Source organism: Williamsia phyllosphaerae (assembly GCF_014635305.1).
Lineage (GTDB): Bacteria > Actinomycetota > Actinomycetes > Mycobacteriales > Mycobacteriaceae > Williamsia_A > Williamsia_A phyllosphaerae.
The window spans coordinates 1,932,781-1,987,924 of the sequence record NZ_BMCS01000001.1 but is presented as its reverse complement, the minus strand read 5'-3'; the positions used below and the strand labels follow the sequence as shown (position 1 = coordinate 1,987,924).

Annotated in this window: 57 protein-coding genes and 4 tRNA genes (1 of these 61 cut by a window edge); 14 read left to right on the top strand and 47 right to left on the bottom strand. The window is 67.3% G+C overall.

Translation table 11 applies throughout. From position 1 onward, the window contains the following. Positions 1-268 precede the first annotated feature (268 nt). The 13 genes from IEV93_RS09485 to rplJ all read right to left on the bottom strand — a co-directional run bounded on the left by IEV93_RS09485 (position 269) and on the right by rplJ (position 13,615). The gene (locus IEV93_RS09485) at positions 269-1,387 is read right to left on the bottom strand and encodes a hypothetical protein (RefSeq protein WP_188489077.1); all 1,119 of its coding nucleotides are present in this window, start codon (positions 1,385-1,387) and stop codon (positions 269-271) included. After that, entirely contained in the window at positions 1,387-2,109 is a 723-nt protein-coding gene (locus IEV93_RS09480; RefSeq protein ID WP_188489075.1) for a hypothetical protein, read from the bottom strand. Before IEV93_RS09480 ends, IEV93_RS09485 begins: the two co-directional genes overlap by 1 nt. 78 nt (positions 2,110-2,187) lie before the next feature. Then, positions 2,188-3,429, bottom strand: a complete 1,242-nt coding sequence (locus IEV93_RS09475; protein WP_188489074.1) for an MCE family protein — start codon at positions 3,427-3,429, stop codon at positions 2,188-2,190. Next, complete coding sequence (locus IEV93_RS09470) at positions 3,426-4,712, bottom strand: MCE family protein (RefSeq protein WP_188490483.1); 1,287 nt, start codon at positions 4,710-4,712, stop codon at positions 3,426-3,428. The genes IEV93_RS09475 and IEV93_RS09470 overlap by 4 nt, the downstream gene beginning before the upstream one ends. A 44-nt stretch (positions 4,713-4,756) precedes the next feature. Continuing rightward, positions 4,757-6,037, bottom strand: a complete 1,281-nt coding sequence (locus IEV93_RS09465) for an MCE family protein (RefSeq protein ID WP_229704997.1) — start codon at positions 6,035-6,037, stop codon at positions 4,757-4,759. Beyond that, entirely contained in the window at positions 6,037-7,083 is a 1,047-nt protein-coding gene (locus IEV93_RS09460; protein ID WP_188489070.1) for an MlaD family protein, read from the bottom strand. The genes IEV93_RS09465 and IEV93_RS09460 overlap by 1 nt, the downstream gene beginning before the upstream one ends. A 10-nt stretch (positions 7,084-7,093) precedes the next feature. Next, positions 7,094-8,167 carry an MCE family protein gene (locus tag IEV93_RS09455; RefSeq protein WP_188489068.1) on the bottom strand — a complete coding sequence of 358 codons (1,074 nt, stop codon included), beginning with the start codon at positions 8,165-8,167 and terminating at the stop codon, positions 7,094-7,096. Next, positions 8,164-9,495, bottom strand: coding sequence for an MCE family protein (locus IEV93_RS09450; RefSeq protein WP_188489066.1), 1,332 nt, complete (start codon positions 9,493-9,495; stop codon positions 8,164-8,166). The genes IEV93_RS09455 and IEV93_RS09450 overlap by 4 nt, the downstream gene beginning before the upstream one ends. A gap of 3 nt (positions 9,496-9,498) precedes the next feature. Further along, positions 9,499-10,359 carry an MlaE family ABC transporter permease gene (locus tag IEV93_RS09445; RefSeq protein WP_188489063.1) on the bottom strand — a complete coding sequence of 287 codons (861 nt, stop codon included), beginning with the start codon at positions 10,357-10,359 and terminating at the stop codon, positions 9,499-9,501. 12 nt (positions 10,360-10,371) lie between these two features. Next, on the bottom strand, positions 10,372-11,178 hold the full coding sequence (locus IEV93_RS09440) for an MlaE family ABC transporter permease (RefSeq protein ID WP_188489061.1): 807 nt from the start codon (positions 11,176-11,178) through the stop codon (positions 10,372-10,374). A gap of 28 nt (positions 11,179-11,206) precedes the next feature. Beyond that, the gene (locus tag IEV93_RS09435; protein ID WP_188489059.1) at positions 11,207-12,382 is read right to left on the bottom strand and encodes an ABC transporter ATP-binding protein; all 1,176 of its coding nucleotides are present in this window, start codon (positions 12,380-12,382) and stop codon (positions 11,207-11,209) included. A 207-nt stretch (positions 12,383-12,589) separates the two neighbouring features. After that, positions 12,590-12,973 (bottom strand): 50S ribosomal protein L7/L12, encoded by a 384-nt coding sequence (rplL, locus tag IEV93_RS09430; RefSeq protein WP_188489057.1) that lies wholly within the window; start codon positions 12,971-12,973, stop codon positions 12,590-12,592. A gap of 69 nt (positions 12,974-13,042) precedes the next feature. After that, positions 13,043-13,615, bottom strand: a complete 573-nt coding sequence (gene rplJ / locus IEV93_RS09425) for a 50S ribosomal protein L10 (RefSeq protein WP_188489055.1) — start codon at positions 13,613-13,615, stop codon at positions 13,043-13,045. Between the two features lie 550 nt (positions 13,616-14,165). On the opposite strand from rplJ, the gene IEV93_RS09420 reads away from it, so the two are divergent. Further along, positions 14,166-16,199: a CocE/NonD family hydrolase gene (locus IEV93_RS09420; protein WP_188489053.1), complete on the top strand. Its 2,034-nt coding sequence runs from the start codon at positions 14,166-14,168 to the stop codon at positions 16,197-16,199. A gap of 69 nt (positions 16,200-16,268) precedes the next feature. Here the strand turns inward: IEV93_RS09420 and IEV93_RS09415 are convergent, their stop codons facing one another. The 3 genes from IEV93_RS09415 to IEV93_RS09405 all read right to left on the bottom strand — a co-directional run bounded on the left by IEV93_RS09415 (position 16,269) and on the right by IEV93_RS09405 (position 18,608). Further along, positions 16,269-17,210, bottom strand: a complete 942-nt coding sequence (locus tag IEV93_RS09415) for an alpha/beta fold hydrolase (protein ID WP_188489051.1) — start codon at positions 17,208-17,210, stop codon at positions 16,269-16,271. A 64-nt stretch (positions 17,211-17,274) separates the two neighbouring features. Next, entirely contained in the window at positions 17,275-17,787 is a 513-nt protein-coding gene (locus tag IEV93_RS09410) for a TIGR04338 family metallohydrolase (RefSeq protein ID WP_188489049.1), read from the bottom strand. Continuing rightward, entirely contained in the window at positions 17,784-18,608 is an 825-nt protein-coding gene (locus tag IEV93_RS09405) for a DUF2786 domain-containing protein (RefSeq protein WP_188489047.1), read from the bottom strand. The genes IEV93_RS09410 and IEV93_RS09405 overlap by 4 nt, the downstream gene beginning before the upstream one ends. 99 nt (positions 18,609-18,707) lie before the next feature. Between IEV93_RS09405 and IEV93_RS09400 the strand changes: the two genes are divergently transcribed. Next, complete coding sequence (locus IEV93_RS09400) at positions 18,708-19,373, top strand: alpha/beta hydrolase (RefSeq protein WP_188489045.1); 666 nt, start codon at positions 18,708-18,710, stop codon at positions 19,371-19,373. Positions 19,374-19,435: 62 nt separating this feature from the next. Here the strand turns inward: IEV93_RS09400 and rplA are convergent, their stop codons facing one another. The 11 genes from rplA to IEV93_RS09345 all read right to left on the bottom strand — a co-directional run bounded on the left by rplA (position 19,436) and on the right by IEV93_RS09345 (position 25,620). Further along, on the bottom strand, positions 19,436-20,149 hold the full coding sequence (gene rplA, locus IEV93_RS09395) for a 50S ribosomal protein L1 (RefSeq protein ID WP_188489043.1): 714 nt from the start codon (positions 20,147-20,149) through the stop codon (positions 19,436-19,438). 112 nt (positions 20,150-20,261) lie between these two features. Beyond that, positions 20,262-20,693 (bottom strand): 50S ribosomal protein L11, encoded by a 432-nt coding sequence (gene rplK / locus IEV93_RS09390; protein WP_188489041.1) that lies wholly within the window; start codon positions 20,691-20,693, stop codon positions 20,262-20,264. Positions 20,694-20,800: 107 nt separating this feature from the next. After that, positions 20,801-21,628, bottom strand: coding sequence for a transcription termination/antitermination protein NusG (gene nusG, locus IEV93_RS09385; protein ID WP_188489039.1), 828 nt, complete (start codon positions 21,626-21,628; stop codon positions 20,801-20,803). 76 nt (positions 21,629-21,704) lie between these two features. Beyond that, positions 21,705-22,133, bottom strand: a complete 429-nt coding sequence (secE, locus tag IEV93_RS09380) for a preprotein translocase subunit SecE (RefSeq protein WP_188489037.1) — start codon at positions 22,131-22,133, stop codon at positions 21,705-21,707. Between the two features lie 30 nt (positions 22,134-22,163). Beyond that, a tRNA-Trp gene (locus tag IEV93_RS09375) sits at positions 22,164-22,236 on the bottom strand. A gap of 251 nt (positions 22,237-22,487) precedes the next feature. Next, positions 22,488-23,573 carry a fused (3R)-hydroxyacyl-ACP dehydratase subunits HadA/HadB gene (locus IEV93_RS09370; protein ID WP_188489035.1) on the bottom strand — a complete coding sequence of 362 codons (1,086 nt, stop codon included), beginning with the start codon at positions 23,571-23,573 and terminating at the stop codon, positions 22,488-22,490. A gap of 243 nt (positions 23,574-23,816) precedes the next feature. Then, positions 23,817-23,984, bottom strand: coding sequence for a 50S ribosomal protein L33 (gene rpmG, locus IEV93_RS09365; RefSeq protein ID WP_188489033.1), 168 nt, complete (start codon positions 23,982-23,984; stop codon positions 23,817-23,819). Positions 23,985-24,080: 96 nt separating this feature from the next. After that, a tRNA-Met gene (locus IEV93_RS09360) sits at positions 24,081-24,154 on the bottom strand. Positions 24,155-24,192: 38 nt separating this feature from the next. Further along, positions 24,193-24,265: transfer RNA gene (locus tag IEV93_RS09355), tRNA-Thr, on the bottom strand. A 165-nt stretch (positions 24,266-24,430) separates the two neighbouring features. Beyond that, positions 24,431-24,514: transfer RNA gene (locus IEV93_RS09350), tRNA-Tyr, on the bottom strand. A gap of 176 nt (positions 24,515-24,690) precedes the next feature. Beyond that, complete coding sequence (locus tag IEV93_RS09345; protein WP_188489031.1) at positions 24,691-25,620, bottom strand: PDDEXK family nuclease; 930 nt, start codon at positions 25,618-25,620, stop codon at positions 24,691-24,693. A 198-nt stretch (positions 25,621-25,818) separates the two neighbouring features. On the opposite strand from IEV93_RS09345, the gene IEV93_RS09340 reads away from it, so the two are divergent. Continuing rightward, complete coding sequence (locus IEV93_RS09340; protein WP_188489029.1) at positions 25,819-26,310, top strand: YajQ family cyclic di-GMP-binding protein; 492 nt, start codon at positions 25,819-25,821, stop codon at positions 26,308-26,310. Between the two features lie 4 nt (positions 26,311-26,314). On the opposite strand, the gene htpX is transcribed toward IEV93_RS09340, so the two are convergent. Together htpX and IEV93_RS09330 are read right to left on the bottom strand one after the other, a co-directional pair. Then, entirely contained in the window at positions 26,315-27,181 is an 867-nt protein-coding gene (htpX, locus tag IEV93_RS09335) for a zinc metalloprotease HtpX (RefSeq protein WP_188490482.1), read from the bottom strand. Positions 27,182-27,287: 106 nt separating this feature from the next. After that, positions 27,288-28,304, bottom strand: coding sequence for a polyprenyl synthetase family protein (locus tag IEV93_RS09330; protein ID WP_308690983.1), 1,017 nt, complete (start codon positions 28,302-28,304; stop codon positions 27,288-27,290). Between the two features lie 135 nt (positions 28,305-28,439). Between IEV93_RS09330 and IEV93_RS09325 the strand changes: the two genes are divergently transcribed. Next, a complete protein-coding gene (locus IEV93_RS09325; RefSeq protein ID WP_188489025.1) occupies positions 28,440-29,690 on the top strand; it encodes a geranylgeranyl reductase family protein in 1,251 nt (416 codons plus the stop codon). Between the two features lie 146 nt (positions 29,691-29,836). Here IEV93_RS09325 and IEV93_RS09320 read toward each other — a convergent pair whose 3' ends face one another. The 5 genes from IEV93_RS09320 to IEV93_RS09300 all read right to left on the bottom strand — a co-directional run bounded on the left by IEV93_RS09320 (position 29,837) and on the right by IEV93_RS09300 (position 34,882). Next, positions 29,837-30,535: a demethylmenaquinone methyltransferase gene (locus tag IEV93_RS09320; protein ID WP_188489023.1), complete on the bottom strand. Its 699-nt coding sequence runs from the start codon at positions 30,533-30,535 to the stop codon at positions 29,837-29,839. A gap of 68 nt (positions 30,536-30,603) precedes the next feature. After that, a complete protein-coding gene (locus tag IEV93_RS09315) occupies positions 30,604-31,752 on the bottom strand; it encodes a glycosyltransferase family 4 protein (RefSeq protein ID WP_188489021.1) in 1,149 nt (382 codons plus the stop codon). A 94-nt stretch (positions 31,753-31,846) separates the two neighbouring features. Continuing rightward, positions 31,847-32,317 (bottom strand): DUF3592 domain-containing protein, encoded by a 471-nt coding sequence (locus IEV93_RS09310; RefSeq protein ID WP_188489019.1) that lies wholly within the window; start codon positions 32,315-32,317, stop codon positions 31,847-31,849. 81 nt (positions 32,318-32,398) lie between these two features. Then, positions 32,399-34,045 carry a 2-succinyl-5-enolpyruvyl-6-hydroxy-3-cyclohexene-1-carboxylic-acid synthase gene (menD, locus tag IEV93_RS09305; protein ID WP_188489017.1) on the bottom strand — a complete coding sequence of 549 codons (1,647 nt, stop codon included), beginning with the start codon at positions 34,043-34,045 and terminating at the stop codon, positions 32,399-32,401. Positions 34,046-34,099: 54 nt separating this feature from the next. Continuing rightward, positions 34,100-34,882 carry an SDR family NAD(P)-dependent oxidoreductase gene (locus IEV93_RS09300; RefSeq protein ID WP_188489015.1) on the bottom strand — a complete coding sequence of 261 codons (783 nt, stop codon included), beginning with the start codon at positions 34,880-34,882 and terminating at the stop codon, positions 34,100-34,102. A gap of 85 nt (positions 34,883-34,967) precedes the next feature. Between IEV93_RS09300 and IEV93_RS09295 the strand changes: the two genes are divergently transcribed. Then, on the top strand, positions 34,968-35,816 hold the full coding sequence (locus IEV93_RS09295) for a helix-turn-helix transcriptional regulator (RefSeq protein ID WP_188489013.1): 849 nt from the start codon (positions 34,968-34,970) through the stop codon (positions 35,814-35,816). A 102-nt stretch (positions 35,817-35,918) separates the two neighbouring features. Here IEV93_RS09295 and IEV93_RS09290 read toward each other — a convergent pair whose 3' ends face one another. Genes IEV93_RS09290 through IEV93_RS09275 form a run of 4 tightly spaced genes read right to left on the bottom strand, consistent with a single transcriptional unit; the run spans position 35,919 to position 37,950 of the window. Beyond that, positions 35,919-36,572, bottom strand: coding sequence for a cytochrome b/b6 domain-containing protein (locus tag IEV93_RS09290; RefSeq protein ID WP_188489011.1), 654 nt, complete (start codon positions 36,570-36,572; stop codon positions 35,919-35,921). After that, positions 36,544-37,254: a molybdopterin-dependent oxidoreductase gene (locus tag IEV93_RS09285; protein WP_188489008.1), complete on the bottom strand. Its 711-nt coding sequence runs from the start codon at positions 37,252-37,254 to the stop codon at positions 36,544-36,546. Before IEV93_RS09285 ends, IEV93_RS09290 begins: the two co-directional genes overlap by 29 nt. 4 nt (positions 37,255-37,258) lie before the next feature. Beyond that, positions 37,259-37,450 (bottom strand): hypothetical protein, encoded by a 192-nt coding sequence (locus IEV93_RS09280; protein ID WP_188489006.1) that lies wholly within the window; start codon positions 37,448-37,450, stop codon positions 37,259-37,261. A 38-nt stretch (positions 37,451-37,488) separates the two neighbouring features. Continuing rightward, positions 37,489-37,950: a MarR family winged helix-turn-helix transcriptional regulator gene (locus tag IEV93_RS09275; RefSeq protein ID WP_188489004.1), complete on the bottom strand. Its 462-nt coding sequence runs from the start codon at positions 37,948-37,950 to the stop codon at positions 37,489-37,491. An 88-nt stretch (positions 37,951-38,038) separates the two neighbouring features. On the opposite strand from IEV93_RS09275, the gene IEV93_RS09270 reads away from it, so the two are divergent. After that, on the top strand, positions 38,039-39,163 hold the full coding sequence (locus IEV93_RS09270) for an AbrB family transcriptional regulator (RefSeq protein ID WP_188490481.1): 1,125 nt from the start codon (positions 38,039-38,041) through the stop codon (positions 39,161-39,163). Positions 39,164-39,197: 34 nt separating this feature from the next. Beyond that, the gene (locus tag IEV93_RS09265; RefSeq protein ID WP_188489002.1) at positions 39,198-40,451 is read left to right on the top strand and encodes a saccharopine dehydrogenase family protein; all 1,254 of its coding nucleotides are present in this window, start codon (positions 39,198-39,200) and stop codon (positions 40,449-40,451) included. Positions 40,452-40,463: 12 nt separating this feature from the next. On the opposite strand, the gene IEV93_RS09260 is transcribed toward IEV93_RS09265, so the two are convergent. Continuing rightward, positions 40,464-41,861, bottom strand: a complete 1,398-nt coding sequence (locus IEV93_RS09260; RefSeq protein WP_308690980.1) for a sugar transferase — start codon at positions 41,859-41,861, stop codon at positions 40,464-40,466. Positions 41,862-42,183: 322 nt separating this feature from the next. Between IEV93_RS09260 and IEV93_RS09255 the strand changes: the two genes are divergently transcribed. Beyond that, positions 42,184-42,726: a YdcF family protein gene (locus IEV93_RS09255; RefSeq protein ID WP_188488998.1), complete on the top strand. Its 543-nt coding sequence runs from the start codon at positions 42,184-42,186 to the stop codon at positions 42,724-42,726. Between the two features lie 7 nt (positions 42,727-42,733). Here the strand turns inward: IEV93_RS09255 and IEV93_RS09250 are convergent, their stop codons facing one another. Continuing rightward, positions 42,734-43,396: a PaaI family thioesterase gene (locus IEV93_RS09250; protein ID WP_188488996.1), complete on the bottom strand. Its 663-nt coding sequence runs from the start codon at positions 43,394-43,396 to the stop codon at positions 42,734-42,736. Between the two features lie 61 nt (positions 43,397-43,457). On the opposite strand from IEV93_RS09250, the gene IEV93_RS09245 reads away from it, so the two are divergent. From IEV93_RS09245 to IEV93_RS09220, 6 genes are all read left to right on the top strand, one after another. Next, entirely contained in the window at positions 43,458-44,393 is a 936-nt protein-coding gene (locus IEV93_RS09245) for a 1,4-dihydroxy-2-naphthoyl-CoA synthase (protein ID WP_188488994.1), read from the top strand. A 292-nt stretch (positions 44,394-44,685) separates the two neighbouring features. Continuing rightward, positions 44,686-45,657, top strand: coding sequence for a GDP-L-fucose synthase family protein (locus IEV93_RS09240; RefSeq protein WP_188488992.1), 972 nt, complete (start codon positions 44,686-44,688; stop codon positions 45,655-45,657). Positions 45,658-45,752: 95 nt separating this feature from the next. Continuing rightward, positions 45,753-46,265, top strand: coding sequence for a DapH/DapD/GlmU-related protein (locus IEV93_RS09235; protein ID WP_229704996.1), 513 nt, complete (start codon positions 45,753-45,755; stop codon positions 46,263-46,265). After that, positions 46,262-47,290 (top strand): cellulase family glycosylhydrolase, encoded by a 1,029-nt coding sequence (locus tag IEV93_RS09230; protein WP_188488989.1) that lies wholly within the window; start codon positions 46,262-46,264, stop codon positions 47,288-47,290. The genes IEV93_RS09235 and IEV93_RS09230 overlap by 4 nt, the downstream gene beginning before the upstream one ends. Further along, on the top strand, positions 47,283-48,020 hold the full coding sequence (locus tag IEV93_RS09225) for a hypothetical protein (protein ID WP_188488987.1): 738 nt from the start codon (positions 47,283-47,285) through the stop codon (positions 48,018-48,020). The genes IEV93_RS09230 and IEV93_RS09225 overlap by 8 nt, the downstream gene beginning before the upstream one ends. Positions 48,021-48,056: 36 nt before the next feature. Then, positions 48,057-48,806 (top strand): FkbM family methyltransferase, encoded by a 750-nt coding sequence (locus IEV93_RS09220; RefSeq protein ID WP_188488985.1) that lies wholly within the window; start codon positions 48,057-48,059, stop codon positions 48,804-48,806. A 30-nt stretch (positions 48,807-48,836) separates the two neighbouring features. Here IEV93_RS09220 and IEV93_RS09215 read toward each other — a convergent pair whose 3' ends face one another. The 7 genes in view from IEV93_RS09215 to IEV93_RS09185 are tightly spaced (at most 25 nt apart) and all read right to left on the bottom strand, a layout consistent with a single transcriptional unit that may run on beyond the window. After that, positions 48,837-49,664 (bottom strand): class I SAM-dependent methyltransferase, encoded by an 828-nt coding sequence (locus IEV93_RS09215; RefSeq protein WP_188488983.1) that lies wholly within the window; start codon positions 49,662-49,664, stop codon positions 48,837-48,839. Continuing rightward, positions 49,661-50,629: a YveK family protein gene (locus IEV93_RS09210; protein ID WP_188488981.1), complete on the bottom strand. Its 969-nt coding sequence runs from the start codon at positions 50,627-50,629 to the stop codon at positions 49,661-49,663. The genes IEV93_RS09215 and IEV93_RS09210 overlap by 4 nt, the downstream gene beginning before the upstream one ends. Next, on the bottom strand, positions 50,629-51,930 hold the full coding sequence (locus IEV93_RS09205; RefSeq protein WP_188488979.1) for an O-antigen ligase family protein: 1,302 nt from the start codon (positions 51,928-51,930) through the stop codon (positions 50,629-50,631). The genes IEV93_RS09210 and IEV93_RS09205 overlap by 1 nt, the downstream gene beginning before the upstream one ends. Next, positions 51,930-52,610, bottom strand: coding sequence for an acyltransferase (locus IEV93_RS09200; protein WP_229704995.1), 681 nt, complete (start codon positions 52,608-52,610; stop codon positions 51,930-51,932). Before IEV93_RS09200 ends, IEV93_RS09205 begins: the two co-directional genes overlap by 1 nt. 8 nt (positions 52,611-52,618) lie before the next feature. After that, positions 52,619-53,257, bottom strand: a complete 639-nt coding sequence (locus IEV93_RS09195; RefSeq protein WP_188488975.1) for a YveK family protein — start codon at positions 53,255-53,257, stop codon at positions 52,619-52,621. A 25-nt stretch (positions 53,258-53,282) separates the two neighbouring features. Next, positions 53,283-54,473, bottom strand: coding sequence for a lipopolysaccharide biosynthesis protein (locus IEV93_RS09190; RefSeq protein ID WP_188488973.1), 1,191 nt, complete (start codon positions 54,471-54,473; stop codon positions 53,283-53,285). Next, on the bottom strand, positions 54,470-55,144 hold the 3' portion of the coding sequence (locus IEV93_RS09185; protein ID WP_229704994.1) for a glycosyltransferase. Its footprint extends 141 nt past the window's final position; the window shows 675 of its 816 coding nt (coding positions 142-816); its start codon lies beyond the right edge, outside the window; its stop codon occupies positions 54,470-54,472. Before IEV93_RS09185 ends, IEV93_RS09190 begins: the two co-directional genes overlap by 4 nt.

The window sequence follows — 55,144 nt, the reverse complement described above, 5'->3', positions numbered from 1 at the left end:
TCTTCTCAGCGATCACCGCACGCAGCACACAGAAGTGGCCGAGAAGGTTGATCGTGATGTGGACAGGAGGCAGCCAGCGCAACGTCCAACTGTATCAGAAAAACTCCACCCCGTGTCAAGCACGGGGGAACGGGCTCGAGGCCCTACGCGGTGCGATCCAACCAGTGGCTGCCGGTCATCTGTCGCTGTGGACAAGCGTGCAACCAGCGGGCGGGCGAGTCAAGAGGAACGCGCACTTCGATGTGGAGAAATTCCGTGAAGGGTCGACTCAGAAGTCCGCGAAGTTGCTGACCAGCCATTTGCCGCCGACCTGCTGCATCGACACCTGGTACCGCTTGGTGCCGCTGCCCGAGGCCTGCTGCCCCTGCGTCTGACTCAGGATCAGGTTGACGACCAGAGTCGCATTGTCGCCCTCGATGGAACGCACCCCGACCGAGTCGACGCGACAGTCCACTCCCCCGGTGGTGAGCCCGGCCTGGCCGAGCGCGTCGCGCACGGCCTTGTCGTACTCGGCGAACCGCTGGGCGGCCGTCCCGGTCACGTTCGCCTGGGCGGTCTGCTGCCACTGGTCGAGCTTGTCGTACTGCACCCCGAAGATCGTGCAGATGCGGGAGTTGGCCTGCGACGTGACCTCGCTGGTCACCGACGAGTTGACGAACGCCTCGTTGGACGACAGCGACACCCCGGGCCGGAGCGCGGCGATCCCGGCGACGATCGCGAACACCACGGCGGCCGCGGTGACGATGCCGACGAGTTTCCAGCCGAGCAACGGACCTCGCGGGGCCTTGCGCGACTCCGACGCGGGCACCGGTGCCGGGGCGGTGGGGCGCGTCGACTGTGGCTTGAGCGTCGAGACCTTGGTCGTCGGTCGGTTCTTGCCCCGCGGACCGTCGCCGGCCGCCTTCTCCAGGCTGGTGGTCGCCGGCTCGGTGGCGGCCACGGGCTCGGTGTCGGCCTCGGTCGTGGTCGGCTCGCCTTGAGTGGGCGTCTCGATCACGGCCGCTGCGTCCGCCGCGGTGTCGACGGCCGCGGAGTCGTCGGGCGTGGTGTCGTCGGTCGGGTCCGCGGACCGCTCGGCGGCAGGCGCGTCCTCGGCGGGCGTCTCGACGGGTGCCGTGTCCTCGGCGGGGGTGTCGACAGGCGGGGTCACCACGGGCGTCGTCTCGGCCGCGGTGGGCTGCTCCGACTTCGGCTTGCGCGAGAAGCGGGACTTCCGAGGCGGCGAGGTCTGCTCGGGCGGCGTCTGCTCCGGTGTCGTCTGCTCCGGTGTCGTCTGTTCCGGGGCCGTCTCGGATGCGGGTGGCGTGACGGGCCGGGCCGGGATGCGTCCGGCGACCTTGGGCGTACGGCGCGGTGGGTTCGAGCGCGGTGGGCGTGGCGTGGTCATCAGTTACCCGCTCCTGTGGTCGGTGCGGCGGGCGCGGGCGCTGCGGGCGCCGGGGCGCCACTGGCTGCGGGTGCGCCACTCGCTGCGGGTGCTCCGGTGGAGCCGTCGGCCGCGGGGGCGGTGTTGTCGATCGCGACCGAGTCCAGCGGCTGGATGTTGTTGGCCTTCCAGGCAGAGCCGTCCTTGGTCACCTGCACCTGGAATCCCATGGTCTGACTCGACGACGCCTCGTTGGGGCGCGCGGAGGTCACCACGAGGAAGACGAGGGTCTTGGCCGTGTTGTCGTCGGTGTTGAGTTCGACGACGGCGCTGCGGGCGAGCTTGGCGGTCAGCGTCGCGGCCTGACTCGCATCGGCGCCTGCGGCCTGCTGCAGCTGGCCGATTCCCGCGCTGCCGAGCAACTGGGTACGCGCGGCGCCGGTCACCGATCCGGACAGCCGGTCCTGGTAGGCCTTGCTGTCCTTGAGGTCGATGTTGAGCACGTTGAGCATGGCCTGCTCGGCGCCGCCGAGGGCGTCGTCGCGGGCGGTCTGCACCGGCTCCTTGTTGAATGCGTCGTCGTACCAGCGGTATCCGTAGAGACCGGCGAACACGATCGCCGCGATGAGGGCCGCCACGGCGAGCGCTGCGGCAACGGGCAGAGCCGCGGGAGCGATCCTGGTCCGCCACGTCGGTGTGGTGTCGGCGACGTTCTCCGGCCGACTCGGTTCAGGGGTAGTCATCGGAGGCCACTGTAGTCATCGAAGCTGTGGGCGCCATCACCCCGGTGAGTCCAACTCACCGGGGCGAGGCGCGTCACGCTACTTCGGGAAGACGCCCAACAGGTACGACAGCTGGGTGACCAGCGGGTTCAGATCCAGCTTGTCGGGATCCTTCTTGGGGTTGCGATCCCAGGGCTGCGGGATGTACTTGTCCGCGAACTTCGCGTTCTGGGCACCGCGGACCGCGGTCGGATTTCCCTGGGCCACATCACAACTGGCCTTCGTGTTGAACGGGAAGTCGTCGTAGTTCAGGTCGAAGTCCGGGTTCTTCTTCTTGATCGCGGCGATCTCGGCCTGAGTGCTCTCGTAACCCACCGTGCACGACGCCGGGTTGTTGGTCTCGAGCACGACACCGAAGTGGATGGTGCCGTCGCCGGGTGCGGGCGTGTAGCTACCGCTCGACAGGGCCGACAGCATCGCCAGGGCCGGCGACACCGCCTGGTAGGTCCCCTTGACGTTGCGGACATCCTTCGCGAGGTTGCGGACCACGGTGGTGATGTCGCCACCGTTGCGGGTCAGCAACGCCGAGATCTGCGTGGCCGACGCGGTGCCGGTGGTCAGCAGTCGACGGAGGTCCGGGTCGCTGGTCGCGAGCTGGTTGGTGATCAGGCCCAGGTTCTTCGACCAGTCCAGGATCGCGTCGGACTGGTCGGCCTGCGTCCCGAGCACCGTGTCGGCGTTGCGGATCAGCGAGATCGTCTGCGGCAGGTTGTCGTTGCCGGTCTTGGCCAGGTTCGACAGCGAGTCGACGAGGCCCCTGAGGTTCTCACCGTTGCCGTTGAAGGCCTTGCCGAGCTCGGTGACCACCGTGGTCAGGTCGTTCAGCGGAACCGATCCGGTGAAGTCGACGGCGCTGGAGATGACGTCCTGGACCGGGGTCGGGATCGACGTGTCGGAGATGACGGAGTCGTTCTTCAGGTACGGGCCGCTCGCGGACGCCGGACGCAGGTCGACGAACTGCTCGCCGATCGCCGACCGGTTGGCCACCACCGCCTGCGAGGACGCCGGCACCTTCGGGCCGCCGGAGTCGAGCAGCAGGTTCACCCGGACACCGTCGGGCCGCAGCTCCAACGAGCCGACCCGTCCGACCGGGACACCCTGGTAGGTGACCTCGGCGTTGGTGAAGATGCCGCCGGAGTCCTTGAAGTCCGCGTGCACGGTGTACTGGCCGATACCGACGAGCTTGTCGAGACGGGCGTACGTCGCGCCGACGTAGACGATCGCGACGACACCGACGATCACGAAGACGATCAGCTGCCATTTGACGAGCTTGGACATCATCGGCCGGTCCCTCCGTTCGCTCCTGCGGTACCGGTCGCACCCTGCAGCATCGCCATCGGGCCGGTGAGGGCCGTCTGACCCTGCTTCGGGGACGGCAGCAACGTGTACTGGCCACCCGACGGCGGGGTGTTCGGTCCCGGCCGTGCGTTGAGCAGCGGCAGCAACGTCACCGTCGGGAAGCCCGCACGCGGGCCGTTTCCGTTGGTGTACGGGTTACGCGGGTCGAGCCTGGGCGTGGGGCCCGAGCCGACCGGCTGATACTTCGGCTGTGGCTGACCCACACCGAGCGCCTCGAGCTGGTTGAGCAGACGCAGGTCCAACGTGGCGAACAGGTTGGTCGAGTCGCCACGCACACCCGGCAGCAGGGCATCCGGGAACGGATACGTCGGCAGCAGCGGGAGCGCGGTGATCAGGTCCGGAGCCGCGTTCGCGAGTGACTGCAGCGTCGGACGCAGTGCACGCAGGTCGGTGACGATCTCGGTGCGTGCGCGGCCGAGGATGTCGACACCCACCTGACCGAGACCGTCCAACTTCTGCAGGAGGGTCACGAACTGCGGGCGCTGGTCCTCGAGAACCTTCACGCCGGCGGGCAGCTGATCGAGGATCCGGTTGATCTGCGCCGTCTGCTTCTCGGTCCGGTCCGACAACACCGCGAGACCGTCGATGGCCCGGGTGATGTTGGCCTTCTGGTCGTCGAGTGTCTTGATCAGACGACCGGTCTGGTTGAGCAACGACTTGACCTTGCCGGTGCGGCCGTCGAGCGCGGTGTTGAGCTCGTCGACGATCGGCTTGAGCTGTGCGATGCCGCCACCGTTGAGCAGCAGCGACAGTGCGCCGAGAACCTGTTCGATGTCGGTGGAGGTCTTGGTGCGCGCCATCGGGATCGCGACGTTCGACGGCTGACGCGCGGCGCCGGCGTTCGAGTTCGGATCCACCAGCGACACGAACTTCTCACCGAGGAGGTTCGTCTGCGAGATGTCGGCCGTGGCCTTGTTCGACAGGTCGATCTTGTTCTTGACCTCGACGGTCACCTCGGCCGACCACTGGTCGGGCGCGATGGCGATGTCGGTGATGCTGCCCACCGTCACGCCGTCGACCTTGACCGCGGACTGCGGCACCAGGTCGAGGACGTCGGAGAACTGCAACTTGTAGGTGCGCGGCTTGTCACCGGTGTCGGCACCACCGGGCAGCGGGAGCGACTGGACGCTGATCCCACAGCCGGTCAGGGCGATCAGCGACACCATCGCCAGCATGCCGACCGACGTCGCCGTCCGCCGTGTCATACGCACGGGGGCGACCCCCCGCAGCCCGGAATTCCAGCGCCTCATCAGTTGCCACCACTCGTGAGTCCGGGCGACGGGGTACCGGGACGTGTTCCCGGAACCGGACCGCGCTTCTGCTGGTTGGTACCGCTCATGATCCCGAACGGCAGGTTCAGCGTCGGGGTCGTGAGGCCCTTGTTGATCTGATCGGTGATGTTGCCGCACTGGTCGAGCAACGGCCGCAACGTCTTGCTGAACTGGACGAACGCGGGATCACCGGGCTTGAGCTTGCCCAGGTCGAGCAGCTTGCAACCCGCGCCTGCGAGGTTTTGCAGTTCGGGCAGGACCACGCGCAGGTCGAGCGTTCCCGACTCCGCGTTGTAGGCGTTGATCAGGTTGTTGATCGTCACCGGGAGGACCGTCAGCAACTCTTTCTGCTGATCGGTGGTGTCGGCGAGCGTCTTCGACGTCGGGATCAGTTCCTGGACCCGATCACCGAGCGCGATTCGGTTGTCCTGGACGAATCCGGCGACGTCACCGAGCGCGATCGACAGCTTGTTCAGCGCCGCGCCGAGCTGGGTGCGCTCGCCGGCGAGGAACGAGGTGAACGAGTCGAGCTGGCTGTTGAACTGGCGCACCTGGGTGTCGTTCTCGGCCAGCGCTCCGACGAACACGTCGAGGTTCTTGACCGTGTCGACGAGGTTGCCACTCGAGTCGCTCAGCGTCTGCGACGCCTTGGACAGCTGCTCGATGGTCTGGCCGAGCTTCTCGCCGTTGCCCTTCAGGTTGGCCGCACCGGTCGTGATGACCTGGCTCAGCGCGCCGTCCTTGTTGGCGCCGTCGGGACCGAGCGACTTCGACAGCTTCTCGACGCCCGAGTAGAGCGCGTCGATCTCCACCGGGACCATGGTCTGGTTCAGGCTGAGGGTGATGTCGTCGCCGGCCTTCGGCTGCCCCTCCTGGTAGGTCGGGGTCAGCTGGATGTAGCGGTCGGCGACCACCGACGGGGTGATCTGCACGGCGCGCACGTCCTTGGGCAGATCGTGCCCGCCCTTGACGGTGAACTTCACGCGCACCTTGTCGCCCTGCGGGGTGACCTCGTCGACCTTGCCGACCTCGACGCCCATGATGCGGATGTCGGTGCCCTTGTAGATGCCCACGCTCGACTTGAAGTAGGCGGTCACCTTGGTCTGGTTGAGCGAGGTGAACAGCCACCACAGCGAGCCGGCGATGACGAGCGCCACCACCAGACCCACCACCAGGAAGACGATGTGGCGCGGGGTGAACCAGCTGCCCGGGCCGCGGGAGTCACGGAGGTCGTGACGAGGTCCGTCTGTCGTGGTCATCATCCGGTTGCCTCCCCTCCGCCGTTGTTCAGCTGCCGCGTCTTGTTCGGCGGTCGTGTCGTGTTCTGCGCCGGGAGTCCCGGAGGCAGGATGTTGGTGATCACCGAGTCGAACCAGCGACCGCTGCCGAGCACGTTCGCGTAGAGCCGGTAGAACGGCGCGAGATTGGTGATGGATGCACGGATGTTGTTGTCCTGCTTCTGGAGTATGTCGGTGACGCCCTTGAGGTTCTCCAGGGCCGGACCGATCTGCTCCTCGTTGTCGCGGACGATGCCGGTCAGCGTGGTCGAGAGCTGGGTGGTACTCCGGAGCAACGTCGAGATCGCCTGCTGGCGGTTGTTGAGCTCGGAGAGCAGATCACCGGCGCCGGCGATCAGGCGGGTGAACTCCTGGTTGCGGTCGGCCAGGATCTTCGAGGTCCCCTTCGTCGCCTCGAGGAGCTTGCGCACCTCCTGGTCACGACTGGCGATCGTCGTCGACAACCGGGTCAACCCGTCGAGCGAGTTGCCCAACTCCGCAGGCGTGCCGGAGAACGCCGACGACAGGGTCCGGAAACTCGTCGCCAACTGATCGGTGTCGATGTCGGCGATGCTCGACGACGCGTCGCTGAAGGCCTCGATGACGTCGTAGGGCGAGGTGGTGTCGGTGATCACCTTCTGCGGATCGGCCAGCTCGTTGCCGCGCGGATCGATCTGCAGGTACTTCTGCCCCAGGATCGTCTTGATCTGGATCGACGCGCTCGTCTGGTCGCCCACCCACGTGTTGTTCACCGCGAACGACACCCGGACCTTGTTGTCGACGATCTCGACCTTCTCCACCTGACCGACCTTGACGCCCGCGACGCGGACCTCGTTGCTCGGCTTGAGACCCGCGGCCTCGGTGAAGTCGGCCTGGTAGATCGTGCCCGCACCCACCAACGGCAGGTTGGCGAGGAAGAACGCCGAGAGCGCGGCCATGATCAGGACCATGAGGCCCATGGCGCCGATCGTGATCGGACTCCGTCGCGGTTGGTCCGGTCGTTTGTTCTGCTTCTTCGTGTCAGCCATGTCGCCCCCCTCAGCCCGGCGGATCATCGTTGGCCCAGCACCGCGTCGCGCTGTTGGTGTAGAGCACATGGTTGATATCGGGCAGCGGGATCAGCGGCTGGGAGAGCAGGGTGCTCTTGCCGTTGCCCGCGGTGATGTCGAGGCCGCACAGATAGAACTGGAACCACGACCCGAAGGTCGCCGCACGGCCGATCTTGGCCGCCTTGATCGGGAGGGTGCTCAGTGTCTTCTCGACCTCTCCACGACGCTCGTTGATCCGCTGCGACAACTGGTTGAGACCCGCGATGGATCCCTGCAGCGCCGGCCGCGTCGGGGTGAGGATCGAGTTGGTGACCGCGGTCAGGTTCGACACCGACGTGATGGCCGATCCGACGGAGTTCTTCTGAGCGGCCAGGCCGGTCACGAACTTCTCGGTGGTCGTCAGCAGCGACGTCAACTGATCGTCGTTCCGGTTGATGTTGTCGAGCACCGTCGTCAGGTTGGTGATCAGCTCGCCGATCACCTTGTCCTTGTCGGCGATGGTGTTCGTCAGGTCCGCGGTGTCGCTCACCAGATCGGTGATGGTCCCGCCCTCGCCCTGGAAGACCTTGATGATCTCGTCGGACAGCTTGTTGACGTCCTCGGCGGTGAGCTGCTGGAACAGCGGCCGGAAGCCGTTGAACAGATCGGTGAGGTTGACCGAGGGGTGGGTGTTGGCCACCCCGATGGTCGCGCCCTTGCTCAACGTCGCCCCGCTGTCACCCGGGCCACGTTCCAGCGACAGGTACCGGAGGCCGGTCAGGTTGCGGAACTTGATGTAGGCCTGGACGCCGTCGGGCAGCCGGTCGCGCTCGATGGAGAAGCTGACCCGCGCCTTGTCCCTGTCGTAGACCTCGACCTTGGAGACCTGGCCGACGCGCACACCGGCGATCCGGACGTCGTCACCCTGGTTCAGCAGCGACGCGTCGGTGAAGATCGCCTTGAAGTCGTTGCTGCCGCCGGCACCTGAGTTCGCGATGGTGACGCCGAGCAGCGCGGTCAGGATCACGGTGATCACCGCGAACACGATCAGCTTGATCAGCGGTGAGATGAAGTTGTTCTTCACTTGATCGTCACCTGCGCCCCCTGGAGTCCGGGTGCGACGAGCTGAGCGATCCAGCCCGGGACCTCATCGGGTGTCGTTCCGGCCTCGGCCGCCATGATCGCCTGCAAAGCCACCTTGTTCTTCGGGTCGTCGTAGACGCTCGGGGTGATGGTTCCCGCCGGCTTGCCGGAGTAGTCCGGTGCGGGCAGTTCCTGGACCGTACGGGGGCCGGGGTTACGCGACGGCGGCTGGTAGGAGCCGTCGTTGAGCGATCCGCCCGGGTACTGCGGGAAGGGCCGACCCTGCTCGTAGTGCAGCGGGTAGCACTTCGGTCCGCGGTCCTCGAGCAGTCGCGGCTCGTCCTGGTTGGGCAGGTACCGACCGCGCGGGTTCGAGAACGTCAGTGTCACGCGGACACCGGGGTTCTTCGTGCCGGCGCCGACGATGTTGCCGACCTCCGGGACGAGTCCCGCGAAGTTCTTGAACGTGCACCCGAAGGCGGGCGACTGCTTGGCCAGGGCCGAGAGCAGCGGCTCGGAGTCGATCGCCAGGGTCAGCAGATCCCGTCGGTTGGTGGTCAGGAAGTCCGTTGCCTGCACCGCGGTGTTCGTCAGCGTCGAGAACAGCGTCCGCAGATCGCCCTGCTTCTCCACCACCGTGTTGGTCGTGGTCCGCAGCGTGTCGAGGGCGTCGACGATGTCGGGCAGCGCCTCGGAGTAGGTCTCCGAGAAGCTCGCCAGACCACGCAGGGTCCCCTGCAGTTCGGGCATGTTCTGGTTGAACCGGCTGAAGATGTTGTTCAGGTTGTCCAGGCTGGTGCCGAGCTTCTCACCGTTGCCGGTCAGCGCCTTGGACAGCGAGCCGAGCGTGACGCTGAGGTCCTGCGGCGGGATGGCCTTGAGGACAGGCAGCAGCTTGTCGAACAGCGTCTGCAGTTCCATCGCGTTGCCGCTGGTGTCGGTCTTGATCGTCGATCCGGCGGTGAGCGTGGCGCCGCTGGGGTTCTCCGGGATCTGCAGCGCCACGTAGCGCTCACCGAACAGGGTCTTGGGGAGGATCCGCGCGGTGGTGCCCTGCGGGATCATCTTGGCCTTGTCGGGCTCGAGCCCGAGTTGCACGGTGACCGCGCCGTTCTCGTCGGCCACCACCTTGTTCACCTGACCCACGATGAGGCCACGGACCTTGACGTCGGCCTTGTCGGGCAATGCGTTGCCCGCGGAGTCGGTCGTCAGGTTCACGTCGGTGAACGACTGGAAGCTCTGGTTGAACTTCAGGATCGTGCCACCGATGAAGAGGATGACGACCAGGAAGAACACCAGTCCGAGGAAACGTCTACGAAGGGAAGCCATGGATCAGCCCGCCACCCTGACTGTTGTGTCGGTGCCCCAGATGGCGAGACCGAGGAAGAAATCGAGCACGGCGATGAGGACCAGCGCCGATCGAACCGCACGACCCACGGCCACGCCGACGCCGGCCGGGCCGCCGCTGGCGTTGTAGCCGTAGTAGCAGTGCACCAGGATGATCACGAAGGCGAACACCAGCACCTTGCCGAACGACCACAACACGTCTGCAGGTGGCAGGAAGAGGTTGAAGTAGTGGTCGTATGAGCCCGTCGACTGCCCGTTGAACTGGGTGTTGACCACCCTGGTCGCGAGGTAGGCGGCCAGCAGGCCGAGCACGTAGAGCGGGATGACCGCGATGAACCCGGCCAGCACGCGGGTGGTGACGAGGAACGGCACCGACGGGACGGCCATGACCTCGAGCGCGTCGATCTCCTCGGAGATCCGCATGGCGCCGAGCTGGGCGGTGAAGCCACAGCCGACGGTGGCCGAGAGTGCGAGGCCTGCGACGAGCGGTGCGACCTCACGGGTGTTGACGTAGGCCGAGAGGAATCCGGTCAGTGCCTGCGAGCCGATCTGGTCGAGGGCCGCGTAGCCCTGCAGACCGACGACGACACCGGTGAAACCGGTGAGCAGCACCATGACGCCGATCGTGCCGCCGATGACGGCGAGACCACCGGCACCGAAGGCGACCTCGGCGAGCAGCCGCAGCAGCTCCTTGGGGTAGTGCTTGATCGTCCGGGGCGCCCAGCCGACGGCGCGTCCGTAGAACGACATCTGGTCGCCCGCACCGTCGAGCACCTGAAGCGGTGCCTGTGCGACCTTCTTGAGCCGATAGTTGAGCTCGTCGGCCCTGCTCTTTGCGATGGTCATCGATTCACTCCCCTACGAACCCTTGGCGGGGACGATCTGCAAGTACACGGCCGTGATGATCAGGTTGGCGAAGAACAGCAGCAGGAAGGTGATGACAACGCTCTGGTTGACCGCCTCGCCCACACCCTTGGGTCCGCCCTTCGGGCCCAGTCCCTTGAAGGAGGCGATGACGCCGGCGATCGCACCGAACACGATGGCCTTGAGCGTCGCGACGTAGAGGTCGGGCAGCTGCGCCAGGGCACTGAACGATGCGAGATACGCACCGGGCGTGCCGTTCTGGACGACCACGTTGAAGAAGTAACCACCGCCGATGCCGACGACGCAGACCAGGCCGTTGAGCAGCGCCGCGACCAGGATCATCGCGAGGACACGGGGGACGACGAGCCGCTGGATCGGGTTGATGCCGAGCACCCGCATGGCGTCGATCTCCTCGCGGATGGTCCGCGACCCGATGTCGGCCGCGACGGCCGACCCGGCCGCACCCGCGATGAGCAGTGACGTCACCAGGGGCGCGCCCTGCTGGACCACCACCAGGACGCTGGCGGCGCCGGTGAACGACTCCGCGCCGAGCTGCTTGATCAGCGACCCGGTCTGGAGCGACACGATGGCGCCGAACGGGATGGCGACCAGCGCGGTCGGAAGGATCGTCACGCTGGCGATGAACCACGCCTGCTGGATGAACTCTCGGAGCTGGAACGGGCGCACGACACTCTGGCGAGCGACATCCACGAAGAGCTGGACGATGTTGCCCGTCTGCGTGAGTGCAGATGTTCCGGCCTGAGTCACCCGATCGACGCCACGTGTGGTGGCTCCGCTCATTTAGTGGCCTCCACGGCAGTAATGATCATCAGGAGTTACCGGCGGGGTTGCCGCCGGCTCGGTAGGCGGGGAACTGCTCGGTGTTGTCGTTGGACCCGGCGTACTGCTTCTCGGTGTTCACGCCACCGTTGTTGCCGTTGCCGCCACCGTTGTTGCCGTTGCCGTTGCCGCCCTTGTTGTTCTGGCGGTCCATGCCCTCGGCGTTGGCGCGTCGGATCTCGTCCTCCTGCGACTGCGACTCCCGGATCGCCTGTTGGGCGTTCTCGGGCAGCTCGTGCAGCATCTCCTCGACGCGCTCGCGGTGCCGCGCCGACGCCTTGCGCTCGGGCATACCGGGATTGGGCTGCACCTGCGGGATGATCTCGGAGAAGTCGTCCTTCGTGCCGCCACCACCGATGCCGGCGTCCTCGAGTTCCTTCTCCTGCGCGGCGGTCGCGTCGTCCTTCTCCTCGGACATACCGATCGGACCGAAACGGTCACCGGAGAGGAACTGCTTGACCGCGGGCTCCTCAGACGTCAGCAGGACCTCACGCGGACCGAACATGACCAGCTCCTTGCGGAACAGCATGCCGATGTTGTCCGGGATGGTCCGGGCGATGTTGATGTTGTGCGTCACGATCAGGATCGTCGCGTCGATCTCGGCGTTGATGTCGATCAACAGCTGCGAGATGTAGGCGGTACGAACCGGATCCAGACCCGAGTCGGGCTCGTCGCACAGGATGATCTGCGGGTCGAGGACCAGCGCACGGGCGAGACCGGCGCGCTTGCGCATACCACCGGAGATCTCACCGGGCAGCTTGTCGCCCGCGTCGCTCAGACCCACGAGGTCGAGCTTCTCCATCACGATCGAACGGATGTCGGACTCGGACTTCTTGGTGTGCTCACGCAGCGGGAAGGCCGTGTTGTCGAACAGGCTCATCGAGCCGAACAGCGCGCCGTCCTGGAACAGGACACCGAACAGCTTGCGGATCTCGTAGAGCTCTTTCGACGAGCACTTGGTGATGTCGGTGCCATCGACGATCACCGAACCCTGCTCCGGGTGCAGCAGCCCGATCAGGGCCTTGAGGAACACCGACTTGCCGGTACCCGAGGGCCCCAGCAGAGCCGAGACCTCCCCCTCCGGGAGCGTGAGAGTGACATCCCGCCAGATGTTCTGAGAACCGAAGGACTTTGTTAGTCCCTCGACACTGACCTCAACACCCACGTTTGACTCCTCTAGATGACCCGCCCCGGCTTGTGGTTCGAGTCACTCTAACCCACGGTTCGCCATCGACGAACATCAACTCCACATTTCTTAGATTTGGATAAAAAAAGGTCCTGGACCTGGACATATAACAAAGACCACCCCGCGTGCGGGGTGGTCTCTGCAGTGAACCTACCGAAAAGTAGGTTAACGATCCAACGGTGCGTCTTACTTGACGGACACCTTGGCGCCGGCCTCTTCGAGCTTGGCCTTGGCCGCCTCGGCAGCGTCCTTGTCGATCTTCTCGAGGATCGCCTTGGGGGCGCTCTCGACGAGATCCTTGGCCTCCTTGAGGCCCAGTCCGGAGACGACCTCGCGGACGACCTTGATCACCTGGATCTTCTTGTCGCCTGCGCTCTCGAGGACGACGTCGAACTCGTCCTGCTCGACAGCGGCCTCGGCGGCAGCCGGGGCGCCTGCGGCGGCAACGGCGACCGGGGCGGCCGCGGTGACCTCGAAGACCTCTTCGAACTTCTTCACGAAGTCGCTGAGCTCCAGCAGGGTCAGTTCCTTGAACTGATCGATGAGCTCGTCAGCACTGAGCTTCGCCATGGTGGCGTCCTTCCTGTTGTCCCCCGGAACGGGGGAATGTTTCTGGTGTGGTGATGGGCGCGGGTGCGCTTATTCGGCAGCCTCGGTCGGTGCGTCGGCCGCGGTGTCCGCTGCCTCCGCGCCGCCCTCGGCGGACTTCTTCTCCTGCAGGGCCGCGGCGAGACGCGCGACCTGCGATGCGGGCTGATTGAACAGACCCGCGGCCTTTGCCAAGTTGCCCTTCATGGCACCGGCGAGCTTGGACAGCAAGATCTCTCGGGTCTCGAGGTCGGCGATCCGCTCGATCTCCGCCACGGACAGCGCGCGGCCGTCCATGTATCCGCCCTTGATGATCAGAGCCTTGTTGTCCTTGGCGAAGGTCTTGATCGCCTTCGCAGCCTCGACCGGCTCGCCCTCGATGAAGGCGATCGCGGTCGGGCCGACGAACAGCTCGTCGAGCCCAGCAACGCCCGCATCAGCTGCGGCGCGTTTGACCAGGGTGTTCTTGGCGACGGAGTAGGTTGCGCCCTCGCCGAGTGAACGACGCAGGTCAGAGAGCTGCTTGACGGACAGACCACGGTATTCCGTGATGACGGTTGCCGTGGAGCCCTTGAACTGCTCGGAGATCTCCGCGACTGCGGCGACCTTGTCGGACTTGGCCATACTTCGCCTCCTCTCATGTCGATTCGGGTTGGTCGAGACGACCCCACCGACGACGAACGCCCCGGGCACAGGGCCACGGGGCGCGAAGGGCGAACGCTCGCATCGCGAGCAGTCACGGACTTTCACCTCGTTCACCCTGCGTGGGTCGCCGGCATCGGCCGGACCTTCGAACATCCACCTGGGGCGGACGTCGACCAACGGTCTGTGGTTGAACTACGGAACCCGACCGACTCGCGTCGGCGCAGGTACCGAGGGCTCAGAGTAGCCGCAGCCGCGTGTCCAGGACAAATCCACGGTCAGCGATCGATCGAAAGCCGTACAAACGTACCTTTTGTGTAGATTTGATAACAACGATCGCCGCTTCGATCGCACTCTGATCACAAAGTCCACAGCCCCTGTGTCGGGACTCAATAGGCTGGGTTACATTCGCTGGAGAACATCGGCCGTGATGTGCACCACACATCCGTCCGGTCCACGATGACGTGGTCACAGGGTTGAACAGCACCAACACACCCTCGGCGCGCGTCACGCAACAGCAAGGCAGACGGCGATGACGGTTCCAGCTGATCCCGACGAGTCCGTACCGCACGGTGTCGCCCCCGACGGGTTCGGTGAGCAGCGCCTGCGCCCCACTCCCCTCCCGACCCTGCCCCTCGGTGACCCCACCGGCGGCGCGGATGCGATCCGCTGGCGCCAACTCGTCGACGGACCACAGCAGTACCCGAACGTGTCGATCGACCGTGACGTCGAGATCACGATGTCCGACGGTGTCCGCCTGCGTGCGACCGTGATCCGCCCGGCCGACGCGACCCGGCGCCCGGTCTCCACGCGCTACCCCACGATCGTCAACATCAACCCCTACAACCGGGCGTTGCTCGACCTGCTGGACCAGTCCGTCCACGCCCCGCTGATCGGGCGTGCGGTCGCGGGCCTCGCGGGCAAGGTCGATCTGAGCGGGACGGCCCTGAGCGGCGTCACCGACCTCACCCGGACGCTCTCGGGCGGCGTGTTCGACGTGTTCGGGATCAACCGGAACCTGGTTCGCAGCGGATACACGCAGGTCATCGTCGATGTCCGCGGCACCGGCGCCTCCCACGGCAAGTGGCAGATCCTGGGCGCGCGGGAGCAGAAGGACTCCGTCGAGATCCTCGCGTGGGTCGCGCGTCAGGCGTGGTCGGACGGTCAACTCGGTTTGGCCGGCTGGTCGTACTCGGCCATCAACTCGCTGCAGACCGCCGACAAGCGCCCACCCGGTCTCAAGGCCGTGTTCGCCGTCGAGGGGTGTGAGGACATCGTCCGCGACATCTACATCACCGGTGGACTGCCCTCGGCCTTCATCCCGCTGTGGCTGTCGATCGTCAACGTGCTCAAATGGATACCGAACCCGGCCACCGCCGCTCGCGATCTGCGTCGCGGCACCAGCCTGCGCTGGCTCGCCAACCGCGTCGCGTCGCCCGCCACCGAGGTCGGCTCGCTGGCCTGGGGATTCCTCACCGGCCGCGACGATCGCGTGTACGACGACCCCTACTTCGACGAGCGCGATCCGGACGTCTCGAAGATCGACGTCCCCACCTTCCTGTTCGGAGGGTGGCACGACCTGTTCGGACGCAGCGCGACGTCGATCTACTCCCACCTGCAGATGGAACCGGGCCGCAAGCAGTTGGTCGTCGCCGACGGTTACCACCTCGACGCCGGGTCCGGCTTCGGCAGCGCGGCGCACCCACCGCGGGTCGACGTCCTCGAGCGTGCGTGGTTCGACAAGTGGCTCAAGGGAATCGACAACGGCGTCGACAACTACGGACCGGTCACCCTCGAGCAGCAGGGCGGTTCGTGGACCGCGGGCGACAGCTTCCCCCGCGCCGGGGCGTCGGTGCGCAGGCTGTTCCTCTCCGACTCCCCCTCCGGCACGGCCGTGCACTCGGCCTTCGACGGCTCGCTGGGGTCGAACCGGTCGCACACCAGGGCCTCGCTCGGCGTCCACCCGGACATGCGCGGGTTGCGGTCACGGGACATGACCCAGGTGACGGCCGGGATCACGATGGTCCTGGGCAAGGACTTCGGTCGTGACGCCCGCTATCAGGAGCGCGGCGGTCTGACCTTCTCCTCCGCCCCGGTCGCCGAACGGACCCAGATCAGCGGCGCATTGAACATGCGGTTGTACGTCTCCACCTCCGGGCAGGAGGGGATCTGGGCGGTCACGGTGAACGATGTCGCCCCCGACGGCACGTCGACGGTGCTCACCAACGGTGCCCTGACCGTCTCCAACCGTGCCATCGACCCGTCGCTGTCGGAGTACGCCGAGGACGGCAGCCTCCTGGTCGCGCACCACTACCTCAGCCGCAAGCGCAAGCTCCCGGTGCCCACGAACACCCCGTTGCCGATCGACGTGGATCTCGTGCCCACCGACGCGGTTCTCGACATCGGTCACCGTCTGCGTGTCGACGTCTACGCGGGCAGTGTGCCGCGGTATCTGACGGTCGTCCCCGACCTGATCCGCGCACACGGTCGGCGACAGGATCTCGTCCTCGACCCGCATCACCCCAGCTACCTGTCGTTCCGCGCGATCGGCGATCCCGACTGGTGACCACCCGTCCACCGGGCGGTTGCGGACGTCGACTGGGCGGATGCGGACGTCGAGTGGGCGGATACGGACCTAGACCGTGCGCTCGACGCAGCGGGTCGCGAAGTCGATGACCTCGCGGGCGACGTCGTCGGCGATCTCCGGTTCGTTGTGGACCTCGTGCCGGAACCCGGTGTAGACGCGGGTCCGGACGTCGCCGTGTCCGGTGCGGACGAGCTGGTTGGCCACGCGGTAGGCCCCCTCGCCGAACCCCGTGACCGGGTCGTCGTCGCCGGCCAGGATGAGAACCGGCAGATCGGCGCGGATCGAGGGGTACCACTCGTCGGCGTTGGCCGCGTCGTAGAGGTCGACGAAACCGGCGAGAAACCGCACCGACATCGGCGCACCGAAGTTGTTCAGTGGGTCGACTGCGTGGTCGCGGACGACGTCGGGGGCGCGCGCCACCCACGCGGTCGGTCCGGATCCGGGTTCGTAGCGGGAGATGAACCCGTCGAACATCGACGCCACGTAGGCCTCCGCCGCCGGCGCTTCGGTGTCGGACTCCGCGGCCAGCGCCTCCCGGTCCAGCAGGTTCTCGATGCCGTGGATGCCGGCCGCGATGCCGCACAGGATCAACCCGTCGACCGCGTCGCTGTCCCCGCTGACGAGGCCACGCGCGATCATCGACCCCCACGAGTGGCCGAACACGACGTACGGCAGGTCCGGGTGCAGCTCACGTACCGCCGATCGCAGGGTGCGCTCGTCGTCCACGACGACCCGATCGGCACGATCGCCCGCGTCGGCCCAGATGCCGGAGGTCATCGCGGTCTTGCCGTGTCCGGCGTGGTCATCGGCCGCGACGACGAAGCCCGCGTCCAACAACGCGGTGATCAGCGGTAGATAGCGTCGTGAGTGCTCGCCGAGTCCGTGGATGAGCTGCACGATCCCCCGCGCCGGTCGGACCGGCTCGTAGATCCAGCCGTACACGGTGTCGCGCTGATTGCTCGACGTGAACTCGACCTCGCGAAGTGACATCCTCGGCTCCTCCAGCGCATCCATCCGGTGACGTCGTCACGCTAACAGCGCCGGTCGGACGCGGTCAGCGCACCGCGATACCGCTGTCGGTCAGGATCACGCGGTAGACGAACCCGGCCTCCGGGCCGAGCACGTCGGAGACCAGGTCGATCAAGGTGGCCGCGAACCGCGGGCCGTGCGCGGGATGGCCGGGGTCGATCAGGTGGTGCGCCAATTCGTGCAGCACCACCAGTTCGCGCAGTGCCCACCGGCCGTCGGCCATCTCCGGCAGGGCGATGGTCGGCGGGGCGGTCGGATCCGCGGGCGACTCGTAGTGGGCGCTGCGGTGCCCCCGACGTGAACGCACCTCGACGTCGATGGTCGCCCGCGGGAAGCGACGCCGCACCGAGTCCCGGGAGAGAACCTGGGAGACGTAGCGGCGGGCCGATTCCACCGAGCCGAATCGCGCCTCCGGGGGCAGGGTCAGCTGGGCGCCGGCGATCTCGACGGTCGGCCCCGGCGCCGCGAACAGATTGTGAACGGCCGACTCGGCCTCGTAGAACAACGCGCGCTGGGTGTCGCGCGGAGCACCGGTCATCGGTGGTCCAACGCCCCCCGGGTGCCGTCGAGTTCCTCGGGTGCGGTGATCCGTGCGCGGCGTCCCGCGTGGTCACCGGCCCGGCGCGCCGCCTCGGAATATCCCGCCGACGCACTCGCGCCCCGCCAGGTGCCCCGGGCGGTCGACTCCTCCCGATGGAAGTCGACGACAGCGATCTCCTTGTCCCGCAACGCCACCTGCGTCGACGCGCCGGGGCGGTCGGCGGATTCGCGTACCGCGTCGGCCCGAGTCTCGTCCCTGGCCTCGGTCAGTCGCAGCCCTATCCGCTCGGCGAAGGCCGACTGGAAGTTGAGTCGAGCGGTGATCGGCGACAACGGCGTGTGCTCGACGACGCGGCGGGTACGCCACCGCGACCGGTCGGTGACGACCTTGGCCGCGGTCTCGGATCGGTAGTCCCCCGACTTCAGGTAGGCGTCGCTCGCGGCCACCATCTGCACGACCAGCGAGCTGTAGAGCGCCTCGGTGCTGTCGATGTCACCCGAGAAGCCATACGCGAGAACGAATGTGGAGTTGCTCGCCACGTCCACCTTGATGTCGTTCGCGTGGGCGATGGCCACGAACAACGCGACGTAGGTCCGCAACCCCCGTTTGCCGGCGGTGCCGATCGCGATCTGCCGGGCCACCGGCGTCGTTCGTGCCGCCGCCGGGTCGTGCGCACGCGCGACGGCGAGATCGATCGAGGCCGATGTGGCCAACCGCTGCGCCGCCTGCATGAAGGTCTGCGCCTCGTGCTCGTTGTCGGTGCCCTCGGCCTGGCGCAGGAGGCCGGCGATCCGGGTCAGGAGCTTGTCATCGCGCATGGGGATAAGACTACTGAGAGCGCCGGACGGTTCCACGGTTCGCCTGACAGTATGAAACGGACATCTCGGCGACCGTCCCGACGACCGGAGTGTGATCTCATGGCGACCTTCCTGCTGATCCCCGGCGGTGCTTCCGACCCGTCCTACTGGCGAGTCCTGTGCTCGGAGTTGGCCGATCGCTCCCACCGGGCGATCCCCATCGATCTGCCCTGCGAGGACGACGACGCCGACCTCACCGACTACGCCGCGGCGGTCGCCGCCCAGACACCCGCCGACGCCGACCGTCCGATCGTCGTCGCCCACTCGTTCGGCGGCTTCACCGCGCCGCTCGCCTGCCCCATGGTCGACGCGTCCATGCTGGTGTTCGCCTCGGCGATGATCCCGCGCCCCGGTGAGCGGCCCGAGCAGTGGTGGGCGGCCACCGGCACGGCGCAGGCCCAACGTGAGGCGGCGGCGTCGGAGACCTACGACCCCGACGACATGGACGCGCTGTTCTACAACGGGGTCGATCCAGAGGTCGTCGCCGAGCAGATCGAACGCACCCAATCCGACACACCGGCGCGGCAGGTCTGGCCCGCGTCTGCTCTACCGGATGTCGACACCCGGTTCCTGCTTTTCCGGGACGACCGGTTCTTCCCCGAGCTGTTCATGCGCCGCGTCGTCGCCGACCGCCTCGGCGTCGAACCCGGTGTCATCGCCGGTGGCCACATGGCGATGCTGTCGCACGCGGGCGAGTTCGCCGATCACCTCGACGGGTTGGTTTAGAAACGGCAACAGCCGCGACGCTCGAGGCGTCGCGGCTGCTGCTCGTGGTGAAGTCGAAGAACTCAGGCTTCGTCTTCGGTGTAGTTCCGGTTGCGCGCCGGGTCGACCGGGATGCCCGGGCCCGACGTGGTCGAGACGGTGACCTTGCGCAGGTAGCGACCCTTCGAGGCCGACGGCTTGGCGCGCAGGACCTCGTCGAGCGCGGCGCCGTAGTTCTCGGCGAGCTGCTTCTGGTCGAAGGACGCCTTGCCGATCACCAGGTGCAGGTTCGAGGCCTTGTCGACGCGGAAGTTGATCTTTCCGCCCTTGATCTCGTTGACGGCCTTGGTGACGTCGGGCGTCACGGTGCCGGTCTTCGGGTTGGGCATCAGACCACGCGGGCCGAGGACGCGTGCGATGCGTCCGACCTTGGCCATCTGGTCCGGCGTCGCGATGGCGGCGTCGAAATCGAGCCACCCACCCTGGATCTTCTCGATCAGGTCCTCGGCGCCCACCTCGTCGGCGCCGGCGGCGGTGGCCTCGGCGGCCTTGTCACCGACGGCGAACACGATGACGCGGGCGGTCTTACCGGTGCCGTGCGGCAGGTTCACGGTGCCGCGGACCATCTGGTCGGCCTTGCGGGGGTCGACACCGAGACGGATCGCGACCTCGACGGTCGGGTCGTACTTGCTCGACGCCGTCTCCTTGGCCAGTCCTGCAGCCTCCAGCGGGCTGTACAGGTTGTCCTTGTCGATCTTCTCGGCGGCGGCCTGGTAGGCCTTGCTCTTCTTGCTCATATGGCGCTTCTTTCCTTCTCCGCAGCGGTTGCGGATTGGTGGTGTGCGGACCGAAGCCGGTCCTCCCACGCTGTCGAATTCGTCCCCGGCAGACGCCGGTGGCGAGAGGTTCCTAGGTGACCGTGATGCCCATCGACCGAGCGGTGCCCGCGATGATCTTCGCGGCCTGCTCGACGTCGTTGGCGTTGAGGTCTTCCTGCTTGGTCTTGGCGATCTCGCGGACCTGGTCCATCGTGACCTTGCCGACCTTCTTGACGTGCGGCTCTCCCGAGCCCTTCTGCAGTCCGGCCGCCTTCAGCAGCAGCTTGGCCGCCGGAGGGGTCTTCAGCTTGAAGTCGAACGAGCGGTCTTCGTAGACCGAGATCTCGACCGGGATGACCGTGCCACGCTGCGACTCGGTCGCGGCGTTGTAGGCCTTGCAGAACTCCATGATGTTCACGCCGTGCTGACCGAGCGCCGGACCCACGGGCGGGGCGGGGTTGGCCGCACCGGCCTGGATCTGGAGCTTGATGATCCCGGCGAGCTTCTTCTTCTTGGGGGGCATCTCTCTTTAACCTTTGTGTTGTCTATGTGTGTGCCGGGCTCGCGAACCGATCGCACCGGTTCGACTCGCCTGGCGTATCGCGCCCGCTGGAGACGCGAAGTCTGTTGTTAGATCTTTTCCACCTGGGCGAAGCCGAGCTCGACCGGGGTCTCGCGACCGAAGATCGAGACGAGCACCTTCACCTTGCGCTGCTCGGCGTTGACCTCGGAGATCGACGCGGGCAGCGTCGCGAACGGGCCGTCCATGACGGTGACCGATTCGCCGACCTGGAAGTCGACCTCGATGGTCGGCGACGCCGCCGCACCGATGCCGCCCTCGGATCCACCCGAGGACTTGCCCGCGGCCGGCTTCTTCGCCTCGACGCGGGGCAGCAGGAACTGCAGGACTTCCTTCATCGACAACGGCGACGGCTTCGAGGTCATTCCGACGAAGCCGGTGACACCCGGGGTGTTGCGCACGGCGCCCCACGAGTCGTCGTTGAGCTCCATGCGCACCAGGATGTAGCCGGGCAGCACCTTGCGCTGCACCTTCTTCGGCTGGCCGTTCTTGATCTCGGTGACCTCTTCGGTCGGCACTTCCACCTGGAAGATGAAATCGCCGACGTCGAGGTTCTGCACGCGGGTCTCGAGGTTGGCCTTCACCTTGTTCTCGTACCCGGCGTAGGAGTGGATGACGTACCAGTCACCGGGAGCGCGACGGAGTTGCTTCTTGAGCTCCTCGACCGGGTCGACCTCTTCTTCCTCGGCTGCGGGCGCCTCGGCGTCGGGGGCCGGGGCAACGACATCGTCGGAAGCGTCGATGGAACCCGCGACCGCCTCGGTCAGTTCCTCGGTGGCGGCCACGTCGACCGGTGCGTCCAGTACGTCGGTGCCGTTCTCGATGGCGTCGATGTCGGCTTCCTGGATGCTCTCGGTGTCATGCTCGGGGGTGCTCACTGCAGCCCACGCTCCCTTTCAATACGGTCGTGCTCGCACCCGGCGCGGTGCGCGGGTGAGTGTGTGGTCGTCCGGCTCAGCCGAACAACCAGAGGACGGCTTTCGCGAAGCCCAGGTCGATGCCCGAGATGAACGCCGTCATGACGATCACGAAGATCAGCACGATGATCGTGTAGCGGACCATCTCCGACCGGCTCGGCCAGATGACCTTCTTGAGCTCGCCGACGACCTGCTTCAGGAAGATCCACAACCGGATGAACGGGTTGCGGCTCTGATCCGTCGCGGTCGACGAGCGCGATGAACGCTCCTTGAGTGCGACGCTCGAGGCGGTCTCCGCCTCGCTGTCCGGCGCGGTGGACCGCTTGCCACGGGGAGTCGACGAGCGCTTGCCCGTCGGCCGGGCCGTGGTCTCGTCGGTGAGGACGTCGGCGGCGTCTGTGACGCCATCGGTGGTTTCGGCCTCGGGGGTTCCCTTGGCGCGTGCAGCTCTGTCGCGCTTGCTCACCACTTCATCCTCTCGTCGCACATCTTTGGGCAGGGGCGACAGGACTTGAACCTGCAACCTGCGGTTTTGGAGACCGCTGCTCTGCCAGTTGAGCTACGCCCCTTTGGATCGGCTCACACCGATCCTCCTGGACACGACCACGTCGTGGAACCATCGTCCCACGGCTCTCGGCCGGTCCATCTGCTGTTACCCACATCAGCACTACACAAAACCAACGCGCCGCCCTGAAGGGCAGCGCGCAGCGTGAGTAACCTCAGACGCTTCAGTGTACGACACCCGTGTGCGCGAACTCCAATTTGCCCACGTCGGGGGCCTCGAGACGGGCCGGTCCGATGCCGGCCGAGCGGGATCGTCTCAGTTGAACTGGACGCTGGCGACGGCTCGACCGAAGATCTTCTTGCCGTTGGACTTGGCGGTCAGCGCGATCTGTCCGCGCCGGGTCTCCGGGTCCAGCGACTTGACCTTGGCGGTCAGGTCCATCTCTCCGTACCCGTCACGCGGGACGTACACCGGCGCGGTGAAGCGCACGTTGTACTCGTAGACCGCACCCGGGTCGCCGACGAAGTCGGTGACGTAGCCGGCGCTGATGCCCATGGTCTGCATCCCGTGGGCGACGACGGTGTCGAGACCCACGATGTCGGCGATCTCGTCGCTGAAGTGGATCGGGTTGGGGTCGCCGGCCACACCGGCGTAGTTGATGAGATTGCCGCGGGTCAGCTTCACCGTGCGGGGCTCGAGTTCCTGGCCCACGGTGAGGGTGTCGAAGTCGATGGCGCCGTAGGGCTTGGGGTCGGCCGCCGGATCGGGCTCGGTGAAGAAACCGCTGTGATCGGGGATCGTCTGACCGTTGTCGTACGTCGCGCCCTCGACCAACATCGTGTGGGCGACGGTCTGCATGAACGACGGCGCCGGTGACTCGCCCGCGCGGGCGACCAGCGTCGTCCAGGTGGTCATCACGGGGACGTCGTGCTGGTTGTGGATCTGGTTCTTGGTCACGAGCACGTCCGCGCCACCCATCTGGCGGTACGAGTCGAGCGAGACGACGCAGATGAGCCGGTCACCGACCTCGACGGGCTTGTGGAACACCAGACGCTGGTCGGTCTGCAGCATCTTCCACAGATCCCAGCCCTCCACCATCTCCTCGAAGAGACGGCGCTGGGCGATCATCCCGGGGATGGCGACGAACGACAGCGGTGCGATCAGACCCCTGTGTCCGTTCGCGGTCGCCGCGGCCTCGTTCCAGTGGACAGGGTTGCCGTCCTGGACGGCGCGGGCGTACTCGCGGACCTTCTCGCGACCGACCTCGTAGTAGTCCTCGACCGTGTAGTGAAAACCGACCTGCGCGGTGGTCCGCTCGGCGATCTCCTCCGGGGAGAGGCTGGTCTGGTTGGCCATGATCGCCAGGCGCTCTTCGACGGACGGGATCGAGGATTCACTCACGTTGGTCACAAAACCTGACCCTTCGGTGGTCGTCGGTGGGCGGCCGGGTCATCACGGGCGACATCCGCGGACGGGCTGTCGGGCCGGAGCACTCGACCGTCTTGACCAGGCTCGACGCGATCGATATCGAACCGTCGCAAGACTGGGAGATCGTTGTGTTGCTCGCGAGACGCTACCAGTCGTGGCGTGGTCACCCCAGACGCCACGACGCCCCGGCGATGTCTCATCGTCGGGGCGAGATGGTCAGCGTGACTCTTTGTGGCTCTGGTGCTTGCCGCAGTTCGAGCAGAACTTCTTGATCTCGAGGCGATCGGGATCGTTGCGGCGGTTCTTCTTGGTGATGTAGTTGCGGTGTTTGCAAACCTCGCAGGCCAAGGTGATCTTGGGCCGCACGTCTGTTGAGGAGGCCACGGGGCTGCCTTTCGGTGGGTCGATCTCGGGTACTGCACACGCGCCGGTGCGCGGAGGTCACCGCGCGTCGTCGCCGTGTGCAGCGTTGTCTCGCTGTAGCGATGGCCGGACTCGAACCGGCGACCTAACGATTATGAGTCGTTCGCTCTAACCAACTGAGCTACACCGCCATGGCCGCCCAGGCCGGCGACGGTCTGGGAGTCCAGCGAGCCCCCTAACGGAATCGAACCGTTGACCTTTTCCTTACCATGGAAACGCTCTACCGACTGAGCTAAGGGGGCGGGACCCAGGGCATCTTGCGACGCCCCGAGAGCCTTAACGAGGTTACACAGCCGCCCGCGCAGTCGCCAAATCGCTGGGATCCGGCGCCGTCGAGACGATGCTCACCTCTGTATTCAGGCAGCTCACAAGGGATTCGAAGGTGAATTCGAGGATCCCAGGTGAGGTGGTGGCACGTGTAGGATTCGAACCTACGTAGCTTGCGCGACGGATTTACAGTCCGCTCCCATTGGCCGCTCGGGCAACGTGCCGCGCTGCGTTCTCCGCCGTGAAACACCGCGGAGGCAACGCCGAGAAGACTACAACGCGGTGCCCCCAGTTGCGAAAACCGCATGTCGTGGCGCCCGCGCCGACGGGCGTTCGCATCGTTGGTGGCCGTTCGCATCGCCGACGCACGGTGCGAACGGCACTCGCTGTTGCGAACCAATCAATTCCGCGCCCGCTCGATCGCTCGGCGTATCCGTTCGATGACCACGTCCGGCCGGTGGAGCAGTTCCTGCCAGGTCCATCGGACGACAACGTAGCCCAAGTCCTGGAGTTCCTGCGCCCGAAACTTCTCCTCGTCGAGAACCTCGCGGAGGCTCTTGTCGGAGTACTGACCGAAGTACTTACCCATGCCGTCGCACTCCCCCACCACGCCGAACTCCTCCCAGAAGAAGTCCACACGGGCGATGAGGCGGCCGCTGTCGTCGAAGATCTCGCGTTGTAGGTCCGGTGTCGGCAGTGACGACCCGACGATCGCCAGACGGCTGATGGATTCCAACGGGCTCTCTGCACGACCGTCGACACCCGCGATCAGTCTGCGCGCTCGCGCACAACCGTCGACCGCGCCCATACCGCTCAGCACGCTTCGCAGATCCTCGACATCACAGAGTTTCCGGTGCAGAGCGGCGTCGGCCGTGACGGTCGCGGTACGGACGGACTCCGAGCGCGCGAGGTCGACAACGGTTCGGGCGACCGATGTCGACCTCACTCCACGGACCACGATCACGTCCTCCTCGGCGATGTTCCGGTGCACCACCGTCACAGCGGTCGTCCTCGACCCGGAGCCCGTCCCACCCGGCCTAACGAGATGGACGCGCGACAGCGCAGCACCTCCCACCGGCAGGTCGAGGTTGACCGCCGCGCTGACCCGCGCCAGCGCGTCGTGTCCGCCGCGATCCGCGATCACCGCCCGTGCCAGCGCCAGGTGCTGGTTCTCCGGGAAGACCCCCATCTCCCCGGCAGGCAGGTAGTAGCCCGGGGCGAGCGACACCAGTTCCCGCGACCGGATCGCCCCCTCGATCGCGGTGCGCGTCATCCCGGCCTCGACGAGGCGTCGTCGTGTCGTCGCCGTCACGGGTGCGGGGAGCGTCATCGGTCCACCATGGCGTCGAGACGGATGCGCTCAGCTGCAGCATTCGGGCTTCGGGACCGGTTGTCCCCAGCTGGCCTCGTATCCCCAGCCCTCCGCATTCGCATCGCTGCGGGTCGTTCGCACCCTGCATGCGCGGCGCGAATGACCCTCGACGGTGCGAACGCCACCGCCGTGAACCCACGTCGCTACCCTGAGCGCATGGCAGATTCATCATTCGACGTGGTCAGCAAGATCGATCGACAAGAGGTCGACAACGCTCTGAACCAGGCCGCGAAGGAACTCTCGCAGCGCTACGACTTCCGGGGCACCAACACCAAGATCGACTGGTCCGGCGACGAGACCATCGTGATCACCTCCGACACCGAGGAACGGACCGAGGCGGCTCTCGAGGTGTTCAAGGAGAAGCTCATCCGTCGCGACATCTCGCTCAAGGCGTTCGACGCCGGCGAGCCCGCGTCATCGGGCAAGGGCTACCGCCTGTCCGGGACGCTGGTCCAGGGCATCGACTCGGAGAAGGCCAAGAAGATCACCAAGGCCATCCGCGACGAGGGCCCCAAGGGCGTCAAGGCGCTCATCCAGGGTGACGAACTGCGGGTGTCGAGCAAGAAGCGCGACGACCTCCAGGAGATCATCGCGCTCCTCAAGGGCAAGGACTTCGAGATCGCCCTGCAGTTCGTGAACTACCGGTAGCGACTCAGCGGGGTCCGCGCGCCATCGCCTCGAGGCGGGCGATGCGGTCCTCCATCGGCGGATGCGTGGCGAACATCCGGCCGATGCGCTCGCCGCCGCGGAACGGGTTCGCGATCATCAGGTGCGACTGCGCGGCCAGATCGGTCTGCGGGGGCAGCGGCTTGGCCTCGACCCCGCCGGAGATCTTGCGCAGCGCGGACGCCAGCGCCAAGGGGTCACCGGTCAGCTCCGCACCCGATGCGTCGGCCTGGTACTCCCGCGACCGCGACACCGCAAGCTTGACGACGGTTGCCGCGATCGGCCCGAGCAGCGAGATCAGGATCAGCGCAAAGGGATTGGCGCCACCGGAACGGTTGCCACCGAACATCCCGGCGAACATCGCGAAGTTCGCGAGGCCGGTGACCACCGCCGCCATCGCACCGGCGATCGAGGAGATCAGGATGTCGCGGTTGTAGACGTGGCTCAGCTCGTGGCCGAGCACCGCGCGCAGCTCGCGCTCGTCGAGGATCTGCAGGATGCCCTGCGTGCAGCACACCGCCGCATTCTTCGGATTGCGGCCGGTGGCAAAGGCATTGGGCGCCTCGGTGGGGCTGATGTACAGCGCGGGCATGGGCTGGCGGGCGTTGGTCGCGAGCTCGCGGACGATGCGGTAGATCATCGGCGCCTGCACCTCGGTGACCGGCTGCGCGTGCATCGCCTTGAGTGCCATCTTCGCGCTGTTGAAGTACACGTATGCGTTCATGCCGACCGCGAAGACCACCGCGACGAGCAGGATCGCAGGGCTGCGGAAGGCGGCACCGATGCCGACGATGATCGCCGACATGAAGCCGAGCAGCAGTACGGTCTTCAGTCCATTCGCGTGGCCGTGCATGCGGTCGCTCTCCTCGGTGCTCGATGACAACGGAGATCTCCGTGTCTCCGCCCTCCCAACGAGCGACCGGGCGGCAAAGTTTCCTCCCGCCCATGGACGAGCGTGCTCAGCCGATCCGCTCGACGGTGTAACTCACCAGCGACGTCAGCGCCTTCTTGGCCTCGTTGTCGGGCAGTTGCGCGAGCTCGGAGTAGGCCCGCTCGGCGTAACCGGCCAGCGTCTCGCGGGCGCGCACCATCCCGGCCGACGCATTGAGCAGGCCGAGTGCCTCGGCGACCTCGGCATCGTCGGTGAGCGGCAGACGCTCGCCGGAGGCCGACAGCAGCAGCTCGCGCAGGCGATCGGCGTCGGGGCCCTGTTCGGTGAGCGCGTAGAGGACCGGCAGCGTGTGCACACCCTCGCGTAGGTCGGTGCCCGGGTTCTTGCCCGAGTCGCCGGGCTGGGAGCTGATGTCGATGATGTCGTCGGACACCTGGAAGGCGGTACCGATGGCGTCGCCGAGACGGGAGAGCCGTTCGATGTCGTCGTCGGTCGCGCCCGAGGTCATGCCGCCGAAACGGCCGGCCGCGGCGATCAGGGACGCCGTCTTCTCCCAGACCACGCGCAGGTAGTGGTCCACCGGGTCGGTGCCCGACGGGTTGCCGATGGTCTCGCGCATCTGCCCGGTGACCAGCTCGGCGAACGTGTCGGCGATGATCAGCACCGATTCGGGACCCAGGGTCGAGACCAGCCGTGAGGCGCGGGCGAAGAGGAAGTCGCCGGCCAGGATGGCGACGCTGTTGCTCCACCGTGCGTTGGCGCTGACCGCACCGCGGCGCAGCTCTGCCTCGTCCATGACGTCGTCGTGGTAAAGCGTGGCGAGGTGGATCAGCTCGACGACGGTCGACGCGGTGATGACCTCGGAGGCGTGCGGGTTCGGGCCGAACTGCGACGAGAGCAGGGCGAACACCGGCCGGAAACGCTTGCCGCCCGCCTTCGCGAGATGGGTGGCCGCCTCGGTGAGGAAGTCCTCACCCGACGACAGCTCGGCGAGCAGTAGCTCCTCGACCTTGGCCAGCGACTCACCGATGCCGGACGAGAACTCGTCCGAGCCCATGTCGATGCCCATGAACGTGGTCTTCACGGTTTCCAACCACTCCATCTACTCGCTGCCGTCGCGTCCGCGGCGGCAACTCTCATTCGGATCACGCATCGGGGCCGGAGGCCCCACTACGACCGAGCGTAATCGTTGCCCTCGGTGTTCGGCGATAATGGTCCTGTGACCTCCGACCGTTCTGTCCCCACCCACGCCGATGTGCTCGTCGTGGGCGCGGGTCCGGGCGGATCGGCCGCGGCCGCACACGCGGCGTCGGCTGGCCGCGAGGTGGTCCTGCTCGACGACGCGGTGTTCCCCCGCGACAAGACCTGCGGCGACGGTCTCACGCCGCGTGCGGTGGCCGAGATGGACCACCTCGGGCTGGGCGAGTTCCTCTCGACGCGTCCCCGGATCGTCGGGTTGTCCATGCGCGGATGGGGAGCTTCCCAGGAGATCCGTTGGCCCTCAGGCCGATTCCCGGAGTACGGCAGCGCGGTGGCACGCACCGAACTCGATGACCGCATCCGGCACGTCGCACTCGATCGCGGTGCCGCGATGGTTCAGGGCACCAAGGCGGTCGGTGTCGAGATGCGCGATGGCGCTGTGCATTCCGTGGTCGTCGAGGGTGCGCAGGGCCGTTCCGAGATCCGTGTGCGCCAACTGATCATCGCCGACGGGGTGCGTTCCCCCCTGGGGCGCGAACTGGGTCGGGAGTGGCACCGCGACACCGCCTACGGTGTGGCCGCCCGCGCGTATGCGACATCGGCTCGCGCCGACGCCACCTGGATGGGCTCAGACCTCGAACTGCGCGACGGCGCAGGCGAATTGCTTCCCGGATACGGCTGGGTGTTCCCGCTCGGCGCGCAGAGCGGCCTGGTCAACATCGGCGTGGGCGCGCTGGCCACCGGCAAGCGGCCGGCCCACATGGCTCTGCGCCCGATCGTCGATCACTACAACAGTTCTCAACGTGAGCGGTGGCAGATCACCGGCGGTCCGATGCGGGTCGCCTCGGCGCTGCTGCCCATGGGTGGCGCGGTCTCCGGGGTCGCCGGGCGCAACTGGATGCTCATCGGCGATGCCGCCGCGTGCGTGAACCCACTCAACGGCGAGGGCATCGACTACGCCCTGGAGACCGGGCGGATGGCCGTCGAACGGCTCGATGAGACCGATCACACGTCGGCGTGGCCTGCCGTTCTCACCGAGCACTACGGGACGGCGTTCTCCGCGGCCCGTCGACTGGCCGGGGTGCTGACGTTCCCGCAGGCGGTTCCGGTGCTCGGTCGCCCCGGGATCCGATCGGCAGCGTTGATGTCGATGGTCGTGCGGGTGATGGGCAACCTGATCACCCCGGAGGACGGCGATCTGCTCGCGCGCGCGTGGCGGGTGGCCGGATCGGCGTCGGTCCGTCTGGACCACCGCCCGCCATTCGTCTGACCGCAGGCGTCAGTTGGGCACGTAGACCCGTCAGTTGGGCACGTAGACCCACCGATTGGGCACCTGCTCGACAGGTGAGAACCCCGATGCCCACTCAGTGGGCTTATCTGCCCAACTGGCGGACTTTGTTGCCCAACTGGCGGGGGCTACTTGGTGGCGTAGTGCAGCGCGGCGATACCGCCGGTGAGGTTGCGCCAGCGGACGTTGCCGAATCCTGCGGCGGCGATGCGCTCGGCGAGACCGGCCTGATCGGGCCAGGCCCGGATCGACTCGGCGAGATAGACGTACGCCTCGGGGTTGCTGGCCACGCGTGTGGCCACCGGCGGCAGCGCCTTCATCAGGTACTCCATGTAGAGCGTGCGGAACGGTCCGAACACCGGTGTCGAGAACTCGCAGATGACCAGTCGGCCATGCGGTTTGAGTACCCGCTGCAGTTCGGCGAGTGCGGTGTCGACGTTCGCGACGTTGCGCAGACCGAAGGAGATGGTCGCGGCGTCGAAGCTCTCGTCGGCGAAGGGCAGCGTCAACGCGTCGGCGGCGACCTTCGGCACCGGCCGCCGGTGTCCGGCCTTGAGCATCCCCAACGAGAAGTCGGCGGCGATGCAGTGCGCACCCGACTGCGCGAGTTCCTCGGTCGAGACCGCGGTCCCGGCGGCCAGATCGAGCACCACGTCGTCCGGTCCGAGCGCCAACGCGCGTCGAGTGGCCTTCCGCCAACCGCGATCCTGACCGAACGAGAGCACCGTGTTGGTGATGTCGTAGCGACGCGCGACGCCGTCGAACATGGCGGCGACGTCGGCCGGCTTCTTGTCCAGGCCGGCGCGGCCCACTGAGGTCGAGGTCATGGGCTCAACGGTACGTGCCCGGGGGTGGATGGAGTACGAGAGTCCCGCCACACGCGGGCCGTCCGATATCAGGCCGTGCGACGGTGGACCGAGAGGCTGCCCGCTCGTCCGAGGACCGCATCGTAATGGCCGAGCAACTGGTCGCAGATGACCGGCCAGGTGCGTCCCTGCACCCCGCGCCAGCCCGCCACACCGAACTCGGTGCCGACATTCGAGTCGAGCAGGGTGTCGACCGCGCCGGGCAGCCGCCGGGAGAAGGTCGGCACATCGAGCAGGTAACCGGTCCGCAGGTTCGAGATCAGGTCCTTCGGGCCGCCGGCGTCGGGTCCGATCACCGGGACGCCGCTGGCCTGGGCCTCCTGGACGGCCTGGCAGAAGGTCTCGTGCTCGCCGGGGTGCACGAAGACGTCCATGCTCGCGTAGGCGCGTGCGAGTTCGACGCCGCCGAGCTCTCCGGTGAACACCGCGTCGGGCATCAGCTTCTCGAGCCGGGCGCGCTCGGGGCCACCGCCGACGATCACCAGCTGACGATCACCGCGTCCCGACAGCACCGCGAGGCGCTCGACGTGCTTCTCCGGGGCCAGCCGTCCGACGAAACCGACGATCGGTGCGCCGGACGGACTCCACTGCGCGCGCAGCGCGTCGTCTCGGCGTTGCGGGTTGAACCGCTCGATGTCGACGCCTCGGCCCCATCGGAAGACCCGCGGGATCCCGTGGTCCTGCAGCGCTTTCACCGACACCGACGACGGGGCCAGGGTGCGGTCGCACGCGGTGTGCAGTCGACGGGTCCACGACCACGCGGCCCGCGCACCCATGCCGATCCCGTAGCTCTCGGCGAAACCGGCCACGTCGGTCTGGAACACCGCGACGGTCGGCAGGTCGAGTCGACGGGCAGCATGCGCACCCGCTGCGCCCATCACGAACGGTGACGCGAGATGGACTACGTCGGGCGCGAATTCCGCCATCCCGCGGTACAGCGACGGATTCGGTACGCCGACCGGGAGCGACGAGATCTTGGGCACCATCATCGACGGCACCAGATGTACCGGCACGCCGTTGACCTCCCGCGGCGCGGGCTCCGCGCCCTTCGGGGTGTCGGGGGCGAACACCATCGCATCGTGACCGCGGCGCTCGAGATGATCGAGTACACGCAGCACCGAGTTCACGACGCCGTTCATGTTCGGCAGGAAACTCTCCGCAACTATTGCCACTCGCACGAGGGTCAGTGTGGCCAGCTCATCTGTCCCGCAACGTTCGTCGACGTGACGTCGGCCGAAATGGGAGGTGAACTCCTCTGCGTGTGCGCGTTCCTCAGGCCGGAGCGGTGGCGTCCGAGGTCGCCGCGGGGGTGTCGGTGGGGTCGACCCGGCGACGGCGTGAGACCTCCGCCAGCAGCACCATCACCGCGATCACGAACAGCCAGGTGTACCCGGCGATGGAGACGGCCGGGATGATCGACAGGCTCGCGTCGCGACCCGCGACCCGGACGAGATCAGGGTTGGAACTGTCGTACTCGACGCTGATGCGTTGTCCGACAGCCAGTTCGGTGGGATAGAAGATGCCCAGACGTGGACTGCGGACCTGGCCGTCGGGGGTGTAGAACCGCACCGTCGACTTGGTCGAGCCCGCCGTCACCACGTCGGCGGTGGCCGTCGCCAGGTTGTCCTCGATGGACGCGTCGTCGCGATAACACCCGGCCACCATCACGGCCATCATGATCGTCACGATCCCGGCGACGATCAGCAGGCCGATCTGCGTGCGTCGGAGATGGGTCGGGGACATGGGTCAGAGACTACTGACCAACGGAGGGTCGCCGAGTGAGGATCGAGCGCAGCGAGGCCCGGAGCGAGAGCGGGCCCTCCGTCATGAGCTGAGCCCGGCGGAGATGGCGGCGTGCAGGTCGCGGAGGCGATCGCGGTCGGTGGGCACCTCGATCACCTGCAGACCGCTCGACTCCTCGGCGAGCGCGGCGGGCAGCCCGGCGAGGTCGACGCGACGGTGGGTGACGCCGAATCCGGCGCAGAGCGCGCCGAGGTCGGTGCGATGCGGTGTGCCGAAGACGCGCTCGAAAGCGTTGTCGTACTCGACGCCGGAGAAGCGGCGCTGCCCCTGTTCGAGCAGGCCGAAGATTCCGCCGCCGTCGTCGTTGGCCACGACGATCGTCAGGTTGCGCGGCCGCGGCTCGGCAGGACCGATCAGCAGACCGGAGGCGTCGTGGACGAACGTCAGGTCGCCCATGAACGCCACCGTGCGCACGTCATCGGCCGTCAGCGCGGCACCGATGGCCGTCGACACCGTCCCGTCGATGCCGGCCACCCCGCGGTTGGACAGGACACGCACCTCCGGCGACACCCGCCCGGCCAGCGCGACGTCGCGGATGGGGTTGGACGCCCCGACGACCAACTGCTCGCCGGGGCGCAGGGCCGCACTGACCACCCGGGCGACGTGCAGCCCGGTCACCGTCCCGGGTCGGTCCAGTTCGGCGTCGACGGATCCGACCGCGCGCTGCTGCACGTCGGCGCAGGCCTTGAGCCACTCCTCCGAGCAGCGGCCGCTGACCTCGGCGCGGGTGCCGGTGGCCAGGACGTTGCCGGAGACGTCGGGCCAGCGCGGGCCGGTGGTCAGGGCGTAGACACGGACGCCACGATCGGCCAGCAGGTTGGAGACCTGTCGGTGCAGCGTCGGCCGACCGCAGATGATGGCCTGCGTGGGCTTGAGCAAACCGAGCGCCAGGGGATGCAGTGGATTCGCCGGCGCCGGTGCGGTGGGTTCGGCGACGGTCGGGATCTGGGCCAGTTCCGCCCGCACGCCGGCGCCGTGTCCGGAGACGACCACGGTGTCCTCGGTGAGGTCGATCTCGATCGGCACGTCGAGGCGTCCGACCTCGGCCGTGGTCCACGGTCGCCCGCCGTCGCGTCCGACGAACTCGCCGAGGCCGTCGTGCGGGCCGACGCCCTCCTCGGGCACGAGGGGTTCGCGCAGCGGGATGTCGAACTGGACCGGGCCCGCGTTGCCGGTGCGCGCGCCGCGGGCGGCGGCGAGGACGCGACCGACTCCGGAACGCCACTGACTGTTGGTGTCGAGGTCCTGCTCGGCGAGGCCGAGGCTGATGGCCGCGCGGACCTGGGTGCCGAAGATGCCGAACTGTTCGATGGTCTGGTTCGCACCGGAGCCCAGGAGCTCGTACGGGCGGTTGGCGCTGACGACCACCAGCGGGACGCGGGCGTAGTTGGCCTCGTAGACCGCAGGGCTCATGTTGGCCACCGCGGTGCCGCTGGTCATGACGATCGGGACGGGCTGCCGTGAGGCCATGGCCAGGCCGAGAGCCAGGTATCCGGCGGTCCGCTCGTCGATGCGCACGTGCAGACGCAGTAGGCCCGCGGTGTCGGCGGCGTGCAGGGCGAAGGCCAGCGGCGCGTTGCGCGACCCGGGACACAGCACGGCCTCACGCACCCCGCCGCGGATCATCTCGTCGACGATGACGCGGGCCTGGACGGTGGACGGGTTCATCAGACCAGGTTAATCCCGAAAACAGATGCCCAACCGCGACGTCCGCCACACCGCTCAGGCGCCGGCGCCGCCGTCGACAGGCAGGATCGCGCCGGTGACCATCGAGGCACGGTCGCTGAGCAACCACGCGGCAGCCTCGGCGACCTCGCGGGGCGAGGCCATCCGGCCCATCGGGGACGCCGCGATCGTCGCGTCGATCACGCCCGGTGACCGCGCGTCCCAGTCGAGCATCATCTCGGTGGTGGTGCCGCCGGGGGTGATGGCGTTGACACGGATGCCTTCCGGGGCCCAACTGACCGCCGCCGATTCGGTGATGCTGTTCAGCGCACGCTTCATGGCGCCGTAGGCGGGGAGCATGGGGTTGGCGCGGCGACTGCCGACACTCGAGGTGTTCACGATCGCCCCACCACCGCTGGTGCGCATCACGGCGACCTCGGCGGTCATCGCGATCCAGTGCGCCCGGAAGTTCACAGCGAACTGATCGTCGATGTCGACGTCTGAGGTGGTGTCGAGCGGACCTGGTTGCTGCACGATGCCGCCGTTGTTGAACGCGCCGTCGAGCCGGCCGTGCAGGTCGGCGACACGTCCGACTGCGCTGCGGATACTCGCGGCATCGGCCAGGTCGACGGTGACGGCGTCGGCGACACCACCGGCGGCCCTGATCTCGGTGACGATGCGATCGAGTGCGTCGGTGCTGCGGGCCGCGAGGACGACCGACGCCCCTTCCGCCGAGAAGAGATGGGCCGCGGCGGCACCGATGCCGCGGCTCGCGCCGGTGATGAAGATGACCTTGCCTGCCAGTAGTCCGATGGGTGCGCTGTCGTGTGAGTTCGTCATGACACCAGCCTGGGAGGCCGACCCGATCGTATTCAGGCACAGTCGGTACTACCCTGCGCCGTCGCGCGGCGCGCACACTCGAGACATGGACAAGCAGGAGTTGGGCGCCTTCCTCCGAAGCCGACGTGAGCGCCTCCGGCCCGAGGACGTGGGGCTGCAGGCGGGAGCTCGGCGACGTACGCCGGGTCTCCGACGCGAGGAGGTCGCCGTGCTCGCGCACATCTCCACCGAGTACTACGTGCGGCTCGAACAGGGCCGGGCCCCACGCCCGTCCGCGGACGTGCTCGCCGGGATCGCCGGCGCGCTCCGGCTCACCGGTCCCGAGTCCGACCATCTTCATCTCCTCGCCGGCACCGCCCCGAACCGAACGGGTCTGCACTCTCGGCAGGTCCGACCGAGCATCGCCGAACTGCTGCATCGCATCCCGACGACCGCCGGGTTCGTGATGTCCGCCGCATTCGACGTACTCGCCTGGAACGATCTCGCCGCAGCGCTGATGGAGGACTTCAGCGCGCGCAGCCCGGACGATCGGAACCTGGCCCGAAAGGCCTTCCTGCCGAGAGCGACCGACGGCGAGACGCTGTACGGCATCTCCGACGCCGCCGAATTCCGGCAGAGCGTGGTGATGGAACTGCGCACCGCATCGGTTCGCTACCCCGATGATCCCTCGATCCGGGCGCTCGTCGTCGAACTACGGAGCGGCAGCGGTGAATTCGCGCGTCTCTGGGAGCACAACGACGTGCAGCCGCCATCAATGCTGACCAAGACCTTCCATCACCCCGTCGTCGGCGAGCTCACCCTCGACTGCGATGTCCTCCACCTCGCCGACCGTGACCAGCACCTGGTGCTCTACACCGCGCCGGTCGGATCTGCTGCTGCTGCAAACCTCGCATTCCTGGGAGCGCTCGGCGCTGACGGGATCGCGGCTCGCTGAGCTCAGGCGCATCGAGTTCGACGTGCCCAACTGGTGGGTTTACGTGCCCAACTGGTGGGTTTACGTGCCCAACTGGCGGGCTTACGTGCCCAACTGGCGGGGCTATCCTCGCGACGATTCGGGGTCGGGCTTGCTGTCACCGGCGGTCATCTCGTCGGCCCAGGCTCCGTGTTCGGTCTGGGCCCACCACTCCGGCACCGACCCGGTGCGCATCCCGCGCCGCGCCTCGGGGTCGCCCATGGCCATCGCGATGTGCCCGAGCACCAGGATCCCGACCCCGAGTGCGAACCAGTCATGGGCGAACGTCGCGCCGGACCGGTACGACAGGCCCACCAGGCTCGGGAAGTACATCAGCACCCCGGTCCCGAACAACACGACGATGGATCCGGCCTGCAGCGCGCCGTTGAGTTTCTGCCCGGCGTTGAACTTGCCGACGGGGATGGTTCCGTCGCGACGCGTCTTGGTGCGCAACCACTTCCAGTCCGTCGGCAGGAAGCGGTTGAGCCGACGGAGGTCGTCGCGGTAGCCCGGCGACGCCAACCCGAGGATGAGCGGGACCGGCAGCGCGAAGCCGGCGTAGACGTGCACGATCTCGATGAGGTGGCGGTTTCCGACGAGGATCGCCAGCGAGGAGACGTAGAGGAACAACGCGGTGACGATACAGACGATCATCAGAACCGTCACCGACCAGTGCACCGCGCGGGCCGTCCGGCCGAAGCGCGGGAGGTCACTCGTCGATGGTGCCGTCGAGCTCATACCCGCGCCTCTCCCAGTAACCGGGGATCTCCTCGGTCGTCAGCTCGATCCCGGACAGCCACTTGGTGCTCTTGTACCCGTACTGCCCACCCACGTACATGCGCACCGGCCCACCGTGGTCGTGGGTCACCGGGGCGTCGAGCATCCGTAGCGCGACAAGACAGTCGGCACGACGAGCCTTGTCCAGCGGAAGGCTTTCGGTGTACGTGCCGTCGAACGATCGGAACCGGACCGCGGTGGCGCCGGAGCGTGGGGCGGCGCGATCGATGAGGGTCGACAACCGCACGCCGGTCCACGGGACATCGGGGACCCGCCAGCCGGTCACGCAGTGGAATGTCTCGGTGAGGTTCGTCTGGGGCATCCGCTGCAGATCGGTCAGCGAGTACGTCGCGGGTGTCGCCACCTCGCCGCCGACGGTCAGGCTGTAGTCGGAGGCGTCGCGCCTGTCCACCGACCCGACCACCGAATAGAACCGGAAGGTGTCGCCGAGCGGGAGGAGCGCGACGAGTCCGGTCGGGTCGTTGGCCATCACCGGCGCAAGCCAGCGCGACAGGGCGTTCTGGGCCTCGGATCCCGCCACGACACCGACGGCGCCGAGCCCGACGAGACCGAGGAAGATGCGGCGTCCCACCGGTTTTCCGTGCGACGGGCCTGCGCTCAGGTTCTCGGGTGAGCCGGGCATGGGGCTAGCGGAGACGGCCGCGCGCGCCGAAGACGATCATCACGACACCGACGATCACCACGACCGGACCGGCGATCGACCAGAAGACCGTGTTGCTCATCGCGCTGCCTTCCAGGACGCCGATTCCCTGGAGAAAGAAGACGAACCCGAAGAGGGCGATGATGATCCCCGCGACCAGGTAGACCGGCTTGCGCATGAGTGCTCCTCGCGAGGTGTGCGACGCGACCGCGTCGTTCACGATCCTACGCGCGGCATCAGTTGTCCCACGCGATCGGCGGCGAGCCGCTCGAGGATCGGTGCGCACAGCATGACCAGCCCGCGCTCGGTCTCGTCGAGGTTGTCCGCCATGGCCTGCGCCAGCCACTCGTCGCGTTTCGCCCGGTCGTCGAGGAGCAGTTCCCGGCCAGCCTCGGTGAGTTCGACGAGTTGGCGGCGACGGTCGTCCGGATCGGTGCGTCGCACGATGAACGCGGCGTCGTCGAGCTTGTTCATGCTGACGGTCAACGACTGCACCCGGACGTGCATGCGGGCGGCGAGGTCGGCCACGGTGGTGGTCCCGGACCGGTCGAGGTAACCCAGCACCGTGACCTGCGTGAGCGTCAGGCCGTGGTCGCCGCGGTGGAGGCGAGCGGCGCGCGCCACCGACATGATCGCCTCGCGCAACCGGGTCGCCTCGTCGGTATCGATCGCCGTCATACCAAGACGATAACGCAGACATCGCCGATTCTGTCCGGGTGATCCCGGTTCGCGTCGGCTTAATACCAAGAGTAAGCTTGGTAAAATGCTGATGCGATGGTCGGGACTGGTCCTACTCACCGCCCTCGCGTCGGTCGGTCTCGAGTTGTTGTCGGTCCCGTCGGCGGCCCTGTTCGCCGGACTCGTGATCGCAGCCGCCCTGGCGCTGGCCGGCCTCGCCCCCCGATCACGGGGCGCCGAGCCCCCGATGCCCCGACCGTTCGGCCTCGCCGCGCAGGGTGTCCTCGGCGTCTACATCGGCACGATGGTCTCCCCCGACGTCCTCACGGGTCTCGGCTCCGCGTGGATTCCGGTCGTGGTGGTCGCGGTGGGAACCCTGGCGTTGTCGGTGGTCGGTGGCGCGCTGCTCGGATTGCATCGCAAGGTAGACCCGCTGACCGGATCGCTGGCCCTGGTCGCGGGCGGCGCCTCGGGACTGGTCGCCCTCACCCGCGAACTCGGTGGCGACGAGCGCATGGTCGCGGTCATCCAGTACGTCCGCGTAGGGCTGGTGACGGTCACCATGCCGATCGTCGCGACGGTCGTGTTCGGCGCCCACACCGGTTCCGGATCGGGATCCGGCGGCGGCATCACCGAGTCGGTCCTGGGCACCGACGGCCTCGGCCCGCAGATGTGGGGCCTGCTGCTCATGGCGGTGTGCATGGGCGTCGGCATCACCCTCGGACGCCTCGTCCGACTTCCCGCCGCCGGCCTGCTCGGCCCGCTGGTGTTGACGGTCGTCGCAGAGTTGACCGGCATCGCCGGGTCGGCCGCGGTACCCCTGGTCCTGGTGACGCTCGGTTACGCGATCATCGGCTGGCAGGCCGGACTCGGGTTCACCATGGACAGCCTCCGCGCCATCGGCCGCGTCCTGCCGTATGCGGTGGGGCTGATCATCGCGATCGGCGTCGGCAGCGCGGGTCTCGGCGTCCTGCTCAGCCTGTGGACCGGCGAATCCATGTTCGACTCCTACCTCGCGACCACCCCCGGCGGTATCTACGCGGTTCTTGCGGCCGCGGCCGCAGCCGGATCGAACATCACCTTCGTGGTCGCCGCACAGATCGTCCGGGTCCTGTTGATGCTGTTCATCGCGCCCGCTGCGGCACGGCTCTACCAGCGCTTCCGCAACCGAAATGTCGTCGACGAACCCGAGATGGCCGACTCGACGACGTGACCGACCGGCGGGGCGCGGAGGCTAGGGTCGGGAGATGACTGATTCCAGCCGCGAGTTCGACGTCGTCGTCTTCGGAGCCACCGGCTTCGTGGGCATCCTGACCGCGAAGTACCTGGCCGAGCACGCACCTGCCGGGACGCGCGTGGCTCTCGCCGGGCGCACCCAGGCCAAACTCGAGAAGACCCGCGCCTCGTTGCCCGCCGCCGCGAAGGACTGGCCGCTGATCGTCGCCGACGCCGACTCCCCCGCGTCGCTCGACGCGATGGCCGCACGTACCCGCGTCGTCTGCACCACCGTCGGCCCGTACCTCAAGTACGGCGAGTCCGTGCTGGCCGCGACCGTGAACGCCGGGTCCGACTACGTCGACCTGACCGGCGAGGTCCCGTTCGTCCGGCTGTCGATCGACAAGTTCGGCGAGCAGGCCGCGTCCAACGGCGCCCGCATCGTCCACTCGTGCGGCTTCGACTCCGTCCCGTCCGACATCGGCGTCTACCTGCTCTACCGGGCGGTCAGCGAGGCCGACGCGGGCGAACTCACCGACACCACGCTCGTGGTCTCGTCGTTCAAGGGCGGCTTCTCCGGCGGCACGATCGACTCCATGCGGGTCATCGCTCACGAGGCCAAGGATCCCGCCATCCGTCGCACCCTGCTCGACAAGCACGCGCTGTCGACCGGTCCCGGCGAACACCGCACGAAGCGACCGTCCGAGCGCAGCGACACCCTGATCGTCAACGCCAAGACCGTCGATCCGTCACTGTCGGGCACTCTGGCGCCGTTCGTGATGGCGTCGCACAACACCCGCATCGTCCGCCGCACCAACGCGCTCCTCGACAACGCCTACGGCGACAAGTTCCGCTACGCCGAGGCGATGTCGGTGGGCAGCATCCCCGGGGTCTCGACGGCCGTCGCCGGTCTCGTCGCAGGCGGCATGGGCGCGTTCCTCGGCGCGATGGCCTTCACCCCCACCCGCAAGCTGCTCGACCGAGTCCTGCCCAAGGCGGGCGACGGTCCGAGCGAGAAGGCCCGCGAGGCGGGGCATTTCACCTGCGACGTGTACACGACCACCACCACCGGCAAGCGTTTCCGTTCGCGTGTGCGCGCCAGCGGCGACCCCGGCTACAAGGCGACCGCGGTCATGCTCGGCGAGAGCGCTCTCGCGCTGGCCCTCGACCGCGACCGCCTGCCCGACCGCTCGGGTGTGCTCACCCCGGCCGCCGCGATGGGCGACGTCCTCGTCGACCGTCTCCGTGACGCGGGCATGACGTTGACCGCCGAGCAGACCAGCTGACCCGGCGAGTTCTCAGTAGGCGCCGGAGCGACCGACCACCGCGCGGAACGTGCGCCACAGGATCATGGCATCGGACATGATCGACCAGTTCTCGACGTAGGTCAGGTCGAGACGCACGGACTCGTCCCACGACAGATCCGAGCGTCCGGAGATCTGCCAGAGTCCGGTCATGCCCGGACGGACCAGCATGCGGCGGACGACAGGGCCGTCGTAGCGTTCGACCTCACTCGCCAACGGCGGCCGCGGGCCGACCATGCTCATCGTCCCGTCCAGGACGTTGAACAGCTGCGGCAGTTCGTCGAGACTGTAGCGCCGGATGAATTTCCCGACGCGGGTCACGCGCGGGTCCTCGCGGATCTTGAACAGCGCGCCCGCACCCTCGTTCAGCGCGGTCAGCGACGTCTTCAAGTTCTCCGCGTCGACGACCATCGACCGGAACTTCCACATCTGGAAGGGCGTGTTGTTGATGCCGATCCGCTCGGCGCGGTAGAAGATCGGGCCCCGCGAGTCGAGCTTGATCGCGATCGCGCACGCCACCAACACCGGCAGTCCGGTGAGCAGGAGCAGTGTCGCCCCGACACGGTCGAGGGTGGCCTTGAAGATGCGGTTGGCGCCGTCGTAGCTCGGCTTGTCGACGTGCAGCAACGGCAGCCCCGCCACCGGTCGCACGCGCATCCGCGGACCGGCCACGTCGACGACACCGGGCGCGACAACCATGTCGACGTCCATGCCCTCCATGTCCCAGGAGAGCTCACGCATCGCGGAATGACCCAGGGCCTCCGCCGAGGTCACCGCCACGGTGGTCGCACCCGAGATCGACACCGCCTCGCGGGCGTCGGCGAACTCGCCGACGATCGGGACCGCCCGCCCGTTGACGGCCACCGGTCCGACGATGCCCGCCTGCTCCGGCGGCACGCACAGACCGATGACGTCGTAACCGAGCTCGGGGTTGCGGTCGAGGTGCTCGATCAGCGGCTGGGCGGAGGCCAGTCCCCCGATGACGATCACCCGGTGGAGGTCGAGGCGTCGGCCGCGCCGGCGGGTCAGGCGTGCACGCCACAGCCAATGCGACGCGAGCAGACCGATGGTCCCCGCGGGTAGGGCGATGGCGAGGAACGACCGCGCCATCTCGAGCTTGAACAGCAGGTCGACGATCGCGATCGTGCCGAAGACCCCGAAGCTCGCACTCACGATCCGGCTGTACTCGGTGGGTCCCGCGGCGACGATCCGACGATCCACACACTGTCGGATGCGCAGCGCCGACAACCACGCCACCGCGACCACCAGCGAGACCAGACCGGCCGGCGCGTGGTCGCGACCGACGGGTTCGCCGAACGACTGCGGACCGAACCGCAGCATCTGAGCGGCGAACACGACGACGATCACCACGGCGGTGTCGGTCCAGAGCACCGATCGGACGTATGTGTCGAGCCAAGACTCCGACCGCTCGTGGGCGGCGATCCGCGATGCGACACGCGTCCTCGGGCGGACCGGGGAGCGGACAGTGGCAACTCGGATGCGCGTCAACTCACTTCCTCCGTCATGCCCCCGTCGAGAACGAGGATATTCCGAATCGCGGACTGAATATCGCGCAAAGTAAATAATCCATGACCATCGGCGCCATCTCGGTGCCGCTTCTGTGGCATGCCCCAAACAGGAGTGAAAGCCGGGACGCATGTGATGCACGACATGCACCGGGCTGCGCACGGCTTTTGCTGGCTAGTCTCGGGCCATGATCCGAGCCGTCCGGAGAGTCGCCCTCTCCGGGATCGCACTCGTCGTGCTCATCACCCTCATCGGCCTCCCGGTCTACGTCTTCCCGGTGGTCGCCGACTCACCGCGCCCGGTCGACGTGATCATGGTCCTCGGCGGACGCCAGGACGGACGCGAGGACTACGCGATCTCGCTGGCCGAGAAGGGGCTGGCGCCGGTGGTGCTCGTGTCCGACCCGTACGACCAGACCGATCCCTACATGCAGGCGATCTGCGACCGCCCGCATGCGGTGAAGGTGCTCTGCTTCGACCCGGATCCGCGCACGACGAGGGGCGAAGCCCGCTTCCTCCGCGATCAGGCCGCGCAGAACCACTGGAACTCGGCGATGGTCATCACCTTCACACCACACCTGGCGCGGGCCGACTACATCGTGAGTCGTTGTTTCACCGGCGATCTGGTGATGGCGGAGTACAGGAGCCATCTGGACGTGCCGTACTGGGCGTACATGTACGCCTATCAGACCGCAGGGTTCGTCCGGGCGGTCGCGCAGAGCGGTTGTTGACCCGAGCTCAGGGTTGACCGGGGTTGAGAGCGATGAACAGACCGTCGGCCTCGGCGCAGAGACGGTCGCCGTCGGTCATCCTCGCCGCGACGAAGATCTTGCGGCCCTCGAGGCGCACGATCGACGTCGACACCGTCAGTTCAGTGTTCAGCGGCGTGATCGAGCGGTAGTTGACGGTCAGGTATGCGGTGCGGGTGACCTTGCCGGTGGCGAGCGCCGACGTCATGCCGAGCAGGTCGTCGAAGGCGGTGCAGATGTACCCGCCGTGCGCCGCGTTGTTGCCGCCCAGGTGGAATCGGGTGAACGTGACGCGTGCCCGGACGCCGTCGTCGCCGGCCTTGTCGACGAGGTAGGGCGGCAGCGTGATGTTGCCGCGCGCGGGCAGATCGATCCGCGTGCCCGAGGGCGACTCCCACTCGTTGATCTCGACCGCGGCGAGCTTGGCGTTGACCACGGTGAGTTCGTCGATCAGCTCGTCGACGAGTTCCTCCGACGGGAACGCCGCGCGGGCGCGGTCCATGAACTCGCGAACCTTCTCGATGAACTCGCCGTAGCGGGGCCCGCCGCGGTCGACGCTGATCATCATGTCGGTGCGGAAACCGCCCTCATGTGCGTCCCCGGTTCGCTCCCCCGGGACGGGAGCGGATTCGGACGTGCCGTCGATCGTCATCGGATCAGGTTATCGACCCAGGTGAGCGGGCTGCGCAGCGGTTGCCACTAGCCTGCTACCCATGAGTGACGACGCCGCGAATCCGTTCACCGCCGAGCACTGGACGGTGGTGGACGGCTTCGAATCCCTGACCGACCTGACCTATCACCGTCACAGTGGGGCCGGACGCGAAAACGGCATCGTCCGAATTGCTTTCGACCGTCCCGAGGTGCGAAACGCGTTTCGCCCGCACACCGTCGACGAGCTGTACCGGGCCCTCGACCACGCCCGCCGTTCGCCCGACGTGGGAACCATCCTGCTCACCGGCAACGGGCCCAGCGAGAAGGACGGCGGCTGGGCCTTCTGCAGCGGCGGCGATCAGCGCATCCGTGGCCGGTCTGGCTACCAGTACGCGGGCGGCGACACCGCCGACACGGTCGATTCCGCACGGGTGCAGGCCGAGGGCGGCCGCCTGCACATCCTCGAGGTGCAGCGCCTGATCCGCACCATGCCCAAGGTCGTCATCGCCGTGGTCAACGGGTGGGCGGCCGGCGGCGGACACTCGCTGCACGTCGTCTGCGACCTCACCATCGCCTCACGCCAGCACGCGCGATTCAAGCAGACCGACGCCGACGTGGGCTCGTTCGACGCCGGATACGGCAGCGCCTACCTGGCCAAGCAGGTCGGCCAGAAGTTCGCGCGCGAGATCTTCTTCCTCGGCCGGGCGTACGACGCCGAGGCCATGGCTCGGATGGGCGCGGTCAACGAGGTCGCCGACCATGCCGACCTCGAGGACACCGCCATCGACTGGGCCCGCGCGATCAACGGCAAGTCGCCGACGGCGCAACGGATGTTGAAGTTCGCGTTCAACCTCACCGATGACGGCCTGATGGGCCAGCAGGTGTTCGCCGGGGAGGCGACCCGACTCGCGTACATGACCGATGAGGCCGTCGAGGGACGCGACGCATTTCTGGAGAAGCGCGATCCCCGATGGGACGACTTTCCCTACTACTACTGAGCGGCGACACCCAACAGTCGATTTCTTGCCGGCGCAGGTGTGACACCCCGGTCATTTATTTAGTGATCAGAACATCATTTACAACAGTTCTGTGTTCGGGGCCGATTTCGAAGAAATTCGTCAACGGAGTTTCCGAACTCAACCGCCAAATTCTCGATTTTCAATAGAATCCCTTCAACGAGTCGTGACTCTTCGGATTCAGTGGTCGGGCTGAATCGGGGGGGCTGGTCTCGTCGCATCACCAACCAGGCTCGCTTCGGGACGCGACCCAACGCTCTACAAGGGTTGACACATGAGAAGTGCACTGTTCGCCGACCGCCCCATCGATCGACATTCCACGGTCTACGTAGCCGGCCACCGGGGCCTTGTCGGGTCCGCGATCTGGCGTCGACTGCGCGGCGAGGGTTTCACCGATCTCGTCGGTCGCAGCCATGACGAACTCGACCTCAAAGACCGTTCGGCGGTCTTCGAGTTCTTCCGCTCCGAGCGACCCGACGTGGTGGTCCTGGCCGCGGCCAAGGTCGGCGGGATCATGGCCAACAACACCTATCCGGTGGACTTCATCAGCGACAACCTCCAAGTCCAGGTCAACGTCCTCGACGCCGCACTGGAGTACGGGGTCGAGCGACTGCTCTTCCTCGGTTCGACGTGTATCTACCCCAAACTCGCCGAGCAACCCATTCGCGAGGACGCCCTTCTCACCGGCTTGCTCGAGCCGACCAACGATGCCTATGCGATCGCGAAGATCGCAGGGATCCTGCAGGTCCAGGCCGTTCGGCGGCAGTACGGAAGGCCGTGGATCTCGGCCATGCCGACCAATCTCTACGGTCCCGAGGACAACTTCTCCCCGATGACCTCACACGTACTGCCCGCACTCATCCGCCGGTACGAAGAGGCCCGCCTCACCGACAGCCCGACCGTGGTGAACTGGGGGTCCGGCACGCCCATGCGTGAGTTCCTCCACGTCGACGACATGGCGGCAGCCTGCCTGCACCTGCTCGACACCTACGACGGACCGCAACAGGTGAACGTGGGCACGGGCAAGGACCAGTCCATCAAGGAGATCGCCTGCCTCGTGGCCGAGGCGGTCGGCTTTCACGGCGCCACCGAATGGGACACCAGCAAGCCCGACGGCACCCCGCGAAAGCTGATCGACGTCAGCACCCTGATCGGTAGCGGATGGGAACCCCAGATCGGGCTCCGCGAGGGGCTGGAGTCCACGGTTGCCTGGTTCCGCGAGAACGTCACCGCCCTCCGCACCTGACCCGCGACGACAAGGATGACGCTCTGAACGACCACGTCAGCACCAGGTTTCGTCTGGCCGACTTCACCGGCAGGGGTTATGACAAAGGCCGACCGATGCCGGTCGTCGTGGCGTGGTTCGCGTGTGCGCAACTCGTGGTCGTGAAGTGGTGGTGTCCGGCCCGACTCCGGGTGGCGATACTGCGCGCGTTCGGCGCACACCTGGGCGACGGGGTGTACATCCGCCACGGGGTCCGCATCCACTGGCCGTGGAAGCTGACCGTCGGCGACGACTGCTGGATCGGCGAGGGCGCGTGGATTCTCAACCTCGAACCGGTCACCATCGGCGATGACACGGTCATCTCCCAGGAGGCGATGATCTGCACCGGCGGTCACGACCGGCACTCACCGAGTTTCGAGTTCGACAACGCACCTGTTACCGTGGGGTCCGGTGTCTGGGTCGCCGTACGCGCAACCGTGCTGCGCGGCGTCACCATCGGTGACGGCGCGACCATCGGAGCCGGCTGCGTGGTGCACCGTGACGTGGCGCCCGGGGCGTTGGTCACCCTCCCGCCACCGGCCGTTGCCGGCGGACCGGTGACCGGCGACGCCGTGCGGTCGGCCCGATGAGGGCCCGCCTGGGCTGCATCGCGGTGGTCTTCGGGCTGTCAGTGGTGTTCGCGCCCGCCTGCGCCGCCGCGCCGGCCGCGCAGCCGTCGACTCTGGGTGTCGCGAGCATCGCCACCCTCGCCGACCGGACTCCGGCGGGCTATCGGACCGAGGCGGCAGCCATCCGGGCCGTGCACGCGCGATGGATCCGAATAGTGGTCAACTGGAACGAGCTCGAACCCGCCCCCGGCCAATTCGCCTGGGCACGGATCGACGGTGCCGTAGAAGCCGCGCGCGCGTCCGGGTTGAGCGTTCTCGCCCTGCTGGCCGGGCCCGCGCCGCCGTGGGCCGCAGTGCCGCCGTACTCGGCCTCGTCCATCCCCGCCGACAACACTGTCGCCGCGGCGTCCGCGTCGGTGATCGCGCGACGGTACGGCTCGCGTATCGCGGCCTGGGAGGTGTGGAACGAACCCAACCTGGCCACGTCGTGGACGACGCCCGACCCGGTGGCCTATGCCCGGTACTTCCGCGCGGTCGCCGCCGCGTTGCACGCCGCGTCGCCGGGCACCACGGTACTTCTGGGCGGGTTGTCGACGAACCCGGGCGGGTATCCCATCGGCGACTTCGTCGACGCCACCGTCCGCACCCTGGGTGGCCGTGGGTTCGACGGAGTGGCGTTGCACCCGTACACGTTCCCCTACCCACCCACGGCTGATCCGCTGCGCCGCGAGCAGTCGGTACCGGCGGTCCGAGGCATCCTGGACCGTGCGGGACGACGGGACGCGAAGATCTGGGTGACGGAGTTCGGTCAACCCACCGGGGATTCGTTCGCCGGGGTCTCCGAGGCGAAGCAGGCCGACTTCATCGCATCGGGGTTGACCTTCTTCCGCAGCCAGCCGCGGATGGGTCCGATCTTCCTGTTCACCAGCCGGGACTGGTCGACCGACCCGACGAACTCCGAGCTCAACTTCGGTCTGTACCGGTTCGACTGGTCACCCAAGGAGATCGCTCGGCGGCTGATGGCACAGGCCCCCTCCGATGGCTGACACGAGATCGCGCGCGCTGATCGCCGTCGGGGTGGTGACCGCCGTGGTCGTCGCTCTCGGGATCACGGTCCTGCTCGTGTCGCGGGACAACGGCTCGACCGTGGACGTCCCCACCGGTGATCCCCCCTCGGCCCGAGGGGCCACGTACTCACTCGACTTCGGACGGACCGGGGCATCGACGACGGTTGCCCCCGGTCTCAGGGAGTTCCGGATCGGCGACCTCAGTGCCCCCGCCCGTGTCGTCGACGGCGCGCTCTCGCAGGGCACGACCGAGACCGCCGGGGCCACGTACTTCGAGCGCGAGGGACGCACGCCGTACAGCGGGATCGGCGTCACCGCATCCCCACCGGACGGCCCTGGCGACAGCGCCGCCGTCCTCATCCTGGCCGACAACACCATCCCGCAGGACGCGCGTGTCTCCCCACGTCCGAATGTGTTGGCCCATCTCGTCATCCAGGCAGACGGTTGGGAACTGGGGGTCTGGGAACAGGCGTCACCAACGCTGCAGGTGGTCGCAGCCGGTCGGTTCCCGGTGTCGCCGGGTGCGCCGGCGAGCTACGAGCTCGAGTGGACGGGTCGGACGGTGCGGGTGCACCAACCGGACGGGACCGTCAAGAACGTCACCGACGACCGGTTCGCGGTCGGGGTCCCACGCTTCGCGACATGGGAGCTCTTCCAGGAGGGACCCGGCGCGGAATCGACACGCATCCGGGCATGGTGGGCGCGCTGACACCCGGCCGCCGACATCGACAGAGGAGATCACGACATGCGACACGATCTGCGACACGCGATCCTGCGAAAACTCCGACGCCTCGGTGTCGATGTGAAGCGCTACCCGGCAACAGACTCCACCTGGCTGCTCACGCGGCTGCTGGCCACAGCAGATGTCTCCCAGGTCATCGATGTCGGCGCCAACGGTGGGCGGTACGGCAACGAGCTCCGTGAGGCCGGCTGGACAGGTCCCATCGTCTCGCTCGAGCCGCTGGGCGAGCCGTTCCGACGTCTCGTCGAGGCATCCCGGCGCGACGCGTCGTGGACGGCATTGCAGATGGCGGCCGGCGACGAGCGACACGATGCTCAGATGCATGTCGCGAGCAACGCCGGCGAGAGCAGCTCCTTGTTGACGATGCTCGATGCGCATTCCGACGCGGCACCGATGATCAGCATCGTCGGCACCGAGAACGTCGCCGTCCACCGCATCGACGACCTGCTCGGTACGACCATTCCCGCACGAGAGCGCTCGTTCCTGAAGGTCGACGCGCAGGGTTACGAGATGGCCGTGCTGCGTGGTGCATCGCGATTCGTGGACGAATTCTGTAGCGGGCTCCAGTTGGAGGTCAGCCTCGTCGACCTGTACGACGGCGCGCCCCGCCCCGACGAACTGTTCGATGCCGTCAGCGGCCTCGGCTTCACATTGGCGTCGGTCATCCCCGGGTTCGTCGACATACAGACCGGACGGATGCTGCAGTGTGACTGCGTTTTCGCCCGCCCGTCGGTGTTCACCACCGCGGGGTGAACGGCGGCGAGACACGAGAGGTCGACGCACTCATCGACGATCCGCGGGCCGCGCGTCCCTCCCGCTGATCCCGAAGGTGTTCGGCGGGAACAGACGCGATCCGAGCTTCTGGAGTGCGGGCAATTGCGTGGAGAAGTACTCCTCCGACGACACCGACTCGAAGCGCGATTCGAAGAGACGCTTCAGCGCCCGCTGATCGACGCCATCGCGGATGACGTGGTACTCGACCAGATCCGACGGCTCCTGGTCGTCGTAGGTGCCACGCAGCCGTCGCAGCCGTGTCTTGAGGCCCCGTCGGATCTCGCCCTGACCGAGCCGCCAGACGAAATAGGAGCCCCACGATGTGGCCATCGCGGTCCGACTCTGCTTCGGGTACCACAGCGGGTCCTGATAGGTCAGCACGCTTCCGTGCTCTGCCAACAGGGTGTCGATCAACTCCTCGATCAGGCCGAGATAGTCCGGGATGTGGTGGATCACCGAGATCAACAGGATCAGGTCGTAGGTCCCGCCCCGCCGAAACGCCTCACGGCCGTCGGGGTCATAGAGGATCGTCACCTGGTCCGCGCCGGCGAAGCGCCGCGTGAGGAGGTCGGTGCTGGGCCGCGACATCTCGGTGACGGTGACCATGCCCCCCGCGCGCACCACGACGTCGGTGAAGGATCCGTGTCCGGCACCGATCTCGAGGACCCGACATCCTCCGGTACGTCTCACGACCTCGGAGACCGCGGAATCGATCTTGTTCTCGAGCACGTCACGCAGGTCGCGATGTCGCAGGTGCGGACTGCCGACCGTGTAGTCGTGTCCCTCGCCGTGCAGCGCCTCCTGGGACTGGGCGACCACCTCGTCCGGATCGGTCATGAGGAACTCCACTCGCGGTGACCGGCGTCCGTCGAATCCGGTCGGCGATGACTGGCGACCGTTCGCGCCGGCGGTAGACCGAAGCCCTCCAGGCTCGCCGCGTTCGGTTGCGTCACCGCGTCGTCGGACGGGCGGCGCACGCGTTGTGGTGTGCCGTTGTGCATCGGCGTGTTGTGCGTCGGGGTGTTCCGAACCGCCTGCGCCCCGTGGTTCATCACAGGGTCCCGACCGGGCGGCACGACGGGGTTGCGCGGGCCATCCCGGTCCTGCCAGGTGGGAGTACCCTCCGAACCGCCTCGGACCGGGGGCTCGCCGTCGTCGCCCGCGGACGGCGGGGTCGGCCCATCGCTCTCCGGGCGGGTCTTCGCCAGGCGGCGTCGACGGCGGATCTCGAGCACCCAGGCGACCAGCCCGCCGAACACCAGTCCCACCAGGGCGCCGGCGATCAGCACCGAGGTGTTCAGAAACGAGTTCTCCGACGCCGATGTCGAATCGGGATCGACGGCCACCAACCGGATGGCGCCGATTCCGCCACCGGGAGGTGTCTCCAGGGCCTGGACCACGTCGATGAGTTCGTCCGCCACCGCGCGGGCCAATGCCACGGCGTCACCGGCGTTGGAGTCGTTGACCGAGACATCGATGACCGATGTGAGCGGAGGCAGGTTCACGACCAGCTCGGACTGAAGTCGATCGACGCTGATGGACACCCCGGACCGCTCGATGGCTCGGGCCAGGACTCCCCGTCCTCCGGCGAGCGCCGCATAGGTCCGAGCGGACTGTTGCGCGGCCTGCGCCCCCTGGAATGCCTCGACCGCGCTCGCCGACCCGGTCGCGATGAACACGCGCGTGGTCGACATGTACGTCGTCGGCGCCGCGGCCGAATACAGCAGGCCGGCGCCCGCTCCGAGGATGAGACCCACGATCAGGACCACGAGTCGCCGCCGAAGGAAGTTGGAGAATTCCATCAAACGATCCGTTCCTGTGGTTCCGCTGCCGTCGTGCGTACGCCTGTGGAGGCGACCGTCGGCCATCTTCTGACCGGGTGGTACATCAGCAACGGCAGCACGGCCGCTGCGGGCACGATCCCCAGGTAATAGGGGACATAAACCGACTCGAGTGCGGAAATACTGAGGATCACTGCATAGTAACCGATCAATTCCGCACGAACTCCGTTATCGGTGGTCAACACCTGCAGCGCGACAATCGCAATTATTCCGACACAACCGACGAGCCCCATTCCGACCGCGATGTCGAGCCATCCGTTGTGGGGAGAATAATTTGCGTCGAACAGAGCACTCAGGCCCATGGTCTGCCAATAGGTGGGTCCATAGCCCAACAAAGGATTGTCGACGACAAGGTGTTTCGCAGCGGTCCACAATTGTCCACGAAAACTGAAATCGTCGTCGATGTAGTTCGCGTACAAGGGCAGGATGGAGAAGGCTCCCGCGGCCACGAGGACGGCCGTGGCCCACACCGTGCGCAGCCGTGCATCGCGGATCAGGATCAGCCCGGCAGCGATCACGAACGCGACCGCGACGCCGATCATCGCCGTACGGCTCGCTGTCGCCTCCATGTATGCCGCGACACCCAGGCTGGTGGCGAGCAGTCGCAGCCACGACAGACGGACCAGGACGAACGGCAGCAGGATCGCGGCGGCCAGACCTGCGGCGTTCCCGTTCCCGGCGAACGGGGAACTCACCACCTGCTGCGCGATGTTGCACTTGTCCGATCTGCAGTCGGACGTGGCGGCCGCCGGGGCCACGAAAACGGCGACCGTCACGGACACGACCACGACGAACAACGCCAGTCGTGCTGCGCAAGCGATCAGGGCCAGGCCGACCTCGCGAGTGCGGACGAAGGTGCCGACGACCAGGATCCCGGCGACGACGAGGTTGACGACCTGCCCGGAACCGTCGATCACCAACGACGCAAAGCCCACGAGCAGCAGCGCGCCGAGAACCAGGGCGGGCGGATCGATCCTCATGCGTCCGGCCACCACTGCCCGCCCGAGCGCCACCAGCGACATGATCATCGCCGGCGCGTACTGCAGTATCGGGAACTGTGCGCCTGCGACCTGGGCCGCGGCGTCTCCCGGAAAGACGAGCGGCGCGAGGAGATAGGTGACGACGGTCGGCCACGCGGCGATCGCGAGCACCCACAGCACGTCGACGGCATCGGCCGACCCCCGCAGGGTCCGGAGATCGTCGCGACGCCACCCGAGCGCGAGCAGCACGGTGGAACCGATCAGCAGCAGGGCCAGGCTCATCAGAACTCAACCGCAGACGGTGGCATGTCGTTGGTGTCGCGGATCCAGTAATGCATGGGCGGGAGTTCGCGCACGGGTGCCGCCGGTCGTCCCGCGTACAAGTGCTTCTCCTGCTCCCCCGCCGTACCGCGGAGCAGTGAGCCGGCGGCGAGCATCGAGTTCCTGGGCAGGAACGAACCCTTGAGGAGCAGACATCCGGTGGCCACCATCGACCCCTCGGCCAGCGTGATCCGACCGGCCACCTGTGTGCACGTACTCAGGTCTGCCTCGTGGGTCTGCATGATCACCCGGGTTCCCCCGACGATCACGCGGGTTCCCAATTCGATGATGCCCGAGCTGTCCAGGTAGTGCCGGTTCGTGATGACCGCCAGCGTGCCGGTCGTGAGAACCCCTGCCTCCTCGTCGAAGGCCTGGAACTCGCGCGCCGCACTGATGTAGTTCAACTGGCCCATCAAGAACTGGTCACCGAGATGTATCCGCCGCATCGACCGCAGCACATTCAGCGGGCCGATCACCGCATCGCGACCGATCTCGACACGTGGGCAACCCAGCACGATGATCGGGCCGACGCGCGCGGTGGAATGCACACAATGCCCCGCGGCCGTCAGCAACGAGTTCTTCACCCCGCTCGGTGGCAACAACCAGACGAAGAACTGCACGCGCCGGACCACGGCACCCATCAACCTGATCATCTCCTGACGACCCCTTCTGTCTGCGACGGCTCGTTCGCGTCGTCGGCCATCTCCCGACGCAGCGCCGGACGCAGCGCCGCGATGATGCCCAACGCCGCCCCCAGCAGCGAACCCAGGACGAGGTTTCGCCGCGTGAAAGGCGCAGACCTCGATGTCGGCGTGACCGCGGGTTCGACGAGGTCACCACGAATCGGCGACGGGGCATCGACGCCCCGGATGGCCTCGACAAGAGCGCGGGCGACCCCGTTCGCCGACCTCGACGCGTCGCCGGGCGATGACGAGGTGATGGTGATGTCGAGCAGACTCGTCTCCGCCGGAGAGGACAGCGTCAGCGATGCTCGCAGTTGCGACGTCGAATCATCTGTTCGTGCAATCCGTTTCGCGTCGTCCAGAACGCTCTCACTCGAGGCCAGTGTGCTGTACACATCGAGTCTCTCCCTCGGGAAGCTCGCGACGCCGGGCGGCGCGGAGAAGCCGACGTAGGGTGCGGCCACACCGATGTACACGCGCGCCGTGGACGTGTACGACGGGGCGACCATCGCCGTCCATCCGATCGCCAGGGCGGCGCCGATCGCGGCGAGCACGACCACCATCGCGATGCCGCGGGCGCTCAACAGCACCCGGAGAGCACTCACCTCCACGGCGACCCCCAATCGCCGGTCATGGGATTCGTTCCAGGGCGTCTCGGGCCGCGCGGGTCATCAGCCCCAACACGACCGCCTCGCTGAGTACCGGCGCGACACAGAGCAATCCGGGACGTCCGGTGACCGCGATACCGGCGATGACGGCCAGGGCCAGTGCATTGCCCGCGACGATGGCGACCGTGGGTCGCGCTGCCCCCTCGCAGGCCATCAGCAGGGCGCTTGCCGCCTGGGAGCAGCCAGACAACCCGGCACCGATCATGATGCCGATCAGCAACGGCAGCGCCGGTGAGTACTTGTCGCCCAGGAACCACACCACGGCCCAGGCAACTGGTGCCGAGATCGCGACCACCAGAGCGAGGTACGCGTAGGAGAAGGTGCGATAGGTGCGATAGATCGAACGCAGTCCCTCGGTTCCCATACGCCGCACCATCTCCGGGATCACGACCGTCGACACCGATGCCGACAGCAGAGTGACGGGACCGATGACCCGTGTCGCCATCGCGAAGTAGCCGAGTACCAACGGCGAGAACAGAACTCCGACGAGCGGTACCTGTGCCGTGAAGAAGGTGCCCGACAACGAGTACGACCAGAAATCCCACCGCCACACCGGGCGCAGGCGAGCACCACCGATGGACGCCGCTGACGGCCACGGCGCCGCGATGGCGAACACGGCACAGATTCCGAAAGCGACTGCGAGCCAGCCCAGAAGGGGACCTCCCCAGGTGAGCAGGACGACCACCAACGGCAGGGCGCGCTGCGTCACGATGAGCACGTTGGCCGCGACGTCCGACCCGACGCCCGCGAGGTGGGACTGCGCATAGTTCTGCACGGTGTCCGACAGGGCGAACGCGAGTCCGGCGACCACGGCGAGCGAGGCCCCGAACCAGACCGAGCAGGCGAGGGCGATTCCGGCGAACGACCCCACCAGAACGGTGTGGGTCATGTAGATCGACGGCACGTTGACGCGATCGACCTCGTCGTGCCCGGCCCGGAGCACTCGCGCGGGAGCCCCGGTCCCCACCACGAGACCACCGATCATCGCCGCGGTGTAGGCGAACATGAAGCGCCCGAAGTCGCCCACCGAGGTCAGATGCGCGACGAAAAGCAGTGTGAGGCCGAGCATCCCGGACGCACTGACTCGCGACCCCACTCGCACGATCACCGCGTGCGAGAGCTTCGTCGGGGGCTTCTCCAGGCGGTGGGTCACCGCGGGCCTCTGATCCGACGACGAAGTTTGCGGTAACCCGGTGTGAGCCGGATCCGGAACAGCGGGATGGAGGCGGCCAAGACCACGGTGCCCCAGGCGGCGTCGAGTCGCTGCGGCACCGACCGCGCATACGTTCCCCGCAAGGACGTCGCCTCAGACAGGAACGTCTTCCACAGACGGGCCGATTTCGACGCCTCATGGAACCGTAGAGCGCCGATGGGGTGGTCGATCAGCACCTGCGACGGTGATCGCCGGGCGAGTTCGAACTGGAGCGCGAGGTCCATCGTGCAGTCGAGGTCCACCCGGAACCCACCCACGCCCCGGAGAAGTGCGGTGCGGGCGACGATGGACCCGGAGAACGACGCGCATCCGACGCGCAGGAGGGTGCGTGTCTCCAACCGGCGGCCAGGGTAGACGTCGACCACGTCGCCCTCGCTGCGGAGTATCTGACTCGCCCCGCACACCATGTCCAGGTCGGGATCCGACGCGATCGCACCGCGGACGGCGTCGAGCGCACCCGGCAGGAGCAGGTCGTCGGCGTTGAGCCACACGATCCATTCGCCCTGCGCACGTGCCAATGCCCGATTCAGGGCGTCGGACTGTCCGTCGTCGCGCTCCGAGTGAATCCGTACTCGTGCGTCGTCTGCCGCGATGGCTCTCAACAGCTCGAC

What these genes read in the sequence shown, in the direction of transcription:
- IEV93_RS09300 (WP_188489015.1), bottom strand. Translation starts at nt 34,882, where the DNA reads ATGACGAACTCACACGACAGCGCACCCATCGGACTACTGGCAGGCAAG.
- IEV93_RS09470 (WP_188490483.1), bottom strand. Translation starts at nt 4,712, where the DNA reads ATGACACGGCGGACGGCGACGTCGGTCGGCATGCTGGCGATGGTGTCG.
- rplA (WP_188489043.1), bottom strand. Translation starts at nt 20,149, where the DNA reads ATGAGCAAGAAGAGCAAGGCCTACCAGGCCGCCGCCGAGAAGATCGAC.
- IEV93_RS09310 (WP_188489019.1), bottom strand. Translation starts at nt 32,317, where the DNA reads ATGTCCCCGACCCATCTCCGACGCACGCAGATCGGCCTGCTGATCGTC.
- IEV93_RS09205 (WP_188488979.1), bottom strand. Translation starts at nt 51,930, where the DNA reads ATGAGCCTGGCCCTGCTGCTGATCGGTTCCACCGTGCTGCTCGCGCTC.
- IEV93_RS09420 (WP_188489053.1), top strand. Translation starts at nt 14,166, where the DNA reads ATGACGGTTCCAGCTGATCCCGACGAGTCCGTACCGCACGGTGTCGCC.
- IEV93_RS09340 (WP_188489029.1), top strand. Translation starts at nt 25,819, where the DNA reads ATGGCAGATTCATCATTCGACGTGGTCAGCAAGATCGATCGACAAGAG.
- IEV93_RS09200 (WP_229704995.1), bottom strand. Translation starts at nt 52,610, where the DNA reads ATGGGTGCCGTGGTCCGGCGCGTGCAGTTCTTCGTCTGGTTGTTGCCA.
- IEV93_RS09405 (WP_188489047.1), bottom strand. Translation starts at nt 18,608, where the DNA reads ATGCGCGATGACAAGCTCCTGACCCGGATCGCCGGCCTCCTGCGCCAG.
- IEV93_RS09445 (WP_188489063.1), bottom strand. Translation starts at nt 10,359, where the DNA reads ATGACCATCGCAAAGAGCAGGGCCGACGAGCTCAACTATCGGCTCAAG.
- IEV93_RS09275 (WP_188489004.1), bottom strand. Translation starts at nt 37,950, where the DNA reads ATGACGGCGATCGATACCGACGAGGCGACCCGGTTGCGCGAGGCGATC.
- IEV93_RS09345 (WP_188489031.1), bottom strand. Translation starts at nt 25,620, where the DNA reads ATGACGCTCCCCGCACCCGTGACGGCGACGACACGACGACGCCTCGTC.
- IEV93_RS09235 (WP_229704996.1), top strand. Translation starts at nt 45,753, where the DNA reads ATGCCGGTCGTCGTGGCGTGGTTCGCGTGTGCGCAACTCGTGGTCGTG.
- IEV93_RS09255 (WP_188488998.1), top strand. Translation starts at nt 42,184, where the DNA reads ATGATCCGAGCCGTCCGGAGAGTCGCCCTCTCCGGGATCGCACTCGTC.
- IEV93_RS09295 (WP_188489013.1), top strand. Translation starts at nt 34,968, where the DNA reads ATGGACAAGCAGGAGTTGGGCGCCTTCCTCCGAAGCCGACGTGAGCGC.
- IEV93_RS09475 (WP_188489074.1), bottom strand. Translation starts at nt 3,429, where the DNA reads ATGATGTCCAAGCTCGTCAAATGGCAGCTGATCGTCTTCGTGATCGTC.
- IEV93_RS09400 (WP_188489045.1), top strand. Translation starts at nt 18,708, where the DNA reads ATGGCGACCTTCCTGCTGATCCCCGGCGGTGCTTCCGACCCGTCCTAC.
- IEV93_RS09485 (WP_188489077.1), bottom strand. Translation starts at nt 1,387, where the DNA reads ATGACCACGCCACGCCCACCGCGCTCGAACCCACCGCGCCGTACGCCC.
- htpX (WP_188490482.1), bottom strand. Translation starts at nt 27,181, where the DNA reads ATGCACGGCCACGCGAATGGACTGAAGACCGTACTGCTGCTCGGCTTC.
- menD (WP_188489017.1), bottom strand. Translation starts at nt 34,045, where the DNA reads ATGAACCCGTCCACCGTCCAGGCCCGCGTCATCGTCGACGAGATGATC.
- IEV93_RS09410 (WP_188489049.1), bottom strand. Translation starts at nt 17,787, where the DNA reads ATGACCGGTGCTCCGCGCGACACCCAGCGCGCGTTGTTCTACGAGGCC.
- IEV93_RS09415 (WP_188489051.1), bottom strand. Translation starts at nt 17,210, where the DNA reads ATGTCACTTCGCGAGGTCGAGTTCACGTCGAGCAATCAGCGCGACACC.
- IEV93_RS09450 (WP_188489066.1), bottom strand. Translation starts at nt 9,495, where the DNA reads ATGGCTTCCCTTCGTAGACGTTTCCTCGGACTGGTGTTCTTCCTGGTC.
- IEV93_RS09290 (WP_188489011.1), bottom strand. Translation starts at nt 36,572, where the DNA reads ATGAGCTCGACGGCACCATCGACGAGTGACCTCCCGCGCTTCGGCCGG.
- IEV93_RS09245 (WP_188488994.1), top strand. Translation starts at nt 43,458, where the DNA reads ATGAGTGACGACGCCGCGAATCCGTTCACCGCCGAGCACTGGACGGTG.
- IEV93_RS09250 (WP_188488996.1), bottom strand. Translation starts at nt 43,396, where the DNA reads ATGACGATCGACGGCACGTCCGAATCCGCTCCCGTCCCGGGGGAGCGA.
- IEV93_RS09230 (WP_188488989.1), top strand. Translation starts at nt 46,262, where the DNA reads ATGAGGGCCCGCCTGGGCTGCATCGCGGTGGTCTTCGGGCTGTCAGTG.
- IEV93_RS09465 (WP_229704997.1), bottom strand. Translation starts at nt 6,037, where the DNA reads ATGACCACGACAGACGGACCTCGTCACGACCTCCGTGACTCCCGCGGC.
- rplL (WP_188489057.1), bottom strand. Translation starts at nt 12,973, where the DNA reads ATGGCGAAGCTCAGTGCTGACGAGCTCATCGATCAGTTCAAGGAACTG.
- IEV93_RS09440 (WP_188489061.1), bottom strand. Translation starts at nt 11,178, where the DNA reads ATGAGCGGAGCCACCACACGTGGCGTCGATCGGGTGACTCAGGCCGGA.
- IEV93_RS09320 (WP_188489023.1), bottom strand. Translation starts at nt 30,535, where the DNA reads ATGACCTCGACCTCAGTGGGCCGCGCCGGCCTGGACAAGAAGCCGGCC.
- IEV93_RS09210 (WP_188488981.1), bottom strand. Translation starts at nt 50,629, where the DNA reads ATGGAATTCTCCAACTTCCTTCGGCGGCGACTCGTGGTCCTGATCGTG.
- IEV93_RS09215 (WP_188488983.1), bottom strand. Translation starts at nt 49,664, where the DNA reads ATGACCGATCCGGACGAGGTGGTCGCCCAGTCCCAGGAGGCGCTGCAC.
- IEV93_RS09265 (WP_188489002.1), top strand. Translation starts at nt 39,198, where the DNA reads ATGACTGATTCCAGCCGCGAGTTCGACGTCGTCGTCTTCGGAGCCACC.
- IEV93_RS09480 (WP_188489075.1), bottom strand. Translation starts at nt 2,109, where the DNA reads ATGACTACCCCTGAACCGAGTCGGCCGGAGAACGTCGCCGACACCACA.
- IEV93_RS09240 (WP_188488992.1), top strand. Translation starts at nt 44,686, where the DNA reads ATGAGAAGTGCACTGTTCGCCGACCGCCCCATCGATCGACATTCCACG.
- IEV93_RS09285 (WP_188489008.1), bottom strand. Translation starts at nt 37,254, where the DNA reads ATGCCCGGCTCACCCGAGAACCTGAGCGCAGGCCCGTCGCACGGAAAA.
- rplK (WP_188489041.1), bottom strand. Translation starts at nt 20,693, where the DNA reads ATGCCCCCCAAGAAGAAGAAGCTCGCCGGGATCATCAAGCTCCAGATC.
- IEV93_RS09220 (WP_188488985.1), top strand. Translation starts at nt 48,057, where the DNA reads ATGCGACACGATCTGCGACACGCGATCCTGCGAAAACTCCGACGCCTC.
- IEV93_RS09225 (WP_188488987.1), top strand. Translation starts at nt 47,283, where the DNA reads ATGGCTGACACGAGATCGCGCGCGCTGATCGCCGTCGGGGTGGTGACC.
- IEV93_RS09460 (WP_188489070.1), bottom strand. Translation starts at nt 7,083, where the DNA reads ATGGCTGACACGAAGAAGCAGAACAAACGACCGGACCAACCGCGACGG.
- IEV93_RS09280 (WP_188489006.1), bottom strand. Translation starts at nt 37,450, where the DNA reads ATGCGCAAGCCGGTCTACCTGGTCGCGGGGATCATCATCGCCCTCTTC.
- rplJ (WP_188489055.1), bottom strand. Translation starts at nt 13,615, where the DNA reads ATGGCCAAGTCCGACAAGGTCGCCGCAGTCGCGGAGATCTCCGAGCAG.